This is a genomic window from Burkholderia sp. b14 (genome assembly GCF_900156195.1).
GTDB lineage: Bacteria > Pseudomonadota > Gammaproteobacteria > Burkholderiales > Burkholderiaceae > Mycetohabitans.
In genome coordinates this window covers 288,358-346,028 of the sequence record NZ_FTPJ01000002.1, presented here as the reverse complement: position 1 = coordinate 346,028, position 57,671 = coordinate 288,358, and the positions used below count along the sequence as shown (strand labels likewise).

The window sequence follows — 57,671 nt, the reverse complement described above, 5'->3', positions numbered from 1 at the left end:
AGCGGCCGAACTAGGCCGTCTGATCGGCGAGCCCAATGTGCTCGCGCTCGATATCGGCGGCACCACAGCCAAATGCACACTGATCAAGGACGGGCAGATCTCCATCAAAACAGACTACTGGTTCGAGCGCGACCGGACGCATACCGGCTATCCGATCATGGTACCTGTGGTCGATTTGGTCGAGATCGGCAATGGTGGCGGCTCGATCGCGTGGATCGACGAATTCGACAAGTTGCATGTCGGCCCGCAATCGGCTGCGGCGTCGCCTGGTCCCGCAGCCTACGGTCGCGGCGGCACCCATGTGACCACCACCGATGCAAACCTAATTCTGGACCGCATTAATAAGGATTATTTCTGCGGCGGTACGTTCATTGCCGACATCGAAGCCGTGGCCCGGGCCATGGCACCGCTGACCGAGCGGCTACGGCTGTCGCCGCAGGAAATCGCGCGCGGCATTATTCGGATCGCCAACGACAACATGGTGAATGCGCTGAAGTTGGTGTCGCTCAGCCGGGGCCATGATCCGCGCGACTTCACGCTGCTCGCCTTTGGTGGCGGCGGCGCGATGCACGCCGTTGCGCTCGCGCAGGAACTCGGCGTGAAAAAGGTGGTGATTCCGCGTGGCGCGTCTGTCTTTTCCGCGTGGGGCATGACGATGTCCGACCTGCGTCGCGACTGCTTCGTCAACCGCCTCTTTGAGATGGATCGTCCGGATGCGGCGCTCGGTGCGCAAGCGCTGCTTGAACAGCTGTCGCATGATGCAACGGCACAGTACGCGACCGAGGGCATCGGCGCCGACGCTATCGAATTGGCCCTGTACTGCAAGATCCGCTACCAGAACCAGGAGCATGCGGTCGAGGTGCCGCTGCGGCAAGATGAACGCGTCGCCACGCATTGGGCCGATATCGTTGCCCGCTTTCACGCCAGCTACGAGCAGCAGTACACCTATCGGCTGAACGCCCCGCTGGAGATCGTCGGCTTTCATATCGTCGCCGTGGCAGAAATCGGCAAGCTCAACCTGGCCGACCTGCCAGTCACCGGCGCCACTATTCAGGTTGCGTCAAAAGGCCGTCGCACCGTCGACTATGCGCTCGAAGGGAGGCACGAAGCGATCGTCTACGACGCGGAACGCATCGAGCCTGGCATGCACTTCGCCGGTCCGGCGATTATCGAAGACCCCGGCACGACCATCGTGGTCCACCCGAACAACGCCGTGAGCGTCGACCGCCTCGGCAACTTTCACATCACTCTTTCCGTGTGAGCCATCATCATGAGCCACAGCGATAAGATCGATATCTTCACGCTCGATATCATTCAGAATGCACTGCAAGCCATCGCCGACGAGATGTTCACCGCGATACGCAAGACCGCGATGAGCCCGATCATCTACGAAGTGCTCGACATGGGGACTGGCATCACCGATGGACAAGGCAATATCGCCAGCTCCGGCGCCGGTATCCCTGCCTTTGTTGGCGTGCTGGACAAGGCGGTGCGCCGCATTTTGGTCGAGCACGGCCAACCAGGCGACATCGAGCCGGGCGACATCTTCATCACCAACGACCCGTACTCGGGCGGCGTGACGCATCTGAACGACGTGGTACTGTCGATGCCGGTTTTCGTTGGCGACGACATCGTCGCGTGGACGGCCAATATTGCTCACTGGAACGATGTTGGCGGCATGGTCCCGGGATCATTCTCTACCGATGCAACCGAGATCTTCCAGGAAGGGCTGCGCCTGGCCGCGGTAAAATTGATCTCACGCGGCAAGCCAGTGCGTCCCGTGATGCAGATTCTGCGCTATAACACGCGCATGCCCGACTTCATGGAAGGTGATCTTTGGGCAGGCATCGCTGCCGCGCGCAGCGGCGCGACACGCTTGATTGAACTGACCCAGAAGTACGGTAAAGCAATGTTCCTGCAGGCAATGCAAGACTTCATGGACTACGGTGAAAAGGTCTCGCTGAAAGCACTGCGTCACACGCCGAAAGGGCGCTTCGAACTAGCCGAACCTCAGGACGACGACAAGGTATACAAAGTAGTCGTTGAAATCGGCGACAATGGAATGATCGTCGACTTGCGCGACAACCCGGACCAGGTCCATGGACCGGGCAATCTCAGCCGCGACGGCACGGTAGTGGCTGCCCAGATGGCATTTAAGTCGATTACCGAGCCGAACGGCAGCGCCAACGGCGGCACCTTCCGGCCGCTGAAGGTTGTGACACGGCCTGGTTCGCTGTTTGATGCGTGTAGCCCTGCGGCAGAAGGGTTTTACTTTGAAAACCTGATCCGGGTGCACGACCTGATCTTACGCTGTCTTGCGCCGCATCTGCCCGACCGCATCCCCGCCGGCAGTTTCTCGTCGATATGCGCCACCGTGATTGGCGGCCCCCATCCGGAAACCGCGCGCATTTTCACGCTGATCGAGCCTGAGATCGGCGGTTGGGGAGCAAAGCGGGATCGCAACGGCAACAGTGCGATGTTCTCCGCAATGCATGGCGAGACATACAACTGCCCGGCCGAGATCTGCGAGGCGCGCTATGGCGTCTATGTCGAGCGCATGGAACTGAACGACGAGCCAGGGGGATACGGGCAATATCGCGGCGGCCGCGGCATCCGGCTCGATTATCGGATCCGCTCCGACGGCAGCTTCCTGACCTGCGGATATACGCGCGCCAAAGTGCCACCGTGGGGCCAGGCGAACGGGCGTGACGGCTCACTCAATTACGTCGAGGTCGTGCGCGCCGACGGCCGCAGCGAGCGCTACGCCATGGCCAGCGGCGTCAAGCTCGATCGCGGCGATGTGGTCCGCGTGCGTACGGGCTCAGGTGGCGGATACGGTGATCCGTCGATGCGCGATCCCGATGCGGTTCGCGACGACATCCGAAATGGCTATATCTCTGCCGAGCTGGCACGCGAAATCTATCATTGGGAGGGGAGCGTGCGACTACATCATGCAGGCCAGATCTGAAAGTACTTGCAAAGTGCATAACACGCTCTAGCCCAGTGGTACAGCAGTCAATGGTATCGTGATGGCAGGCGCGGCCCGGCTTGCGGTGCCGCGCGGGCGCAGCGGCCGTCGGACGCCGAAACACTGGCTGCCAGCGGCGGCTGTCCGTCGCTACGCTATCTCAGGACTGTGATGATGAGCTACGAACTGTACTACTGGCCGGGCCTACAGGGCCGCGGTGAATTCGTCCGCTTAGCGCTCGAAGAGGCAGGGGCAGATTATCTTGACGTCGCGCGCTTACCGCCGTCCGGTCGCCGCGAAGACGCAAATCCGCAAGGCACAGAGCACGGCATCGGCACGATGATGTCGATTCTGCAAAGCCAAACCGAGCCCTGCATCCCGTTCGCTCCCCCCTTCCTGCGCGACGGCACAACACTCATTGCGCAGACCGCTAACATTCTGCTGTACCTGGGACCCCGGCTCGGCCTGGTGCCCGCCGATGAAACACTGCGCCACTGGGTCCACGGACTGCAGCTGACGATTGCCGACATGGTGAGCGAGGCACACGACACGCACCACCCGATTGCCAACGCACTGTATTTCGAGCAGCAACGCGACGCCGCCCGGCAGCGCGCCGCCGATTTCATCGCCAACCGGATACCGAAGTTCATGCGCTATTTCGAGCGGGTGCTCGAGCAGAACCCCGCGGGATGCGCGCACCTGGTCGGCGCGGCATTGAGCTACGCAGACCTGTCGATGTTCCAATTCATTGATGGACTGCGCTACGCGTTTCCGCGTGCCACCGCTCGCTTCGCGACACAGTATCCGAAGCTCACAGCGCTGCATGAAGCGGTGCGCACGCGGCCGCGTATCGCCGCGTACCTGGCGTCGCCTCGCCGCATCCCGCACAACGAGTCGTGCATATTCCGGCACTACGCGGAATTGGACGCCAGTTGACTCATCGCCATCGCGCCGTGCTGGCCTTTTTGCTCAAGCTGCGCACCCGCGCGCAACGCCTGCTCAGGCTGTCCGACGAGCATACGATGCTGCTGTGGGCCACCCTCGCCGGCTTGGTCGGCGCGGCCGCGACCATCGTGTTCCGCCTCGGCGTCGACTGGCTGGAATCGCTCGTCGATCCTAACGCGAGCGGACTGGTGGAGGTCGCGCGCGACCTACCGTGGTACGCACGGCTCGCGCTGCCCAGCGTCGGCGGCGCCGTGGCCGGCATGCTCCTGCTGGCAGCCCGGCGTGACGACGACGGCAAGAGCCATGCTGACTATATGGAAGCGATTACTATCGGCGAAGGGGTGGTGCCCGTGCGGCAAAGCCTATGGCGCAGCGGCTCGTCGCTGGTCACGATTGCCTCGGGTGGCTCAATCGGCCGCGAGGGCTCGATGGTGCAGCTTGCCGCGCTCAGCGCATCACTGCTCGGCCGCCTCGTGCATGTCGACCCAGAACGTCTGCGCTTGCTGGTGGCGTGCGGCGCCGCGGCCGGCATCACGGCCGCGTACAGCGCCCCGATCGCCGGCGCGCTGTTCGTCACTGAAATCGTGCTGGGCTCGATCGCGATGGAGAGCTTCGGGCCAATCATCGTGTCATCTGTGGTCGCCAATGTCACGATGCGCGCATTGTCCGGCTACCAGGCGCCCTACGAGATGCCGCCCTTTCCGACCATCTCCGGCCTCGAAGTACTGTGGTTCGTCGGGCTCGGCATCCTGTGCGGGATGCTCGCGCCGGCGTTCCTCCTCCTGCTGGGTGCCTCGCGCCGGCTGTTCGGCCGATGGGTGGCGCCCCTGCCCTGGCGGCTCGCACTGGGCGGCGCGCTGGTGGGCGCCTTATCGATCCAGGCACCGCAAGTGTGGGGCAACGGCTATAGCGTGGTGAACGCCATTCTGCACCAGCCTTGGACCTGGCAAGCGCTCGTCGCAGTGTTAGCGTTCAAGGTAGCGGCGACCTGCGCGACGGTCGGCTCAGGCGCGGTCGGTGGTATTTTCACGCCGACGCTGTTCGTCGGTGCGGTGCTCGGCGCGATCTACGGACTCGCGGCCCATGCGCACTTGCCGCTCGCCACGTCGGCGCCGTTCACGTATGCCATCGTCGGGATGGGGGCTTTCCTCGCGGCAGCGACCCATGCGCCGTTGATGGCGATCTTGATGATCTTTGAGATGACGCTCAGCTATCAGGTCGTGCTGCCGTTGATGCTGGCTAGCGTGATCGCCTATTTCATCGCGCGGGCCCTGGCCGAGACTTCAATGTACGAGGTCACACTGCGGCGCAACCGCGAGCGGCGTGAACGGCTGCGCCTGAAGGCCACGCAGATGCGTGAACTGGTGCGCCCGGCCGACACCGTCCTTGGCCTAGACGCGAGCGTGGCGGACATGACGCGCGTATTTCTCGAATATCCGGTTAAGTACATCTATATCGTCGACGCTGCCGGCTGGTTTCAGGGCGTGGTCGCGTTAAAGGACATCACCTCCGACCTGCTCGACAAGCACGGCCCGCGCGAGCACCGTGCGCGTGACTACCTGCGCCGAGATTTCGCCGCGCTGACGCCGGACATGCCGCTTGCCGCCGCGTTGCAGCACTTTCTCGCCTTCCAAGGCGAGCGGCTGCCCGTCGTCGCATCGAAGCAGGCGCCTAAATTGCTAGGCGTAGTCTACAAGACCTCGCTGCTGCAGGCATACTTCCGGATGAATGCTAGCGATTGAGTCACGCCGCATGCGACGCGTCGTCGCGACGGCAAAAAGCAACGGATTCACTACAATGGATTCGGAGGGTGCAACATGTCCGAACAATCGACTCCTGCACTGCGGCGCGACCAGGCCGGCTGGATCTTTGTGCATATCGAGGGTGCGCCATACGAGCGTGGCCTGCAGCACGGCCAGTTGCTTGCCCGCGAGATCAGCAGCGCGATCCGCGCCGCGCAATATCTAGCCAAGTGGGACACCGGCGAGGAGTTTGACACCTTCGTGAACGCCGCAATCGACCAATTCACCGACCGTGTCGATGACGAGTTCACCGCCGAGATGCGCGGCATTGCCGATGGCGCGCAGTTGCCCTACGAACAGGTGCTCGCCTGGAACGGCTACATGGATTTGCTGCAAAGCTGGTGGCCCGCGCATGTCAGCCAAACACGGCCGCAGTTCGCCGGCAAGCCATGGCGCGGGCGCCTCGGCCATCACTGCAGTGCGTTCATTGCAACCGGCAGTGCCACGCGCGATGGCCGCATCGTGATGGCGCACAACTCGTGGGACCGCTATGCGGCTGGCGATGCGTTCAACGTGATCTTCGATATTGTGCCCGAGGAGGGCAACCGGATCCTAATGCAGGGACTGCCGGGCTGCATCTCCAGCCTAACGGACTTTTGGATCACGTCAGCGGGCCTGATGGTGACCGAGACGACGATTTCTAATTTCGTCGGCTACAACACCTCCGGCTCGCCGGAGTTCTACCGCTCGCGCAAGGCGACGCAGTATGCCGATAGCATTGGCTCATGGTGCGAGCGCTTCGCGACCGACAACAACGGCGGCTACGCGAACAGCTGGCTGCTCGGCGATACCAAAACCGGTGAAATCGCACGCTACGAGCTTGGGCTGCGTTATTCCGGATTCGAGGTCACCAAAGACGGCTTTTACAGCGGCTTCAACACGGCCAACGACCTGAAGATCCGCAACCAGGAATGCATTAGCCAGGGGGATGACTACAACGACGTGCGGCGCAATGGTGCGCGCCGGCTGCGCTGGATGCAACTGATGGAAAAACACCGCGGCCGGATCGATGCTGAACTGGCCAAGGAAATGCTCGCCGATCATTACGATGTGTACCTCGATCGCGACGATCATCCGAGTTCGCGCACCCTTTGCGGCCACTTGGAACTGGACGACGCACGCTTTGGCGACGCTGATCACGGTCCATTCAATCCATGGGGCGCCAACGACGGCAAGGTGGTCGACAGCGACATGGCGGTACGACTCGAATTGTGGGCACGCTGGGGTCACCCATGCGGCCGGCCGTTCGACGCACAAGCGTTTATGCGTCGCCATCCGCAGTGGAATTGGCTCAACGGTTACATGCGCGATCGCGCGTCCCAGCCGTGGACGCTGTTTGACGCAGTCCGTTGACCGCATGCCGGCGCGCAGCGCGACGCACCCCTCGCGGAACGCAGGCACGCAGTTTGCGTGAACATCGCCATCGCGTTTCAGTGGAAGACCGACACCATGAATCCGTTCATGTCACATCCGCTAGCAGCGCTGGCCACAGCCCTCGTCAGCACGCCGCTCATCGCCATCGTGCCCTGCGACAGCGGGGTACCCGACGTGACCCGTGCTTCGCACACGCGACACGCTGGCACGGTGCCGACCGCCGTCCGCAGCCTAGCGCAGCAGGACGGTACAGTGTCTGTTGAACACTGGCAAACCATTGAGTTGCCGACGCCCCGCCCCGACCTTGCCGCAGGACTCGCGCGGCATGTCAAGATACGAACATGAGCGCCACCGACCCGATCGATCAGCAGCTCAGCCAGACGCTGCGCGACATGCGCTATCCCGCCACGCGCGACACGCTGGTGGCCGCCGCCTGCTCAGCGGGCGCCAGCAACGACGTACTGCTCGCGCTGCAGGCGCTGCCCGAGCGTGACTACCCGGATCCGCAGTCGGTCGCGCGCTGGCTCGCCAGTGCAGCAGGTCCCGGCCTATCCGCCTAGCGTGTGCGCGCGACGACGCGCTCAGCGAGACCCCGCCGCCCGATGGCCGAACGCCGCCGCGCCAAAGAACGCCGCCAGCACGTTCTCGGCCATTGCGTCGGTCACGTGCGGATCCGACGCGTAAAAGAACTGGATGCCGTCGCACAGCGCCATCAGGCCAAGCGCGAGCTGCGCTGCCGGCACGATCGGCCTGATGCCCAGGCGCGCGGAGAACGCATCGATGAAATACGCGATGTCTGCGCGAGTCTGCCGCGACAGCGCATTGAACCGCGCGCGAAACTTCGCGTCGCGCGCGGCCAGCAACCGCGCCTGCATCCATACCAGGAAACACTTGTTCTCGCGGTACAGCGTACTGTAGTACGTCAGGATCTGCGCTTCGATGTCCTGCACGCTGCCTTGCAAATCAAAAATGCGCTGCAACGCCTGCTGGATATTGCCGTGATCGCGCTTAAGCAACGCCAGCAGCAACTCCGCCTTGTCTTTGAAATTCGAATAAAACGCCCCGCGCGTATAGCCGGCTGCCGCAGCGACATCCTCGACGCTGGACGCGTCGAATCCTTTCTTCACGAAAAGCGTCTGCGCAGCGTCCATCAGGCGCTGACGCGTCTGCTCCCGGCTTTGCTCTCGCGTGAGCCGGGTACGGTGGCGGGCACGAGACGTCGACATGGACATATGGTATCACCATCGACCACGTAAATACGTCTTTGCATTCAGATACAACCGTGCATTAGAATGTGACCTAGTATTCAGCGGGCGGGTGCGGTGCCACGTGCATCAGAGGCGTGTCCGGGCGACGCATCGGCTCATTGCGTCTGCCGCCTCTCGCCGGAGTTGCCGTGAAAGCTCTCGTCTTGCTGCATTCCGCCCCGCGTCGTCGCGCGCGCCTGGCGCCGTGCAATACCGCCGTCGCCAGCGCGCTGGCCGCGCTCGTGCTGCTCAACGCGTGCCGCGACCGTGTCGCCCCTGACGTGCCGGCTCGACCGGTGGTGGCGGCCACTGTGCACAGCGCCACAGCTAGCGCCGTTGCCGTAACAACCGTTCCCGGCGAAGTGGCCGCGCGATTCTCGACGTCGCTATCGTTTCGCGTCAGCGGCAAACTGATCGAGCGCCGGGTCCATCTGGGCGAGGCCGTGCGCGCCGGTCAGATCATCGCGCAACTCGATCCCGCCGATGCGCGCAAGAAGGCCGCGAGCGCCGCCGCACAGTTGAGCGCGGCCGAGCACCGACTGCTGTTCGCCCGACAACAACTCGAGCGCGACCGCGCGCAGGCGCAGTCAAACTTGATCAGCAAGCTGCAACTCGAGCAAACCGAGGACAATCATGCCGCGGCCCTCGCGCAGCGCGACGCCGCCGCTCAGCAAGCCGCGCTGGCAAAGGATCAGCTCGGCTACACCACGCTCGCCGCCGACCACGCGGGAGTGATCACACAGGAACTGGCCGACACTGGACAGAACCTGTCGGCTGGACAAGCGGTCTACCAGCTCGCGTGGTCCGACGCGCTGGACGTGATCTGCGATCTGCCGGAGCGCACACTGGCTTTCATCGGTCCCGGCGCGAAGGCCAGCGTCACGCTTACTGCGTTGCCTGAGCAGGCGTTCACCGCAACGCTGCGCGAGTTGGCGCCGTCCGCCGATCCGGCCAGCCGGACCTATCGCGCTAAGCTTACGCTCGCGCTGCCCCGCGGCAGCGCCGACACGGTGCGCCTGGGCATGACCGCCCGCGTGGCCTTCCAGCCGGACGCTGCGCGTGCGATCAACCATGACATCGTCCTGCCCGCCACCGCACTGTTCCATCAAAATGAACGCCCCGCGGTATGGGTGATTCGTGCCAATGCCGCGTCGCGCGACACCGGCCAGTCGCGCGACGCGCGCAAACAGGACGTGGGCACGCTGGAACTGCGGCCGGTCACAGTGTCGCACTACACCGAGCGCACCGTGGTGATCAGCGCCGGACTGACCGACGGCGAGCGCGTCGTGCTACGCGGCGTGCACACGGTCAGCGCGGGCGAGCAGGTCAAGCCCGTCGCGCCGCTGCATCCGGAGGATTTCTCGCTATGACCGGCGCTCAATACCAACCACCCGGTCATTCGTACGACGAAGGACGCTTCAATCTGTCCGCCTGGACACTGCGGCACCAGGCATTGGTAGTCTTCGTGCTGATGCTGGTGACACTTGCCGGCATTCTGTCGTACCGGAATCTGTCGCAATCGGAAGATCCACCGTTCACCTTCAAGGTGATGGTGATCCAGACAAGGTGGCCCGGCGCCGATGCCCAACAGGTCCAGCAGCAAATCACCGACCGGATCGCACGCAAGCTGCAGGAAACCCCAAAGCTTGACTTCCTGCGCAGCTATTCGCGCCCTGGTGAGTCGCTGCTGTTCTTCGCGATCAAGGATTCGGCCCCGGCCTCGACCGTGCCGGACACGTGGTACCAGGTCCGCAAGAAGATCGGCGACATCGCCTATACCTTGCCACCCGGCGTGCAGGGACCGTTTTTCAACGACGAGTTCGGCGACGTCTACACGAACATCTATGCGCTGGAGGGCGACGGGTTTTCTGCCGCACAGCTGCACGACTATGCAGACCAGCTGCGCAGCGAGTTGCTGCGCGTGCCGGGCGTCGCCAAAGTCGATTACTTCGGCGATCCGAACCAGCATATCTATATCGAGATTTCGAACGCACAGTTGTCCCGGCTCAGCATCAGCCCCCAACAACTCGCCAATGCGATCAACACGCAAAACGCCGTCGCGGCGGCCGGCGTGCTGACCACTGCCGATGATCGCCTATTCGTGCGGCCGAGCGGCCAATACGATCATGTTGACGCGCTCGCCGATACGCTGGTGCGCATCAACAACCGTTCGTTCCGGCTGGGCGACATCGCCACGATCCGCCGCGACTACGATGATCCGCCGGTCACGCAGATGCGCTTCAACGGCCGCCCGGTGCTGGGCATCGGCGTGACGATGCAGCCAGACGGCGACGTGATCAAGCTCGGCAAGGCGCTGAACGCACGCGTCGTGCAGTTGCGCACGCAATTGCCTGCCGGGGTGGCACTGACCGAGGTCTCCAGCATGCCGCACGCCGTGTCGCATTCTGTGGACGACTTTATGCGGGCCGTCGCCGAAGCGGTTGGCATCGTGCTGGTGGTCAGCCTCGTATCGCTCGGGCTGCGCACCGGTATGGTCGTGGTCATCTCGATCCCGATCGTGCTGGCCGTGACCGCGCTGGTGATGGGCGTGTTCAATATCGGGCTACATAAGGTGTCGCTTGGCACGCTGGTGCTTGCTCTCGGCCTGCTGGTCGATGATGCAATCATTGCGGTCGAGATGATGGCAGTCAAGCTCGAACAAGGCTGGAGCCGCGCGAAAGCCGCTGCATTCGCGTACACCAGCACCGCGTTTCCAATGCTTACCGGCACGCTAGTAACCGTGTCCGGTTTCCTGCCGATCGCGTTGGCCAAGTCCGCCACCGGCGAATACACCCGCTCAATCTTTGAGGTATCAGCCATTGCGTTGCTGTTATCGTGGCTCGCCGCGGTGATCGTGATCCCGCTGCTCGGCTATCACATGCTGCCCGAGCGCAAGCGACCCACTGTTCCCCAAGTGCGGGGGCACGCAGACGAACAGGGGCAGGAGCAAGTACACGGACACCAGCAACAGAATGGGCACGAACACGAGCACGATATTTACGACACGCGCTTTTACGCCCGCCTGCGCGTATGGATCACCTGGTGCGTCAAGCGCCGCTTCGCCGTGCTGGCCGTGACGCTCGTCCTTTTCGTGGTCGCGCTCGGCGGCTTCGGTCTGGTCGCGCAGCAGTTCTTCCCGAGTTCGGACCGGCCGGAGTTGTTGATCGACGTGCGGCTGACCGAAAGCGCATCATTCGACGCGACGTTGCGGGAAACGCAGCGCATCGAGGCGCTACTTAAAGAGCAGCCGGGGATTGACCATGCGATCAGCTTCGTGGGCAGCGGCGCGCCGCGCTTCTACCTGCCGCTGGACCAGCAACTGCAACTGCCCAACTTCGCGCAATTCGTCGTCACCGCAAAGTCCATCCAGGATCGTGACGCGCTCGCGCGCTTCCTCGACGACAAGCTCGCGACCGACTTCAGTGGTGTTCGCACGCGGCTGTCTCGACTAGAAAACGGCCCGCCGATCGGCTATCCGGTGCAATTCCGCGTCAGCGGCGACGACATCGCGACGGTACGCGCCATCGCCACACAGGTCGCCTCAGTGATGCAGGACGACGCTCGCACGCGCAACGTTCAATTCGACTGGGACGAGCCCGGGCAGCGCTCGGTGCATTTTGTGGTTGATCAGGCCAAGGCTCGCGAGTTAGGCGTATCGTCGCAGGATATTGCTAGCTTCCTACAGATGTCGCTGTCCGGCTACACTGTCACGCAATATCGCGAGCACGACAAGCTGATCGGGGTGGACTTGCGCGCGCCCCGCAACGAGCGTGTCGACCCGTCGGCGCTCGCGTCGCTAGCGATGCCCACGCCGTTTGGGCCGGTGCCGCTCGGCACGCTCGGGAAGCTGTCGTACGGGCTCGAATACGCGGTGATCTGGGAGCGCGATCGGCAACCGACGATCACGGTGCAGTCCGATGTGCGCGGCGGCGCACAGGGCATTGACGTCACCGAATCGATCGACAAGGCATTGGCGGGACTGCGTGCGAAGCTGCCGGTAGGCTACCGCATCGAAGTCGGCGGCTCGGTCGAGGAAAACGCAAAGGCGCAAGCATCGATCAATGCGCAACTGCCGCTAATGGTCATCGCTGTGCTGACCTTGCTGATGATCCAGCTGCAGAGCTTCTCACGCGTCATGATGGTGGTGTTAACCGCACCGCTCGGATTGATCGGCGTGGTCGCCGCGCTGCTCGCGTTCGGCCAGCCGTTCGGCTTCGTCGCGCTGCTCGGCGTAATCGCGATGTTCGGCATCATCATGCGTAACTCCGTGATCCTGGTCGACCAGATCGAGCAGGATATCGCGGCAGGACACGGCCGCCTTGCTGCCATCGTCGGCGCGACAGTACGCCGTTTCAGGCCTATCACACTGACTGCCGCCGCTGCGGTGCTAGCGCTGATCCCGCTGCTGCGCAGCAATTTCTTCGGCCCGATGGCAACTGCACTGATGGGCGGTATTACCAGCGCCACCGTATTGACGCTGTTCTACCTACCCGCGCTGTACGCCACGTGGTTCCGCGTGCGCAACGACGAAACCCAACCACCGCAGGAGGCACGATGATGCGCCGTTTGCCGAGCGCGCTGTTATCACCCTCGCCGACGCCGGAGTCCGTGCTGAGTTTGTCCCTCATGTCAAAGCGCAGGCCTAGCTTACGCCCGTCACTCACCTGCGGGATCCATCCGCGCCGCGCCGCCGACAGGCGAGCGGCGGCCGTAACGACAGCATGCGTCGCCGCGGCGTGTGCCACGCTGCTCGGCGGGTGCGCATTCGCGCTGGGCGAGCGGTCCACGCCACCTGCGCCGCTCCACTATGCCGCGCAGCCCGGTGCAGCGCAAAGCGTAACGGCGGGAGGCGTAGCGCAGCGCTTCGCGCTCGGCGCGCGTGCCGTGCCGCGCTGGTGGATGCTGTATCAGTCCGACACCCTCAACGCGTGGGTCAACGAAGGGCTGCGTAATAACGCCACGCTGGCGGCAGCGGAAAAAACCCTCGCCGCCGCACGTGAACAACTGCGTGCGCAGATCGGAGAATCTATGCTGCCGTCAATCGACGCCGGAGCGCAGGTGCAGCGCCAACGGGCGCTGAGCATGCCCATTCAGGGGCCGCCGACGTTGCGCTACAACACCTTTGTCGGACAAGTTCGTGCGAACTACATGATTGATCTGTTCGGTGCAGCACGGCTGGCTAACCAAGCGTTGTCCCGGCAGGTCGATGTCCAGTCGTACCAGTTCGACGCCGCACGCCGCGCGCTCGCGGCCAATATCGTCAGCGCCGCGCTAGCCGCGGCGTCACTGCACGAACAATGGGATGCCCAAGAACGCATCGCCGCACTGGCAGCAGCCGAAGCCGACGACACGAACAAGCGCGTCGCACTGGGCGCCGCCTCCCGGGTCGATGCCCTGAATGCGCGTCAAAACGCGCAGGCGGCCGCATCCGCATTGCCGCCACTGCGCGCGCAATGGCTCGCGGCACGGCATGCCCTGGCGGTGTTAATGGGCCGCACGCCGGATGCAGCGCCCGAAGACCTCGCGCTGGACCGCCTCATATTGCCAGACACCGTGCCCGTATCACTGCCGTCGGAGCTGCTGCACGAGCGTCCGGACGTGCTCGCTGCCGACGCAGCGGTGCAGGCGGCGGCAGCCGAGGTCGGCGTCGCGACCGCACAGATGTTTCCAAGCTTGAGCTTGTCGGCGTCGTGGGGCCAGGGCGGCTTGAGTTGGCCGTTGGCGACCTGTGCCGCCGGTCGTCTGTGGAACATCGGCACCAGTCTGACTCAGCCGCTGTTCCATGGCGGCGCCCTGCGCGCGCAGCGCAGGGCTGCGCTCCACGCCTATGATGCGGCGCTCGACCAATACCAGCAAACTGTGCTGGACGCGTTCCGCGACGTGGCTGATACGCTTGTCGCGCTGGAGCACGATGCCCGCACGCAGGCAGCCGCGCTTGCCGCACAGCAGGCGGCCGAACAAGCCGCGCAAGCGGCAAGACAACGCCATGAGCTGGGGGCATTACCGATATCGGCGGTCCGCGCCAGCGAACAGCAGGCGCACTCGGTGCGTATCAATGCGATACGCGCGCGTCGCGCGGCTAGCAGATACCGCATCGTTGTTCCAGGCCATGGGCTCGCCCGCCGTCGATACGTCGGCACCACACTAGCCGCTCACCCTGCGGCGACGTCAAGCTGTTCGCGCGCTACACGAATTGGCTTCGCTGCCCCTGTCGTGCCTTGTCAGCGCACCATCATGCCACACGCATGGCGCGTGCGGCGGCTGGCATACGCCGTGCTACAAGCATGCAAGACTGAACGCGACGACGCGCCGCCAGCGTCGTCCACTTTGCCGGGAGAAAACCATGAGCGACCACGTGTATAAACAGATCGAATTGACTGGATCGTCGACGCAATCCATCCAGCACGCTATCGAGAACGCAATCGAGAAAGCGTCACGGACCTTGCGCAACCTGCATTGGTTTGAGGTCACCGACACGCGCGGCCATATCGAGAGTGGCAAGGTCATTCACTGGCAGGTCAGCCTCAAAGTCGGACTGCGCATCGAAGACTGATCCGCTGTTGCCAAGCCGACGTGGTGCCACTTACGCCGCCTGTCGCGGCCCCGTGGCATCCAGTGCGACGACACGGTATCCGTGCCCATATAGCGGCTGAATCGCCCATCCGCTCTCGCCGTTGAGCGCGAGCTTCTTGCGTAGCTTGTAAATGTGTTGGTCCAGGGCGCCATCAACGCGTTTGTCGGAACCAGGCCATATCGTGCGCGTGATATGTTCACGGCTGACGTATTCGCCTTCGTTCGAGAACAGTATCCATGCGATCTCGAATTCGCGCGGCGTCAGCCGCACTTGTCTGTCCCGCACCGATACCGTGCACGCACCCCGATCCAGCCGGTACTCGCCACGCTGCAATACAGGCTCCCGCCCTTCGCGCGCGTGCACGTCGCGGCGATGACGTAGTATCGCGAGTTGCAGCCGGGTCATCAAATCGCGCGCGTTGACTGGAGCCAACACGATGTCGTCGGCACCCGACTCGAGTACCGCCTTGCTGCTCGCCACGTCGTCTGCCACGCCAACCAGTATCACCGGCATCAACAGCGCGCGATAGCACAGCCGACGCGCCAGGATGGGCTGCAGCGGATCGACGCCTGCCGTCGCATCGAGCAGCACCGCACTGAATGCATGGCGGGATACCGCCCGGACCAGGGAGATGTCGTCGCCAAATGGGCGGCAGGCGATCCCGTATTCCTGCAGCGCAGTCCTGACACGCGCATGAAGCCCCACGTTCTGAGCCAGCACTGCGACGGTCAAGCCCGCGGCGCCGTCGTCCAACAGGCACGTGACGTTGGCCGGGGCGTCCAGTTGTCCCGCACGCGGTAACTGGAGCGGGTTACTATTTCGATCGTTGGCACAAAGCATAGTAGTCCATAAGGTTGTAGCGCCTGCCCGCGTCGCACTGAACCACATCCGCCCATTGCTGCGAGCAACGACTTACGCTAACATTTCATTATTCTTTCAACTTATTTCATTTACCTGACGGCTGAGCAACGATCGCCGTCCGATTCACACTGTTAAAAGCAACGACCATGCCATTGGTGTCGAGCTGTCGTAAAAAACGAACTCTTGCAAATGTTTACGAGTTTCGGCATCCTCACATACAAATGATGGCTTGAGACACTTTTGACTCATGCAGCACCACCGGCCGAGTGCGGGATGTACGCACATTGGGCCGCCGGCCGCGATTGACGGGGCCGGCGAGGCGATTCATGGGCTCGGCACACAGTGTCTCACGCATCGATACACTGATACATTCGCAAATGGAAGATGGGTGGGGGAATACGGGCCTCGAATGTCTGCGGGATACGACAGAACAATCAGGCGTATGACGGCTGAAGGCTGGTGACTTCATGGCAAGGGATCCGAAAACCGCCCACGTGGACCGTGTGATCGATGCAGTCCGCAATGGCACAAGTGATTCTCCGGATACCAACCCGCGGCTGCTGTCGTCGTGGCACAGATCACTACAACTGTATGGCATCGACCCGACATCGCCGGCATCGCCGCGGATCCTGACGGCGTACGAGCTTAAGCAGATCCAACAACAGGAAGAGGATTTCCTGCTCGCCTCCGGTCAATACCTGTCGCGCCTGCATGACACGCTGCGCAGCGCAGGCTACTGCGTGCTGCTGGCCAACGCGCAAGGTGTGACGGTCGACTACCGAGTCGATTCGCATTTGCGCCGTCAGTACAAGGAAGTGGGGCTGTACATCGGGTCCTGCTGGTCCGAGCGCGAGCAAGGCACCTGCGGTATCGGCAGCGCGCTCGCCGAATGCGCGCCGATGACCGTGCATAAGGTCGATCATTTCCGTTCACTGTTCACGACCCTCACGTGCACCGCCGCGCCTATTCTCGCACCGGACGGCAAGCTGATCGGCGTCGTGGATGCGTCCGCGCTGCAGTCGCCCGATGGCGCGGACAGCCAGAGCATCGTCCATCAACTGGTACGGCATACTGCGCAGTTGATCGAGGATGGATACTTCGTGAAACAGACAGCGCAGTACTGGCTGTTGTTCGGTCACGACAACCCGCACTTCGTCGAGGTGGATCCGGAAGTGCTCATTGCGTTCGATGACAGTGGCGCCATTGTCGCGGCAAACCGTGAGGCCAAGCAGCGGTTTCCGATGCTCGCGTCGGGTGCGCCCGCGCATCTGTCGATGTTGTTCGACGTGCGTGACGCGGACCTGCTTCCCATCGACGGTCTGCAGCGAATGACCGCGCTGCGCTCGCGTGCCACGGGCGATAGGCTGTACGCGCGGATACGCGCGCCGCAGGCAGGCATGTCACCGTGGCAGCCGTCGGCGCTCAGCTTTCCGGCACTCCCTCGCACAGCCGACGATGCACCGGTGCGGGCAGCGCCGCCGTCGATGCGCGTATTTCTCGACAGCCGTGACCCGGTGATCGCGCGCAATGCACGCATCGCGTTGCGACTGTCGGGCGAACACCTGCCCATTCTGATCCTAGGCGAAACAGGCGCCGGCAAGGAAATGTTCGCTAAGGCCATCCATGCGTCTGGCGAACGAAGCAAACAGCCCTTCATTGCCGTAAACTGCGGCGCCATTCCGGAATCGCTGATCGAGAGCGAGTTGTTCGGCTATGCGCCTGGCGCGTTCACCGGCGCACGCTCAAAAGGCGCACGCGGACGCATCGCGCAAGCCGACGGCGGCACACTGTTCCTCGATGAAATCGGCGACATGCCGATCGATCTGCAAACGCGGCTGCTACGCGTGCTCGCTGAAGGCGAAGTGTTACCGTTGGGTGCCGATACGCCAGTACAGGTCGATCTAAGCGTGATTTGCGCAACCCACCGCGACCTAAGCGCGATGGTCGCCTCCGGGCGGTTCCGCGAGGATTTGTATTATCGGCTCAGCGGCGTCGTGCTGACGATGCCGGCGTTACGCGATCGAGCCGATATCGAAGATGTGATCGTCGCTGTATTCCAGGACGAGGCGCGGCGTGTGCCCCGCGCGCTCACGCTCGACAGCACGCTGCTTGCACGGCTGGCGCGCCACCCATGGCCGGGCAATGTCCGGCAACTGCGCAACGTACTACGCTACGCGTGCCTGCTTTGCGATACGCAGCTGATCACAGCAGCGCACCTGCCGGCCGATGTCCGCTCGCAGCTCGATACCCTGGCGCAATCACCGCATCCGTCGCACGCAGGCATAGCATGGCACGCCACGAACGGCGATGCAACGAGCGAGCGGTTCGGTAACACACACGCCTACGATATGCTGGCCATCGAGCGATCCAGGATCCTGGACGCACTGGCTGAGCATCGCTGGCACGCAACGCGCGCTGCACGTGCACTGGGCATGTCGCGTGCCACACTGTACCGGCGGCTGGCCAGGCTGGGCATCGCCCGCCCCCGCTCTGGCGAGGCCGGCTGACGTAACACGCGCCTATGGTGCCGGCGTGAAGCACCGCGGCGGCCTGAATTCGGCAACGCGCCGTCCATGCCTGCCACCTACGCGTTGAACTGCGACAGCGGCGGCGATGCCGAGCGAGCGTCGCACGAGCACGCACGGGCGGCGGTTCGCCGCCAGGCTGTCGTGCGCCGCGGCGCTGCCATCATCCGAACTGGCGCAGCACTCGCAGCAAGCGGCTCGCTGACGTATCCCAACGATACTGTTGCGCATGAGCGCGGCCCTTCTCGCGCATCGCGCGGCGCTGCTCAACGTCGCCCATCAGCTCGACGATCTTCGCTGCAATGTCAGCCGCATCATGCGCGTCGCAGTAAAGCGCCGCGTCACCACACACTTCGGGCAGCGACGCCTCGCGCGAGACGATCACCGGACAGCCACAGTACATCGCCTCGAGCGGCGGCAGGCCGAACCCTTCGTACAACGACGGAAATACGAAGCATGCCGCATTCTCGTACAATGCTTTTAGCTCGCCATCGCTGACGTAGCCAGCCCAGACGATGTGCTTGGCAACGCTGGCAACGCGCGGTAACGATGAACCGAACACCTTCACGTTCTGCCCGCCGACGATCACGAACGTAAGCTCCGGATGTTTGCGCTCGAGCAACGCAATCGCCTCCAGCGTGCGTGCGAGATTCTTGCCCGGCGCCAGCGAGCCGACGATCAGCACGAAACGGTCAAACGACAGGTTCAACCGCTGCAGCACGGCATAGTCGCTCTCGAGTCGGTCAAAGTGGTCGACACCAGGCGGAATCACGGAAATGCGCTCGGGCGGCACGCCGAGCCGCGCAGCGATGCGCCCCTTTGAGAACGACGAGACCGTGAGGATATGCTGCACGTTACGCTTGAGCAACGTGAACGCGAAGCGATACCACAGGCGGAACTTGGTCGAGTAGCCTTGTGGCAAGTCAAATACGGCGGCGTCGTGGATCATCAGGACCTGGCGGCGCTTGAACAGCGGGCCGATGTTGCACAGGCTGAGCAGCGTGCGAGAGCCAGCAGCGAACGGCAGCGCGAGCTGTTCCCAGAGGATGCCGCGCAGATACGGCACCACGTGCCGCGGTGTGGCGGCCGGCAGTTCGCTGTCTATGTGATCGCGGGGCACTAGCAGCAGCGGCGACGCAGCGGGTGTGCCGCACTGCTGCGATAACGCCGCGGTCAGTTCGCGCGCCACGCGCTGTACGCCGGTGAGCCGCTGCGACGTAAACTTGCCATTGATCGCGATGGACGCCGGTAACGGCGCCGCGTGGCTGCGTTCACTGGCCAGCGTGCCGCCGCCAGCGGCGGGCTGCACGCGCGGCGGCGAGACGGCCGCCAGCGACGCGGTACCGCCATGCGAACACTCGCGCTCAGGCTGCCGACGCATCGCCTTCCCGCGTATAAGCGTAGATGTACTCGTAGCTGCGGCGGTCGCTGCGGCGCGCCGACATTCCGTTGAAAATCGCGCCGGCCACCTGGGCACCGGCCCGACCCAAACGCTTAAGCGTTTCCTGCACTTCCAGTTCAGTCTGCGCGTTCTCCCGCATCACCAGCACCGTCGCGCCTGCGTAGCCGGCGACAATCGACGCATCGGCAACCGCCAGCACCGGCGGCGTGTCGACCAACACCAAGTCATACCGTTCATTGAACTGCGCGAGTTGCTCCGTCATGCGCTCCATCGCCAACAGCTCTGACGGGTTGCCGGGACGTGCGCCGGCCGGCAGCAATGACAGGTTGGCCACACTGGTCGGATGGATCGCCTGTTCCGGCGACAATCCGTCGCCGAGCAGCTCGGCCAACCCCACCGTATCTGTTGGCAAACCGAAATGTATACCCAGCCGGCCGCGGCGCAGATCTGCATCGACCAGCAAGACGCGCTTGCCCGCTTGCGCATACAGCAAAGCGAGATTGGCGGAGATAAAGCTCTTGCCGGTGCCTGGCGTTGCGCCGGTCACCATCACGATCCGGTTCGTGGCACTGAGCAGTTTCGAGTTGAGCATCGTGCGGATGCCACGCAGCGCCTCGGTCGCGACATCGCGTGGACGCGCGGCCGCCAGCAGCCCGCCGGCGTGCGGACGCGGCTGATACCCACCCGCCGCCGCATCGGGTGACGCCACTAGCGCCGTCGCGCTGCGCGCGTCGCCGTGTAGCGACGGCTCGCGTGCCCCGGCCAGCACAGGCAGCGGCGGCGTGCGCGCCAGCCGCACCTGCTCGTCGCTGAACAATACCGCACCGAACACCGGCAGGCGCAGTTTGCCTTCGATTTGTTCGGGCTCGCTGACCGATTGCGACAAATAGCGGCGCGATATCACATACAGCACGCCGAGCATCAGGCCGAGCACAATTGCGGCTGAAATGATCAACGCGCGTCGCGGCTTGACTGGGGTGGAAGGTTGCACCGCGGTGTCGATCACATGCACGTTGCCTACCGTGCCGGCGCGCGACACGGACAGCTCGTGCGCCTTATTGACCATCGCCACGTAGATTTCCTCGGCCACCTTCGCATCGCGCGCCAGATCGGCAGATTGCCGGTCGGCGCTCGGCATCGAATCAAAACGCGACTCGAACTTGCCCTTGGCCGCACGTAACTGCGCCAGCTGCGCATCGACCGTCTTGACTTCAGGACTTTGCGCCGTGAACCGATCCAGCAATTGAGTACGCTGCAGATTCAGTGCGGCAATCTGACGGTCAAATTCGATGCTACCTTGCAGGTAGCTTTGGCTCTCGGTCGTCGCCTGCATCGAGCCGGACGCGACCCGATGCGACTGCAGCTGCGCCTCAGCCTGCTTTAGGTCGTCGCGCAGCCGCGGCAGCTCGTTGTTGATAAACGCGAGCATCTTGCTCGCCTCTTCCTGTGTCTGCGTGACGCGTGAGCCGATGTAGTTCTGCGTCACCGCATTGGCCACCGCCGTAGCCAGCGCCGGATCACTGTTCTCGTAGCTGATCTGCACGATGCCGGTTTCCTTGCCGACCTGCACGACCTTGAGCTGATTAATGAAGCGCCGTACCGCCGTTACCTCGTTCAGACGCTCGACGGTAAACGTCTCGCCGTCGCGCGCCGCCAGCCGTTCGACCAGCATCGATACCGGGCCGGCTTGCGCCAGTTGCCCCTCGATACCGTTCACCAGCAGATTGCCTTGTTCGTCCAGCAACTGATAACGCCGACCGCTGGACACCTTGAGTTCAAGCTTCTTGTCCTGCAACTCGCGCGGTACGTTCAGTTGGGCAATATCCACCAGCTCGCCGCCCCATGCGTACTTAGACAAGCCAAACCACGCCCGCGATGGCTCGCCGCGCGTGGCCAGCGCCTCGGCAATCTTGCCCAACACCGGAAACCGATGCGGCGTCACGAGCACATCCAGCCTGTACTGAGCGATCACCGGGGCGAGGACCGCGCGGCTGGTGACGATCGCCATCTCGGTCTCCGTCGGTGGTCCGTTCGGCGAACTGTTGTTCTGGCTTGGCTGTTTGGTAACCAGGTCTGCCAGTTCGTTTTGCTTGGGCACTTCGACCTGCACCAAGGTGTCTGCTGAATACAGCGGCGTGGCGAAGAACGCGTACGCGCTCGCCAGCGCCGTGATCACCGCCGCGATGCCGACCACGGCCCACAGGTTGTCAGTGATCACGCGAACCAGGTCTCGTGGTACGAGCCCCTCGCTTGCGCCCGACGGCGGCAAATAGCCCATGTCGATGTGTCGCGCTTCCATGTGAAATCCTCAGTTATCGCTCGTTGCCATCAATTCGAATCATGCCCAGGGTGTCTGCGTCGATAGAGGGTTAGCGGTTATGCGCCACCGACCAGACCAGATAGAACGATTCGGCCGAAGGCAGGATTTGCGCAAGCAGGCGATTGAAGCGGGCAGCCGGTGCGGTGCCAACGTAGATTACGTCCAGCGGCTTCATGTCGAACTCGGTGGCCAGCATCATGGCGTCGACCTGTGTCATGTCCAGTCGGAAGATCTCCGGCTTGTTGTCGGCCGGCGCGTAGCTGGCTTTCTTGAAGCCCTCCTCCAGGCCATCCTGCCCATTGGAAATTTGCGTGAGCGGCGGATTGGGATGGCGGATCACGATGATTTGCCGTGGGTTCGCCCCGGCCGGCTCAATACTGCCGGCTGCGGTCAGCGCGTCAGCCAACGTCAACTGGCCTTGGTTCATGAACACCGTCTGCGGCTTGGGTACCTCACCCATCACAAACACGCGGTTCTGCGTCCGGTCCGGCACGTTCACGATGTCGCCGTTCTGTAACACGATGTTCTGCCGCATGTCGCCCCGGTTCAGGATTCGCGTCGCATCGATCGTGATCACCTTGCCGCCACGCGACACCAGCACCCGCTGCAAATCGGCGTCCGGATTGCCGCCGCCGGCACGGTTGATCGCATCGATCACCCGCATCGGCGAACCGGTCAGCGATAACTGCCCCGGATTTTTCACACCGCCGGTCACCTGTACCTGCTGGCTGCGATACTGGATCACGCGCACGTCAATCTGCGGGTCCTTCAGACGGCCCTTCAAGCGCTCATACAACAGCCGCGAGATCTGCACCGTGCTCTGCCCTAGGACCCGCACGCGGCCCAGCGACGGAAAGAAGATCGTGCCATCGGCGGCGACCCGCTGGCCCTGTGCGTCAAGCTCGCCCGGACCATTGGTACTGAATGCGCTTTGCGGCTGCTGCTGGCCGGCCCCCAAGCTGCCCATGCCTTGCAGCGTGCCCGTGTCCGGCAGCGGCGCCGTCGCCGCATTGCCGCCTTGCGTCAGCTCCGGATGCCCCCATACAGTAATGCCCAGCACGTCGTTCACCCCGACCCGGTAATCGCTCACCTCATCGGCCGGCATCGCGTGCAGGCTTGCCTCGCGCGCGCGCGCATCGGCCGCGTCCGACTCCTTCAGCTTGAAGACGAGTTCCGGCGTGATCAGGTTCACGTCGTAGGTCGTCGTATCAGTTGGTTTGCTTAGATCGTCGTGCATGCGGCTCGAGTCCAATGCCGGTCCCGGGGCCAACACACAGCCGGACAATGCCACCGTCATTACGGCAGCCATCCCCATGGGGCGCTTCAACATCTTCGTTTCTCCTTTTTGCGCAGCTGGCCGGAGCAAGCGCGCGACACGCGCGGCGTATGGCCTTGGGCGCAGATTTCTTTCCACTTCATCCAGCAGCAATGCGTCGGGCCACCGGACCGACGTGCGGCATATCGAACGGTACGGCTCAAAATGCGTTACGGCCGACAAAACCCTTCACCAGCGTGATGAAGATAATCTTAATGTCGAACCAGAATGTCCAGTTTTGTATGTAGAACAAATCAAACTTGACTCTCGCTTCCATCTTTTCCACTTTACGCGTTTCACCGCGGTAACCATTGACTTGGGCCCATCCGGTGATCCCCGGGCGGATACGGTAGCGATACATGTAGCCGTCGATCAAGTCCTTGTACAGGTTGTCGTGCTCGATGGCATGCGGCCGCGGGCCAACCACCGACATTTGGCCCAGCAGCACGTTCAGAAATTGCGGCAGCTCGTCCAGCGACGTGCGGCGCAGAAACGCGCCGACTTTGGTGATGCGCGAGTCATGACGCGAGGCCTGGCGCACCACACCATGCTGCTCCTGGTGCACACGCATCGTGCGGAATTTAAAGATTTCGAACTCCTGCCCATCGATGCCCTTGCGCTTTTGCTTGAACAGTACCGGCCCGGGAGACGAGAGCTTCACCGCGATGCCTAGCACAATGAACAGCGGCAACAAAGGCACCAGCACAGCCAAGGCAAACAACCGGTCGAACACCAACTTGGGCCACAGTTGCGGATCGGAGACCGGACTGGCCGCCAGGTTGATCGCCGGCATGCCCAACACCTCGGTAACCGACTGACTGAATAGCGTCATGCTCCGCACGTCCGGCAGAAACCTCAGGTTGACGAAATCGTGGCGAAACTCACGCACGATGCGCTGGATCGCGCGCTCATGCGACAATGGCAACGCAAGCCACATTTCATCGATGCCACCGGCACGCACGATGTTGGCAAGTTGTGCGAAGTCCGTCAGTACCGGTACGCCGCCAATGCACGCCGAAGGCACCGTGCCGCTATCGTCAAACACATACACCGGCCGAAAACCCGCTTCCGACGCCGCGTGCATCTGGTCGAGAACGGCCCGACTATAGCTTTCGGTGCCGACGATGATCACCGAACGTTGGTTCTTTCCGCTTTGCCGGACCTTGCGCAATACCGCATGGATAAACAACTTGCCCGCGAGCAGCAACGCGCCGCAGGTCAACACCGCCGTGCCCAGCCACAGGCGCGAGATGTCGTTACTGCGATGCAGCGTGAAGATGAAGCACAAGCCGAGCACGACCACCGCGAACCAGGCAAGCGTGACGCGCGATAACAATCGGTACAGTGTCTGCCCCCGCCACGAGCGGTAGATACCCAGTGGCGGGAAGACCAGCAGCGTCAATGCACACGACAGCGCCACCAGCGAGCGCTCCGCGTCAGTTAAGTCGAATGAGCCGTTGTAACGCAACGCATGCGCCAGCCATGCGCCAGCCGCAACGAGCAAGACATCCGATAGCCTTGCAACGATTCCTAGCATCGTGAATTTCTCCGCGCGAGCGCTTAGGCGGGTTGCAGCACACGCACGTAGCCGACCGTGCGCAGCGCACGTTCGTCGGCCGGCGCAACCGTGCGTGAGCGCTCCAGCGCCACGACATCGTCGGCACGCGGCAACAGCCGATCAAATTCTCGGCGAATCATGCCGTAGCACTCACATGCACGCGCCTCGAGGCCATGCCGGTCAAGTACAGTGATATGCCCGCGGCGTTGTCTTATCAAACCTGCTTCCTGCAGTTTGCCGGCCGCCTCGGTCACCCCCTCGCGACGCACCCCCAGCATGTTCGCAATCATCTGCTGGGTGACCGTCAGTTCGTCCGTGGACAAGCGGTCATGCGCCAGCAGAAGCCAGCGACAGAGTTGCTCATTGACCGAATGGTGTCTGTTGCATAGCGCACTTTGAGCGATTTGCGTCATCAGCGCCTGGATGTACAACAGCATCAGCCGATGAATACCCATCGACTTTTCAAACTCCTTTCGGAACACGCTGGCGGACACGCGGTATGCAAAACCGCTGCTGCGCACTTCGACGCGGCTGGGCATCGTACCGCCGCCGGTGAGCACTGGCACCCCGACCACGCCCTCGTTACCGATCGCCGCAACCTCGACCGTCGCGCCGTCCTCCATCAGGTACAACATCGACATCACCGCAGTCGTCGGGAAATACATGTGCCGGATCGGTTCGTCAGCATCGCAAAGCAGCTGCGAGCTCTTGACGCGAACCAGCTCGAGGTGCGGCTCGAGTGATCGCCAGTCCTCCTCGGTCAAGGCGCCAAGCAAGTGGTTCGCATGCAGATCGTCTCTGAGGTAGAGCATATTGGTGTTCCGGTTTGGCTATGCTGCGCAAACGCAGCGGGGTGTGCGTCGAATCTCGCTGATCACGATCCAAGGACAATTGCAACCGCTGCAATCTTTACCTTGACCTCGGATCCGCGACCTGTTGAACGTTTTCTGTCACGTTGCCATGTCGCCCTCTTGAGAGGACATGGCCTTAATTCAGCGAGTTGTGTGCCACTAGTTCAGAAGTCCTTGATTAATAACGGTCTACGCGTGACGCACGTAGCCGCGACACCGCTGCACCGCCCAAAAGCGTCGCATTGGTGAACAGACTAGGGGTCGCGGGACACACTCGATGTTGCATTGCGCCATCGGCGTGACCCGCCTCGGAATGTGCGCTTTACCGCTTATTCCTTTTCTGCTCGCGGGTTAAGACTCATTTGGCATAACCAAACACCCCGTCGAGGCACCGGATCGACGCTCGGGATGCGGTGCTATAGAGCACACAAAACTGTTTCAAATTTGAATTGCCAAGCCGGCGTCAGCCTATGCTCGCCACCCCACACTTCATCCGCAATCTCTTGATTATTCATAATTTTTTATTAATTTAACCAAACACCGAAATGACAAACCTTAGATTCGCGTAATAGTTACCGGTCATGGCGCAGACGTCACCCTTTTGACCAGGATCCATGGCGTCGATGTAACATCATCGACATCGAATTTACAGTTTGAAACGCGCGAACCGTGAGCGCGGCGGTACGCCGCGCAATACAGCGGGGATTAATCGGGGAGGATATCGCTCGACGGCGTGGCGTCGGAGGCGAGAGCAATTGCTGCGTTGCGGGCAGACCCCAACCCGAGCGGCGCAGCGTACAAATCGCGCAGATGCCGCGCGACACTGACATCGGTATCGTTGCGATAACCGTCCATCCCGCAGACCATCATCGCGTGGTTGACCAGCGCCAGTGCGCTTCTCGATACCCCGGTTCTCAACACCTGCATTTCGTCGACGAAGGCGAGACCCCGCGGCGGCAAGCCGCCCGGACCGCTGCTGGCCTGCTCCAGTGCGCTGCCCAGATGCGCGCGCATCATCTGCAACAGCGCATTGGCTTCGGCAAGGCGTGCGGCGCCGGGCAGCAACGCGTGCGGCGCCTCGCCTTGCCCCCTCAAGTAAGCCTGTGCTCGTTCCAATGCACTGGCAGCGATGCCGACCCATACGGCGCTGTGCAGCAATTGAATAATCGCATGAAGGTTGCCTGCGCCGTCCCGCGCTGTAGGCAGGATCTGCCCCGGCTCGCCCGTGACGACCACGCGGAATTCGTCGCTGCACAATCCTCGCATGCCAAGCGCATCCCAGCTTTCGCGCCGCTCCAGCTTGTACTGCTCCTTGGGCGCGGCGACGAATCCGTCTTCGCCCGCCGGCAGCAACAAGCCGTCTGCGTAAGCACCATATGGGATCGTCGTGCCGTCGATCACCAGTGTGAATTGCTCCGCATGGTGTTGCAGCAACACGGGCCCGGGCCCACCGGCGGCGCCCGCGACCGGGGCCGGGTCGGCCATGCCGGCAATGCCGAACAGCATTTGCTCGACGCACAGTCGCTGCAGCAATGCGCGACTGGCATCATGCGCTTCGTGATGCAGCACAAGCCACGCGACGCTCGCCTGGTGCATCGCGAACATCATCGCGCTGGATGCACAGGCGCGCGCCAATACCTCGCAGATACCTGCAACGGTCTTGAGCGATGCTCCGGCTCCACCCAGCGGCGCCGGCACCAGCGATGACATTAGGCCTGCTTCGCGCAACGCGCCCAGCGCCTCGGTTGGAAAGCGCGCGTCGCGATCGACATCGGTGGCATGCTCAGACGCGATGCACAGCAACGGCTGCAGGTGGGCATATTCGGCCGAGACCGGCCCGGACCATCGCCGCGAACTTGTGCGATCCACGCCGCCGACCCTGGCCGGCATCGCCCGCGTTGGGCCCCGCGCGATCGCTACCGCGTTCTGCCGCCCGGGCGCCACCATCATGCGGCTGCCTCGTCGGACTGGAGCTGCTTGATAGCCTGGCTCAACGAAGCAACGCTCGTAAACAACTCGCGCGTGAGCCACTCGTCCGGAATTTCGATATTAAAGGCGTTCTCGATCGCCATTAGGAGCTTGACGGTGGCCAGCGACGACATACCGGCATCGTACAGGCTGGCATCGTCGGGCAGGGACGCGATGGGCACGTCCAGGTCGGCCCATTGGGCAAGAATTTCTCGTAACTTGCTATTCATGGTGTCCCCAGGTACGGCTCGGCATCGCTACTGGGCGGCGACAGAGCCTGCCTCTTGAAGTTTCATTAATAACCGGACCGATTTAATCCGTTGAGAGGCATTGCATTCAGTACGCTTGCGAACAAAGTCGCAGCGCCGCCGGCCTGGGGACCGGGACGCGCCCGTACGACGCGTATCAGCAGCAATAGCGCGTCAATTGCGCTGCAGGGGTCTCGCGTCGTTGGCGGTGTCGTTCAATGTCTCGTCGAGCATGGTGCGGCGACCGCTGCCGGCAAGGTCGAAAACGGGGTGCCAGCTACGTTCGTCGGGGCTGGGCAGCCTATCGGCGCCGGCATGCGGGCCACCGGGAAGCCATGGATGGCACCGATGCGCACGCAGCGACGTGGCGTCAGCCCGTCTGGCCCGGCCGTCAGCGGTCGGCCCTCGGCCGGTTGCGAGCGTCAACGACACGGCGCGCGACGGCCTCGATCGGGTATCGTCCTGGCCCTGGCGCGTGCGCATGCCGTGCGCGAGCATCAGACGGTACAGCGTGGCGCGTGACACGCCGAGTTCCTGCGCGGCACCGGCAAGCCTGTTCCGATGTCGCGCGAGCGCCTCTTCGATCGCGCGGCGTTCGGCGTCCTCGCGAGCGACCGCCAACGTCGGCGCCCGTTGCTCGAGGACATCCTCCAGTTCCAGGTCCGCGGGAGTGATCGCCCGTCCCTCGGCCATCACGATCGCGCGGCGTACTCGGTTGATCAACTCGCGCACGTTGCCCGGCCACGAATAACGATACATCGCGTTGAGCGCCGCCGCAGAGAAGCCGCGTATGTGCCGCGGACTGTCGCCACGATAGCGCTCAAACATGCGCCGTGCAAGCAACTCGATATCACGACCGCGGGCGCGCAGCGGCGGTTCTTCGAGCCTGAGCACGCACAATCGATGATAGAGGTCTGAACGGAAGCGCCCTGCGCTCACCGCCGCCTCCAAGTCGACGTGCGTGGCAGAGATGATTCGCACATCCACAGAAATCGGATCGTGTCCGCCCAGGCGTTGTATAGTGCGCTCCTGCAAAAAGCGCAGCAGGCTCGCTTGGCTCTCGAGTGGAAGATCGCCGATCTCGTCCAGAAAAAGCGTCCCACCATTGGCCGCTTCGACGTAGCCGATCTTGCGCTGATTGGCGCCGGTAAACGCCCCCCGCTCGTAGCCGAATAGTTCGGATTGCAGCAGATGTGGCGGAATCGCACCACAGTTGATCGCAACGAACGGCCCCGTTGCGCGAATCGACTGGTCGTGGATCGACTTGGCCGTAAGCTCCTTGCCCGTGCCGGACTCGCCAAAAATCAACACTGGCGCGTCAGTATTGGCGACCTTGCCAATCACGCGGAACAATTGCTGCATCGCCTCGCAAGCGCCGATCATCTCGCCTTGTACACGCGGTGCGTCGTCTCCCGCATCAAGCTCGGCCATCTGGTACGCGCGTGCGACCACATCCACCACCAATTGCGCGGGGCCCGGCATCGCCACAAAGTCAAAACAATGGCTGCGCACACATTGGCGCACGTGCGCCGCCGCCAATTGCGCGGCAGTGGGCGTGGCCACCCACATCATGTCCGGGTGAAGCAGCACCGGTTCGAACTGCGCGATCGCATCGTCAAAGCCGCTGCTGACATCAAAGATGCCCACGCGTGCATCGGTGGTGTTCACCAGGCGCTCGGCCTGACGCGACGTATCGCACGTCGCGACAGTCCATCCATGTCGGTCCAGCAATCGTTGTAGCGCACGGTCCGCTGACCGCGTCACATAGACGAGCTGCCGCCTGTGTCCGCTGTTCATTCACTCTGCCCTTTATCGATAAGATAACGCGTGACGCCCTGCCACGGCGAACCTGTTCATCGTTGAGCGTACCGCCGCGTCAGTCCAACCTACGCGGCCATACCCCGAATGACGGCCCTGCCGTCATGGCGGACTGCGTACGAGACCGCTGATACGGAACCCATGGTAAGCGAGCACCGGCATCATTATGGCGTCGAAGCGTTACGGGCGCCGACGCTTTGTAAATCTTTGTATCTTCCGCATGCCCACAAAAATCCGGTATCGCATTGGCGCGTTCGCGCCGCGACGGCCCCATTTCGCGACCCCTGCAATGACCAGATTTGTTTTGGCTATGCTTGTGCATCCATCCCGGGTTACCACTCGAAACATTTCTGTCCCCCGGCATGGCCGATAAGCCAAGCATCTGTCCGAATTAGCGGCTTACGGTAGGAAAGGGAAAACGGTGCGAAGCGGCGGCACCTCACGCGAAACAGCCCGCCTGCCAGCGGGCGTTCGCATACAGACGTTCGTGCCCTGCATCCGTAAAACCCTCGGTACGCGACGGGCGCGGCGTGCCAACCAAGAACTCCGCGATGAGAACGTTATATGACATCCTGGGGGTCACGCCTCACGCAACGCCAGCCGAACTCAAGGCAGCGTGGCGGCGTGCAGCAATGAAGTGGCACCCGGACCGCAACCGCGGGCGAGAACACTATGCGCAAGCGCAATTCCAGCGGATCAACGACGCGTACGCTGCATTGACCAACCCATTGCGCCGAGCCGAATACGATCTTACCTTGCATGCCGGCGTGCGCCGTATTGCGCCGCAGTCGCACGGCAAGCATCGACCAGCGCCGCTGTGGCGGTGGAGTCAGTGGACGCGCCTGTTCCTGCGCAACGCGCGCACGGCACCACGCGCGCGTCGAGCTGTGCGACACGTGCCACGTTCGCATTGGATGGCCGGCATCGGCACGGCGATCGCCGCCGCCGTGCTGATTACCGATCTGAGCATCGACGACGCACCGCTGCGCTCAAACTTCGTGTCTCGCCAACATGGAACATATGGCAGTGGCACGCTTATCGCACCGGCCTACACAAACGGCTCAGGAGGGGGCCGACAGGACGCGCACCGGGCGCCAGGCGCACCGGCGGATGAGAACTCAGCCCCCGTCGGGCACGGCCGGCCATCACCGCATGGCAGCAGTACGGCCGGGGCTGGGGCCGGGGCTTCGGCGGCCGCGCCCGAAACCGATCCTGCACTGGCTGAAATGCATGCTGCGCTCGCTCGATTGCGCGCGCTGGCGCGTACCGCGCGCGACGATACGCCCCCAACGGAAGACACTCGTCATCCGCGCGGCAACGCTGATACGGCGGCGCCGATCCGCTCAGTACGCGGCGGCACGGCTGCGCCGCGTACGCCGCCTGCCGGCCGTCCGCAACAACCGGCCTCCTTCGTGAAACCCGCCACGTCGGTTCGCGCGCCGCGCAGACGCGGCCCGCCGACGCATTCAGTGAGAACCGCTTCCCGACTATGACTGTCGAGCCGGACGCGGCCAGGCCCGCCCATCGAACTGGCGCTAGTATCGCTGAAACGCGCGCCCCCGACCTCGCGCCCCGCCCCACCGCCCGGGCCTCGCGTGATGGGTCTGTGCGCCGCCACACGGCTATCGCGATGCGACCCGACGGCGCATCGTATGCGCCTGCCGTGCCTGCCGGAGAGCCCACTCTTGCGCTGCTGGCCGGGCTGCTTCCCAGCCAAGCCGGCACCGGACCACTTTCTACACACACGGGCAAGGGCGAAGCGGCGGCCGCTGCGCCGACGAGCGCATCGGGAGAGACCGTGGACAGCAACCCGCCCGCCCCCCGTCACGCCGCAGTCAAAACTCATGACGCAACGGCGCGCATCGCTGCATCGAACAATCGGAACGCGCAGCGTGCGCAGCCCAGCCGCCGAGCCGGCGTGGCGCGCCATGCACGGACGGCCCGCGACACACGGCGCGATCAGCAAGCCAGTGATCCATTGGATGCGTTGCGGCGGATGCTGCACGCATCATGGTGGCATGCCCCGCCGCGCCGTAACCGACTCGATAGCGGCCCACAATATAAAGGCCAGTAGAAGTAAGCCACTTGGCAAGACCCTGCACAGTCGATCCTCAATACGCAGTCGATCATCTTGGATGCGGCTGGGCGCGCATTGATTTTGGAGGCCGGATCCTATCAACACGTCATCTACGATCAATACGGCAATCTTGTTTGGGATCCAACCACTGAGGGCACCAGTGGCGAACTGATCGGCAATATAGCTGAACGTCTATGTCGCCGGATCCGGCTTTACACTTGACACGGCCACTCAGCTTACTTCGTCATCAATGCCGGGATCAACTACCAATATGTGGGTGTACTTCGATACCGGACCTCGCGCGGCGGACCGTCGCCTGGGATCTTGAATCCCTCGGGGGATTGTGATCGAGCCAATGCCACTCCTGCCGGGCATCCGTGAACACATTGCGAATCAGGCCGATGTCGCGGTTCGCCGAAGACGCCGCAACATGCCTCAGTCTCGCATCTCGCCACTCGAGAAGCTGCGATGTCCTGAAGTCGGCAAGTTTCATAGCCGCAAGCTGAGGAAAGTCGCGTGCGAACGCCTCGAAGCGCAGCTTTTCTGCAGGGGGATCGCTCTTATTCGGCAATACCTTTACGCGTATCTAGTCATCATATCTGCGACCGTGTGTAGTTCTTGATTTTTGCGTTGGTCCCGGGGACCGGACTCGAACCGGCAAGCCGTGAAGCGGCGGATTTTCTTCACACTACGCCTTTCGGCGCCGCCGGCCTCGCGATGGCCGACGTTCGTGCGCTGGACTATGCCTTCGCCATCGCGCGGTGCCGCTCGTATTACCGCGGTATCGCGCATTAGGCGCCCTCCGTCTAGTCTCTACACCTTCCTGCAAGGCCCCAGCGGGCCCCACGGGCTTGGCTCGGCGTTGCCTCGGCTCATGCGCCAGGGGGTTCGCCGAATTTGAAGGGTTCTACATCGACCGTTTCCGGCCGTGCACTCAAATTGTCAAGTCCGCTATGTTTACCAATTTCATCACCCCGGGAAAGGGCGGAGTGCATTCTACCATCCAGGCGCGCAAGAAAGAAGCCATAGTGGCGCACGAAGCCACCGCCGTGGTCAGTTGAGTGGTGGAGACCATGACCGATATCAGCGCCAACTCGACCACGTAGCCAAAATTGAATATCACTATGTCTCATCCGTTAGTCAGTAACGATCCGCAATCGACGTCCAGCATATCGCTAAGGAGATTGAAGACGTGGGCAAGAGCGAGCAGCGCGGAGTATCGAGGCCTGATGCCACGTACTCAGCTCACTCTCACGCAGAAGGGCGGCTCGTTCGAGCTGAGTGTCAAGCGCCGCGTCCGGTTCGAGGAGGAGAGGCGGGGAAATAGCTCGACTACGTCTGCCATGAACTGGTAGACGCGCTCGTGCGCGCCGACTGAGCGCTAATTGCGTCAAACACGGCTCGCACGACATGCACGGACACATCATGGTCTTACCGAATCCCATGCCACTGGCGCAGCCCCCACTTCCAAGGTACTGTTTACACTTCGCATTGCCGGGCCCACGATGAACGCGATCCGGCGGTCCATGTCGAATCGAATTTTCGGCATGGAATTGCAAAATTCCCCGGCCCGGCGTTCCGGCGATATGACCAGAATCGCACATGGAGGAGATCATGGCAAAGGATGCCCGTTATGCCGCTACCGCCTCGCAATCGAGCGAGTTCGGCTGGCTCACCCCATCGATCCAGAAATCGCACGAGCGCTCCGAAACCTATGGATTGCGCGAACTGGCGCGCCCGGACTACGACGTGCTGAGCAGCCCCGAACTTAACTTGAAGCGCGAACAGAACCGGATGCTGTGCGCACACGCGATGCCGGTGATGGAAACGTTGCATGAACAAATCGTCAACACGCAAAGCATGATTGTGCTGACGGACGCGCACGGGCTAATCCTACACTCAATCGGCGACGACGACTTCCTGGCGCGCGCCGAAAAAGTCGCGCTGCGCCCTGGCGCAAATTGGGCCGAGGACCGACAGGGCACCAATGCGATCGGCACCGCGATCGCCGAGCGCTGTCCGATCGTCGTGCATGGCAAGCAGCACTACCTGGCAGCCAATCGGTTCCTGACCTGCTCCAGCGTGCCGATCCTCGACCCATACGGCGATCTGATCGGCGTGCTGGATGTGACCGGCGACTATCGCAGCTACCATCAGCACACGATGGCGCTAGCCAGGATGTCGGTGCAAATGATCGAAAACCAGTTGTTCACCAGCACCTTCCGCGAGACGCTGCAGGTCGCCTTCCATGCGCGCAAGGAGTTCCTCGGCACGCTGATGGAAGGCATCGCCGCGTTCACCAGCGATGGCCGCTTTCTGTCCGCGAACCGCAGCGCGCAGTTTCAGCTGAACCTGCCGCTCAGTGCGCTGCGTGCACACACATTGTCCTCGCTGTTCGGCGTGAGCAGCGCGCAACTGATGGACACGGTACGCCATTGCCATGGACAGCCGGTGTCAATGAATCTGCACAACGGCGCGGTGGTGTGCGCGCGCGTCGAGTTCAAACGCGCGCCAGTCACGCCGACCGCGTCGCCGCACGAGGCCGGCGCCGAGTTGCGCGCCACGGCGCGGAGCACGGTCCGCCTGGCCCCGCCGGCGCCGGCGTCGCAATCGCGGCTAAGCCATCTCGACACCGGCGATCCGCAAGTCGCGTCGGTGATCGCCAAGGTCCGCAAGGTACTCGGCAAGGACATCCCAGTCTTGATCAACGGCGAGACGGGGACCGGCAAGGAGTTACTCGCGCAAGCCATTCACAACGATTCGCCGCGCCGCGATGGGCCGTTTATTGCCGTGAACTGTGCGTCGATTCCGGAGACACTGATCGAGTCGGAATTGTTCGGCTACGAGGAAGGCGCGTTCACTGGCGCCCGGCGCAAGGGCTCGATCGGCAAGCTGCTGCAGGCCGACGGCGGCACGTTATTTCTCGACGAGATCGGCGACATGCCGTATCCATTGCAAGTCCGGTTATTGCGTGTCTTGCAAGAGCGCGTCGTCAACCCCCTCGGATCGAGCCGCTCGATCCCGGTCGATATCGCAATCGTTTGCGCCACCCATCGCGACTTGCGGGAAATGATCGCGCAAAACCGCTTCCGTGAAGACCTGTACTACCGGCTCAATGGACTGGTCGTCAAATTGCCGCCGCTGCGTGAGCGCACCGACCTCGCAACGGTCGTGCAACGCATGCTGCAACTGGAGTCGGGGCACGGCGCCGCCAGCGCACCACCGCTGAGTGTGGACAGTGATGTGATGAAGCTGTTCGAGCAATGCACGTGGCCCGGCAACTTCCGGCAACTAGGCAATCTGCTGCGCACGGCAGCCGCGATGGTAGAAGATGACGGCGTGATCCGGCGCGAGCATCTGCCGGACGATTTCTTCGAAGACCTGCGTCCAGCACGAGGCGATGCGCGTGCCGTGGCTGTCGGCCCGGATGCCGCCTCTTTCGGCGGCCTCGCCCCATTGCCGCTGCACGCACGGCTGCAAGACGTCGAGGCCTGTGCGATCGCCGCCGCTATTGCGCGCCATGGCGGCAACGTGTCGGCCGCAGCCCGCTCGCTCGGGATATCGCGCAATACGATCTATCGCAAGATGCCCAGCGTGGCAGGTGCATCTGGTCCTTCGACCGATCATTAACGCCGCAGCGGAGCAGCTGCGCACCGCGCGCTGCTCCATTGACCTGTCCATGTTTGCCCTCACTGCGTCCGAATTATGCGATCAGTGTAGGTGGCGTGTTGCCTCATGGGATGATGTTACTGTCGTACATGAACGCCCCCGGCTTGCCAAGCTCTCAGTAGATGACGACGCGAGGTAAAGATTGCACCCGTACAATTGGGACCACTGATCACGTTCACCGAAATACGCAGTATGCTATGCCAGCAGCCTTAACTGTCGAGGGCGAAGTACGGTGTGCAGCCTCCGCTTTCTGCACGCTCGACCTCGAAGGCCGTAAGCAGCGCTGACCGAAGACAGTAGAGAGCAACGTTGTAAAAATCAAGGCGATCCAAGTATCGCGTTTTGAGCGTGGGAATGTCCAGATGTTCGCATGCGATCGTCTCCAGCAACTTGTTGAGCTTAAGCGCTACCATCGTCATTGCCTCACGCTGTGACTGATAACATACAAGGTTCCCATTCCAACTTTTTCGCTATAGCGATAGATACTATTGGTACCTATCATACGAGGCACATCATGGATACAGCTAAAATGTTTTGGACCGGCCGCTCGCAGGCCATCCGCTTGCCCAAGAACTTTCGATTTGACGCTACGAGGTTCGAACCCGTCGCCACGGCGCACAGGTCATCCTAGAACCAGTACCGAACAGTTGGGACTGGCTCGCGCCGCTTATCGGTCCGCTCGATACCGAATTTGAGAGGGCTGCTACCGAACAGCCCCTCGGGCAAACACGCGCAGCTTTAGATGTGTTCCAATGAAATACTTGCTTGGTGCGAATGCGATCATCGCAATTCTGAAAGGGAAACCAACCCTACTGACGCGACTACAAGCGCATACCCCCAAGGACTTTGGCTTACCACCAATCGTCGCTCATGAACTATTCTACGGTGCTTATAAAAGCCAGCATATCGATGCCAATCTCGCACGTATTGAAGCGTTGCAGTTAGAGACGCTGGCGTTTGATCGAGAGAATGCGCAGCATGCCGGCGAAATTCGCGCACAGCTTGCAGCCGCAAGCCCCCCATTGGCCCCTACGATATGTTAATCGCCGGTCAGGCCCGCGCACGAAACCTCGTATTACACGTAACATGCGAGAGTTCATGCGTATACCGAGCCTTATGATAGAAGATTGAGAGAGCTGATGCATGGTGACCTGCCTGAAGTCGCCAGTGATGTGCGCAGCGCCGACGCTAAACGGATGCTCGAAGTAGAAACTCAGCACGGCCAGACCAAGACCTGGGCAAAGCTCTTGGCTTTTTATCCAGGAAAACTGCCCACACTGCGAGACGCCATTGTAAAAATCGGCGCGTGGACTTTCAGCATTCAGACGCGCGCGTAGCACGCATTTTCCGATCCGATTGTTTTCTTTACATCTAAAAACCGGGTGACGGCGACTTATCGTCGGACCGGTGATCCTCACGCAGACCGAGCACATCAAGGTATGCGTCGAGAGCACGCTGAACCGACGCAGCGACCAACCGCGTAATGCCACTGTAATCGCCTGTCACGCACGCCTCATCCAATGAGTCGTAGTAAGCAAGGCGATCCTCTTTACGGATAACGGCAGGTGGATAGCCAAACTTCATCAACTCGAAGTTTAGCAACAGTCGCCCCGTTCTGCCGTTACCGTCCACAAACGGGTGGATCTTTACAAACCGTGTATGCAGCTCGGCCGCACGCGTGACAGGATGCACCGTCTGCGCTTGCGCGTGCCAGTCAATGAGCGCGGCCATTTCGGCCGGCAGATGCAGGAAGTCCGGCGGCGTCGTGCTAGCGCCTGCAATTACCACGTTCTCATGGCGATACTGGCCGGCCTCTTTGTCATCGATCCCTTTCAGCACTAGGCCGTGAATGTTGCGAATCTGCCATTCGGACAGCGCCTCGTTCTTCGCGACGATCTCCTCGACGTAGAGAATCGCGTCGCGATGGTTCGTGGCCTCGAAGTGCTCGCGCAGCGACTTGCCCCCCACCGTAATGCCTTCCAGTACCACTTTCGTCTCGCGCAATGTTAGCGTGTTGCCTTCGATTGCGTTCGAGTGGTACGTCCATTCCAACATCAGCTTTTCGCGCAGCGATGCGACCGTATGCGGCGGCAGTGGACGCGCCGCATCAAGCTCCGCCTTGGCGACGTTAACAGCTTCCAGCATAGGCTGTAGAGACGAATCCATCACTTTCTCTCATCACAATTTTTGACCTGCCACGCCTGCACGCGAAATCTTACAGTTTGTAGCGCCGACGGGCTTCATACCCATGACATGAATGCCGCAGGCTTCGCTCTTTCTGACGTCAAGGCTTGAGTGCGAGTCTAACGTTCGAGTCGCGAAGCGACGCCTCGGCCTGCTCGGCACTGACATTGCGTAACGAGCTGCTATTTTCCATTACCACTGAGCCGCCTGGCGATACGCGTTTTCGCGCCCGCTCTCATACAGCCGCTCGTCTGCCTTATGATGCTCGATCCAGGCACGCCAGCCGTTCTTGTTGATGACGGAAGCACCTTACATCGCAGACTAGCGCGCTTGCGGATTGTTCGCGTCGCCGACCTACCGCTGCGTGTTGCCCAGCGCGTACATCCGGTTCCAGAACTCGTTGCTCATCGCGTTTTCCTCACTCGATAATCGCCTGAAACCGAGCCAGCGCGTCCTCAACCACTTCAACCGGTGCACGTTCGACCTTACGCGCGCCGCGCGCCTCCAAGTCGAGCATACGCGCCATGTTGACGAGCGCAACACCTTGCGTCTCAGCTCCAGAACCGCAAAGCGGTACGGCGAAGCCAGCAAAGCGAGCCAATTCGCCGCCCTGGGTGATCGGGGCAACGAGCGCCACGCCTAAGGCGTTGAACGCCGCCGGAGATAGAACGAGCGCCAGGCGAAAATCGCCTTGCTGCTCTCGCCCCACAGTCGGATTCAGGCTCACGCCCACGATATCGCCGCGCTCGAACTTGACCCGCCTCACCATGCTTCACGTCCCACCGATTTGACCTCGCCCCATGCCGCCATGTCGCCCGGAAAAACCGCCTTCGTGTCGCACTGGGCAACAAGATCGTCCAGCAAATACTTGCGGCGGGTCGGGGTCAGCATCACGCCATCCGGGCGCACGTCGGCGTTGAGCGAACTGCCGACCGACGCGTTGATCTGTTCAAGCAGCACACTCGGCAAACGAACTGCAGCGCTATTGCCCCATTTTTGAATCTTGAGTTCCATCACGACCTCCTAATGTTTATCCATTGTAGAAACACGCAACAAGATTGGCAAGCACTTTGCATCTTCAATGAAGATACCGGAAGCGCTGCGTCAAGACAGGGCCAGGCTAGTAGTAGTTCTCGGCTTTGGCCTCATTGGCAAACGAAGTCCAATTTGCCCGCACCGGACGCAGCAAGATCATGCTTCCTTCCCGCCGGATTTCCAGTTCCGTGACGCCCTCAACTTGCATATCCTTGGGAATGCGGATCGTCTGATTCGCATTGTTTTTTAAATAGACACAGTACGCATGGTCTGCACAGCGACCTGATACGGCACGCTGTGATAGCATCGTGTTATTTTCTTCATTCTCCGTTCTCCGGTCGAGCCCCGCCATGCGCGTGTCCCTGTTCCCGATGCGTTTGCGACGTCGCCACACCACGCGCGTGGCGACAGACGCGCGCGCGATCCGGACGGACCGACCCGGTACCGACCTGCTCCGATACATTGCCGCGGCGCCGCTTTCATCGGCCCGGCACTCGCACTAAGCGGCTCCTGTTTCAGCCGCTGCCTGGGCGGGTACCGGGCGCACCAACTATTTGACTTTTCGTTGCGTTGGAGAAACGAGATGAAGACCTGCTATTTGACAGAAACCGACGTCGGCCGACTCGAGCGCCATGCGGCAAAAGCGAGCCCACAATCCGGCTACCAGGCGATGCTCGATGCCCTGCTCGAGCGCGCGGCCGTGGTCGAGGCCACCGACATCGACCCGAGCGTCGTCACGATGAATTCGACTGTAACGCTGTCGAATCCGTCGTCCGGCGAACGCATGACGTGGACCGTCGTCTACCCGCCGAATGCCGACTTCTCGCAAGGACGGTTGAACGTGTTCTCGCCGGTCGGCCTCGCGCTGCTCGGCGCGAGGCCGGGCGACGAATTGCGCGTAACGCCCCCTAGCGGGGCACCGCAAATGCTAAAGGTCGAGCAGATCGTGTTCCAGCCCGAGGCGGCTGGCGATTATCGGCTTTGACCACATGGCCGCACCGGTCTGGCGGCGTGGCCGTGCCACCGAGTGTGGCCATGCCGCCGGATGTGACCATGCCGTCAGGTGTGGCCGTGCCGTCGTCAGGCGCGCCGTGCGGTCAGCCGCCGAGATACGCGTTTTTGACGCGTTCGTTGACCAGCAGATTCGCGCCGGTATCGGCCAGTATCACGCGGCCGGTTTCCAATACGTAGCCGCGATCGGCCACCTGCAGTGCCTTGTTCGCGTTCTGCTCGACCAGAAACACCGTCACGCCCTCGTCGCGAATCGCGCGAATAATATTGAAGATCTGTGCGATCACCAGTGGCGCGAGCCCGAGCGTGGGCTCATCCAGTAACAGCAAGCGGGGCCGGCTCATTAGCGCGCGCCCGATAGCCAGCATTTGCTGCTCGCCACCCGACATCGTGCCCGCGCGCTGGTGCATGCGGCGCTCCAGTTGTGGAAAGAGCTTGTACACGTGCGCAAGCCCTGCGTCGATCTCATGCCGACTCGCGAAGAAGCCTCCCATCTTCAGATTTTCGAGGACGGTCAGGCTCGGAAACACGCGCCTTCCTTCTGGCGAAATCGCCAGTCCCATACGCATAATCTCGTGCGTGGGCAGTGCCGTGATGTCCTGCCCATCGAACAGCACCCGTCCACTTGATGCCCGTGGCGTGCCGCATACGGTCATCATCAACGTTGTCTTACCCGCCCCGTTGCTACCGATCAGCGTGACGATCTCGCCGCGCCGGACCTCCAGCGACACCCCCGAGAGCGCCTCGATTGCGCCGTAGTGCGTGTGCACCTGCTCCAGCCTGAGCATCACTCCTCTCCCAGATAGGCCTTGATCACGCGCTCGTCATTGCGCACTTCGTCCGGGCGGCCGGTCACGATCGGCCGGCCGTGCTCCATCACCAAAATGCGGTCCGACACGTTCATCACCAGCCCCATGTCGTGCTCAATGAGTAGGACCGCCACGCCGAATTCCCGGCGCAGCCCGTCTATCAGCTGTTGCAATTCGATCTTCTCTTGCGGGTTGAGCCCCGCAGCCGGCTCGTCGAGCATCAGCAAGCGCGGCCCGGTGATCATGCAGCGCGCAATCTCCAAGCGCCGCTGGTGACCGTACGACAGTGTGCCCGCAGCCCGGTTAGCCACCGCACTCAATCCCATGCGCTCGAGCCAGCGCGCCGCACGCGCTAGTGCATCGCGCTGCGCGCGCCGATATGCCGGCGTGGCCAGCAACCCGCGCAACAGTCCGCTTTGTGTCAACCGGTGCTGCGCGACTAGCAAGTTCTCGACCACCGTCAACGACTTGAACAGTCGGATGTTTTGGAACGTGCGCACCAGCCCACGTTGCGCAATGAGGTGACTGCTGAGCCCCGCGATCGATTCGCCATCCAGCGCGATCCGCCCGCTCGAGGGCCGATAGAATCCGCCCACACAATTGAACACCGTCGTCTTACCCGCGCCGTTCGGCCCGATGATCGCGAACACTTCCTCGCGCCGCACGTCGAACGCGACGCCATCGACCGCGAGCAGCCCGCCAAAGCGCATTTGCAGGCCCGATACTTCCAATAGCGCGGCGCTCATCGTGGCAACTCCACGTGTACGCGGCTAGCCGGCAACAATCCTTGAGGACGCCACATCATCATCAGCACCATCACCAGGCCAAACAGCAGCATCCGGTATTCCGCCAGCCCACGGGCGAGCTCCGGAAGCACCGTCAGCACAATCGCGGCAAGGATCACGCCAAGTTGCGAGCCCATCCCACCCAGCACCACGATCGCCAGGATCAGGGCGGACTCGATGAACGTGAACGACTCCGGATTAACCAGCCCTTGGCGCGCCGCGAAGAACGCACCGGCGAGCCCGGCGAACGACGCCCCGAGCGTAAAAGCCGACAGCTTGATGCGCGTGGGATTCAGCCCGAGCGAGCGGCATGCAATCTCGTCCTCACGCAGGGCTTCCCATGCCCGCCCCATCGGCATGCGGATCAGGCGGCTTGTCACGAACAGCGTGAGGCCCGCCAGCAGCAGCGCCAGTAGGTACAGAAAGATCACCATGTGCTCGCCGCGGTACGCCAGGCCCAGCACTTCATGAAAAGTGCGCGTGCCTTCCACGCTGGCGCTGCGCGCCATCTCTAAGCCGAACACGGTCGGCTTCGGCATACCGGAGATACCATCCGGACCACCGGTCAGGCTGGTCAAGTTATTGGCCAGCAACCGGATGATCTCGCCAAAGCCCAGCGTGACAATCGCTAGATAGTCACCGCGCAAGCGCAGCACTGGGAAGCCGAGCAGGAAGCCCATGATCGCCGATGCACCGGCCGACAGCGGTAGACATTGCCAGAACGACAACCCGAAGTAGTGATTCAGCATCGCATACGTGTAGCCACCCACCGCGTAGAAGCCCACGTAGCCCAGGTCGAGCAATCCCGCGAAGCCCACCACAATGTTCAGCCCGAGCCCCAGAATCACGTAGATGAGCGCCAGCGTAGCGATGTCTACCGCACCGCGCGAGCCGAAAAACGGCCAGACCAACCCCACGCCGAACAGCGCCCAGACCAGCCGCCGCTGGTGCCGTGCACTGAGCGGCGGCAACGTCGGCAGCCGCACGCCGTGCGTGGCGCGCGCGAGCAGCGGCTTGCACAGCTGGAACACGAATACCGCGCCCACCGCGAGCCACACCGGCCGCCAGTGAGGCTCAAGCACCACTTGATAGCCTTCAAGGCGCAGCCGCAGGCCCAGCACCGGCACCGTCAGCAATGCTGTGAGCAGCGCCGCAAGCGCGGCATGCTTGACCGTCTGCATGCCGACCGTCGTTTGATATGCGCCCATGGTCGTCCTCATACCTTTTCCACGTCGAGCCTACCCAACAAGCCGGTCGGCCGGAACAGCAGAATTAGCACCAACAGCCCGAAGGCCACCACATCCTTGTATTCGGCTGGCATGTAGCCCGACGCGAACGTCTCGGCCAGTCCCAGCAGCACGCCGCCAAGCATCGCGCCCGGAATGCTGCCAATGCCGCCGAGCACCGCCGCAGTAAACGCCTTAATGCCGGCCGCGAACCCGATGTACGGATTCAGCTTGCCGATCGACAAGCCAATCAGCACGCCGCCCACCGCCGCGAGCATCGCCCCCAGCACGAACGTAAATGAAATGACCCGGTTCGTGTCGATGCCAAGCAAGTTCGCCATTTGCATGTCCTGCGCGCACGCGCGGCAGGCACGGCCCATTCTCGAGTGCCCAATGAATAACGTGAGTGCGATCATCAGCACGAGCGTCACGCCGACGATGACCAGGCGCGAGTACGGCAGTGTCACGTCGAAGCCGTCGCCGAACTGGAATTCGAGCGCGCCGGAGATGAGCACCGGCACCGACAGGTCGCGCGATCCCTGACCGACCTGCACGTAGTTCTGCAAAAAGATCGACATGCCGATCGCCGAGATCAACGGCACCAGCCGCGGTCCGCCGCGCAACGGGCGGTATGCGACGCGCTCGATTGCGTAGCCGTACGCGCCGGTCACCACCACCGACACCACTAGCGCCACGCCGAGTACGAGCAGCAGCGGATAACCTGCTTGCACGCCGATCGCCGTGAGCGCGACCAGCCCCACGTACGCGCCGATCATATAAATCTCGCCGTGCGCAAAGTTGATCATGCCGATGATGCCGTACACCATCGAATAGCCAATCGCGATCAGTGCATAGATTGCGCCCAGCGTCAAGCCGTTGACCAACTGCTGGGCGAATTGAGGAAAAAAGTCGTTCATGCGGGAGTCCCCGTGGGTGCCGGCACGGCATTGCCCCACATCGCGCCACGCATCAGACGCAGTGCGGCAGTGACACGTGCTAACGCGCAAGTATGCCGCTCGCAGAGCCGGCATGCAGCCGGTGTGGGCCCCGAGGCGGCGTAGGCGGATCAGTTCGCGACAGTCTTGCTCGCATCCTTGTGCCAGGTGTAGACCACGAACTTGAACGACTTCAAATCGCCCTGCGCGTCATAGGCCACCTTGCCGATTGGCGTGCTGAACGTATGCTGGTGCAAGTACGCGGCCACCTTCGCCGGATCCGTCGACTTGCTTCCCGTGATCGCTTGGGCAATCACCTGCACCGCCGCGTAGGCGGGCATCTGAAACGGCCCGTTCGCGTCACGCTTCTTGTCCGCAAACGCCTTGACCAGTGCCGCGTTGGCCGGATCCGCCGTGAAGTCTGCCGGCAACGTCACCAGCATCCCTTCCGAGGCCGGCCCCGCAATCGCCGTCACGTCCTTGTTCCCCACCCCTTCCGGTCCCATGAACGTAGCCTTCACCCCCTGCTCGCGCGCCTGCCTCAACAACAGCCCCATCTCCGGGTGGTACCCGCCAAAGTACACGAAGTCCACCCCCTGCGACTTGAGTTTCGTGACGATCGCCGAGTAATCCGAATCACCCGCGTTCAGCCCCTCGAAAATCATCACTGGAATCTTGGCCGCCTCCAGGCCCTTCTTCACCGACGTCGCGATCCCTTGCCCGTACGACTGCTTGTCGTGCAGCACCGCCACCTTCTTCGGCTTTACATGCCCGATGATGTACTGCGCCGCCACCGGCCCCTGCTGGTCGTCTCGCCCGATCGTGCGAAAAATGAAGTGCCGTTTCTTGCCCTCGGTCAGCTGCGGCGCCGTCGCCGACGGCGTCACCATCACGGTCCCCTCGTTCTCATAGATATCCGAGGCTGGAATCGTCGAACCCGAGCACACGTGCCCGATCACGTACTTAATGTGCTGGCTCACCACCTTGTTGGCCACCGCCACCGCCTGCTTCGGTTCACACGCGTCGTCCAGCAACACCGCCTCCAGCTTGTTGCCCCCGGCTCCTCCCGCCGCGTTGATCTGCTCAATCGCCGTCAGCGCGCCGGCCTTGACCATGTCGCCGTACTGCGCCACCGAACCGCTCATCGGTCCCGCAATGGCAATCTGCACCGTCTCCGCGTGCGCCGCCGCGCTTAGAGCAAAACAGGTAACCGCAAAGCAGATAGAGGAAAGACGTGACAGCATGTTCAGGGCGCTCCTCGATTGTAGGTATCAGTCATTCGGCAAACGAAATGACTTGCGCAATCGAACAATACCCGCAGCGGGACGCGATTGGCGTCCGTCGATGGGACTCGGGCCTGCGATGAAGACAGCTTGCGCGGGACCCGACGTGCGACCGCCTCCAAGTTGGAGGCCTAGGTTCGGAAAGACAACGTGCGTCTTGTATTGCGCAAGCGATTCGCCTGCCCCGCTCACCACGCTCGCGCACCGGAGGTTGTTCCAGCTGCGGCCGGCAAAGCTGGGGCAATTATAGGAGCGTTTTTCGGTTGTCAGGTAGAAAACCTTCGGAGAAAAGTTAGAATACTTGCCCCACGGACTTTCCCTCCCAGGGTGCGCGACGCGTGGCGCGATGCTCGCCTCGCGCCCGTGTTCGGAACACATTGGTGGCACGATCGATATCGTCCTCTAGGCGGGGTTCAAAGCGCTTGGTCCGCTCGCAATGCGGCACGCCAAGACCACCCGGACCGGCGCATCACGCCGGCCGAAATGGCCGCCAGCGGATCGTGCGCGTCGTCGCCGAAGCCCCCGGACAGCGCACGATGATCGAATCGATCGATGAAACAGGGCGAACGTTGAGGAGCACGGTCAAATGGATCAACCTGTCCGGCCTGGGTCAGCAGCTGTTTTGACATCGAGCGCAGGTAGACATGCCTGCGCTCGGCGCGGCGTCACGCGGCGTTCACCGCGTCCTTGAACGCCTTGCCGGGGATGAACTTGACGGTCTTGGCTGCGTCGATCTGCATTTGCGCCCCCGTTGCCGGATTGCGGCCGATACGCGCTGCCCGGGCGCCCGTGCCGAACATGCCGAATCCGATCAATTGCACGGCTTCGCCGTTGACAACCGTCGTGGTCACGGTACCGATGATCGCACCTTGTCCATCCGACCTGGCACGACTGCGTGTAGAAACGAGCGCCGCACTTGCGACAGTGGCACCTCGGTTGGCCAGGAGGTCGGCGGTGCTCCCGCGGTGGTATCGCCGTTAATGAGCGACCGGTGCAAGGCACACGCGGCATCTACTGAGTCGGACCTGAACAATCCGTCCAGGCTTATGCAACAAGGCTGGGAAGCTGAAAAGGTATTGTGGGAATTGCAAGAGGCAGGCATATTGGCGTGAATTTCCTGCAAATTTCGACGAGGGTTGAATGGGTCCGAAGACGCCGGCGCCAGAGGGAGATTTGTTCCGCCAGCCGCTGCGCGAGCAGATCAACTTAAAGCATCCATTGGTTCGTCTGGCCGATCTGATTGATTGGGACCGATTGAGCACGGCGATGAGCGCGAGCTTCGTGTCGCAGCGCGGCCGGCCGGCAACGTCGCCGCGTTTGATCGCGGGGCTGCTGTACTTGCAGCATGCGTTCGACTTGTCGGATGAGGACGTGGTCTGGCAATGGCTGGAGAACCCATATTGGCAGGTGTTCACCGGCCAGACGTACTTGCAGACGAAGCCGCCGATTGATCCGTCGAGCCTGACGCGCTGGCGCAAGCGGCTAGGCGAAGCCGGCGTTGAAGAACTGTTGGCCGAGACGATCGAAGCGGCCAAACGCGCGAACGTCATCAAGACTTCGAGCCTGAAGCGGGTGATCGTCGATACGACGGTGATGGAAAAGGCGATTGCGCATCCTACCGACTCGCGTCTGCTCGAGCGTTGCCGGGAACATCTGGTCAAAGCGGCCGCCCGGCACAGGCTGAAGCTGCGGCAAAATTACAATCGCGAGGCGCCGCGTCTGGCAAGCCAGGTAGGCCGCTATGCGCATGCGAAGCAGTACAAGCGGATGAACAAAGCGCTGCGCACTTTGCGTTCTCGGGTAGGCCGCGTGATGCGTGATGTCCAGAGGCAGCTGGACGGTGTCGCTGAGCAAAGTCGCGCGGCGTTGGAAGCGCTGATTGGCCGCACGAAGCGAATTCTCACGCAAAAGCACAAGGACAAAAACAAGTTGTATGCGCTGCATGCGCCGGAAGTCGAATGCTTGGCGAAAGGCAAACCACGCAAGCCGTACGAATTCGGCGTGAAGGTGTCGATCACGACGACGCACAAGGAGGGTCTGGTAATCGGAGCTCGTTCGATGCCCGGCAATCCCTACGATGGACACACGCTAGCCGAAGCGTTGGAACAGGCGGCGATCCTAAGCGACGTTCAGCCGCAGATGGCTGTCGTGGACCGCGGCTACAAGGGCGTCGCGGTCGATGGCGTGAAGCTCTATCATCCCGGCTTGCGACGCGGCATCACGCGCGGCCTGCGAGCAATGATTCGGCGTCGCAGTGCAATCGAGCCGGCCATCGGACACATGAAGTCAGACGGCAAGCTCGATCAAAATTGGCTCAAGGGTACGCTGGGCGATGCGATTCATGCGGTGCTGTGCGGCGCCGGCCACAACCTGCGCATGATCCTGCGCAAGCTGCGGCTTTTTTGCGCCCTGATCGGGCTTGCTCTGCTCAATCGTGAGGCTCACATGGTGTCAGCAGCATGAATTCGCCGCAGAGCAAAGCGAATTGTTCAGGACAGACTACTGAGTCCACTCCCGCCATAGCGTCAGTCTGTTGCGTTCCGGATGCCGACACGCGCTCGGAGTCTCCTTCCATAACGCGCGCTAACGTAGCGCGGTCGCCGCCGATCAATAGGTTTCCAAATGCAGGCGTCCTTCACGTCTGAGGTCGGCCCACACCCGCTGCCAATCCAATCCATGGCACTGTGCAATGTCCCTGAGCGCGAGCAGCACCCCTTCTTCCATTCCCTTCAGGCCGCACACATAGACATGGGTATTGCGGTCCGCCAGCCATGGCCCCACGTCGGCCGCTCTTTCGCGCAGGGCATCCTGCACGTACCGCTTCGGCCGTCCCGGCACGCGCGAGAATGCAAGGTCGGCATCGATGAAACCCTTGGGCAAATTCGTCAGTGGCCCGAAATAGGGCAACTCCTGCGGCGTGCGCGCGCCAAAGAACAGCATCAGCTGGCCGGCCGCGCCGTCGCATTGATGTCGGCGGCGATATTCGGTCATCGCACGCATCGGCGCGGCGCCCGTACCAGTGCAGATCATCAATAGGTGTGAACCGGAGTGGTTCGGCATCAGGAACGTACTGCCGAATGGACCGATCACCGCCACCCGGTCACCTTTGCGCAAATCGCACAAGTAATTCGAACACACGCCGCGGGTAGGATTGCCATCGTGATCGCGCATCACGCGCTTGACCGTGAGCGATACATTGTTGCAGCCGCGTCGCTCTCCGTCGCGCGGATTGGCCAGCGAATATTGGCGCGCGTGGTACGGCTTGCCGTTGGGCGCAGCGCCCGGCGGCACGACACCGATCGATTGGCCTTCGAGTATGGGGAAGAACGTCGTGCCAAAGTCCAGCACGATGTGATGGATGTCGCTGTCGGCAGTCTCGTCCGTCAAGCGATAGTTGCCCGCCACAACTGCCGTAGCGGGCGCCTCCTGTTTATATAAATTCACATGCGCTCTGGCCGCCGACCACGGCGGCACGCTGGCACCCCGCAGCACGTCGCTGCCGCTATCCGACAAATGTTCCAACCGGTGCGAAACGCTCGCGACGCTCACGCCGGCGCCCTGCTGGGCGATCGGCTGCTGAGACGGGAGTTCGTCCCAGGCAAACTGGGCGTCGATACTGTACGCATCGGCCTCGGACACCTGGCGCCAATTGTCGATCGCGCCGGTCGGACACGGCGGCACACACGCCATGCAGCCATTGCAGACCTGCGCCTTCACGACATAGTTGTTCGCATCGTGCGTGATCGCATCATTCGGGCACGTCTCCTCGCACGTGTTGCAACGGATGCAAATCTGCGGATCGATCAAGTGTTGATTCAACATAGCCATCGGCGCCGGCGCATTTCAGCGGTCAATTAAACCTGACATATTCGAAGTCGATGGGCTGCCGGTTGATGCCCATCACCGGCGGCGCGATCCAGTTTGCGAACCGGCCCGGCTCGACCACGCGGCCCATCAGCGAGGCCACGAACGCGCGATCCTCCGGCGTCGGCAGCCAACTCGCCTCGTTGGCCGTCCATTCGGCTTCGTCGATCACCCGACCGTCCGGCGACACGCGCATGCCGGCAAACGCGCCGATTTTGCGGTTGAATGCCTTGTGCGGCACGCTCAGTCTCGACTCGATGCCCGCCTTCTCCAACACCTTGTTCCAACGGTTAACGCCGGCCATCGAGTCTTTGATATAGTCGTCACGCAGCACTTCGTTTATCGCGTTGAGCATCGGCACCTCGCGCTCGACCAGTTGAGCGTCGTGCACGTCGAGTAGCCGGTAGTGCTGTGTATCAAGCCGATGATCGTCATCCCGCTTGCTTTCCTCAAAACGCCCCTTCAAACCTAATGAGTAGAACGCCGCGGCATTGGATGATTGATCTGCGCCGAATAGGTCGATGGTCACCGAGTAATGGAAGTTCAGATAGCGCTGGATTGTCGGCAAGTCGATCACGCCCGCCGCCCGCAGTGCACTCACATCGTCTGTACGCAGCGTGTTCATGACCTGGGCGGTACGCTGGATCACCCGCGACACGCCAGACTCGCCGACGAACATATGGTGCGCCTCCTCCGTCAGCATGAAGCGGGTCGTGCGGGCCAGTGGATCGAAGCCCGATTCGGCCAACGCCGACAGTTGAAACTTGCCGTCGCGATCGGTGAAGTACGTGAACATGAAAAACGCCAGCCAGTCCGGCGTGCGTTCGTTGAACGCGCTAAGGATGCGAGGATTATTTTCGTCGCCGGAGCGGCGCTCCAGCAGCGCCCCCGCTTCCTCGCGGCCGTCGCGACCGAAATAGCGGTGTAGCAGGTACACCATCGCCCACAGGTGCCGGCCTTCCTCGACGTTGACCTGAAACAGGTTACGCAAATCGTACAGCGATGGCGCGGTTAGCCCGAGGTGCCACTGCTGCTCAACCGACGCGGGCTCGGTATCGCCCTGCGTGACGATAATGCGCCTCAGGTGCGCGCGATGCTCGCCGGGCACGTCCTGCCACGCCGCCTCGCCGCGGTGCTCGCCGAAGTGGATCTTACGGTCGGGCTCGCCAGGCGCCAAAAAGATGCCCCACCGGTAATCTGGCATTCTGACATAGTCGAAATGGGCCCAACCGCCGGGCTCGACGCTCACCGCGGTGCGTAGGTAGACGTTGTCGAGTTGACTACCGTATGGCCCCATGTCATTCCACCACGAAGAAATTCGGTTGCCACTGCTCGAGCGCACGCTGCAACACGCGGTCATCGGCCAGGTTGACGTTGTTGGGGATCTTGTCGCTGTAGTTGATCGAAGACATGATCGATTCCTTGATCACAAAACGTTGCATGCATGCGCCAGCAACTCGCCTCAAACGCGGGCGACGTCGAACTGAGGCTTGGCACCCTTACCATAGGCCTTCAACGCACCTTTGTCGCCGGCCGCGTTCGGGCGATTGAAAATCCAGTTCTGCCATGCACTAAGGCGTCCGAAGATCCGCGACTCCATCGTTTCGGGCCCGTTAAAGCGCAGGTTGGCCTCCAGGCCGGTCAACGCATCCGGCGACATCGCGGCGCGTTCCTCGAGTGCGATGCGGATCTCATCGGGCCAGTCCAGGTCGTCAGGCGCGGCGGTGACTAGACCTAGTCGTTCTGCCTCCAGCGGATCGACCGGCATACCGATCTTGTCGCGCAGCGCCTCGAACAACGCGTCATCGCCGTAGAAGCGCCGCGCCAGCCGCGACTGCCGCGTGACCATGGGGTACAGGCCGAAATTGGCCTCAGACAGCACGATCGCCGGCTGCTGCGACGGGTTGTCCGGCAGCGCCTGCATGTAGGAGCGGTCCGCCGCGAACGCGAGTTCGGCGAGTATGCCGACAAAGCATGACCCGGATTCATCGTGCGCAGCGACAGGATCGCATCATCCAATTCGCGGCCGAACCGCAGCGGCCACCAGTTGGCCCCGGCCGCAACGATTGCATCAATGTCCGCGGGCTGCGGCCCACACGGCGCCTTCGCGGTCAACGTCGCGATGCGCGCGGCCCGGTCCAGCGTGACCGCGAGCGTCTGGTACGCGATGCCGTTGTCGCGGGTGCTGCGCTCGATCGGGGTCAACGCGACGCCCCGCGCGTCGCAGGGACGATCGCTTTGTGCCGCCAGTTCAAGCGCGCGCGCCTGGACTGCCTGTGCAAACTGGCTAGGCTTGACCACCTCGTCGACCAACCGCCATTGTTTCGCGCGCTCGCCTCGAATGCCCTCCACCACAGTGCAGAACAAATCAGCCCGGTCGTGTCTGACCTTGCGCTTGTCGGTCAGCCGCGTGAGGCCACCGGTGCCAGGCAGCACGCCAAGCAGCGGTACCTCCGGCAACGCGACAGACGATGACCGGTCATCAACAAGCCAGATCTCGTCGCAAGCCATCGCTAGCTCGTAGCCACCACCGGCGCACGCACCATTCACGGCGGCCAAAAACTTCAGCCCCGAATGGCGCGATGCATCCTCAATGCCGTTGCGGGTTTCATTGGTGAACTTGCAGAAGTTGACCTTCCACGCATGCGATGACATGCCGAGCATGAAAATGTTCGCGCCGGAGCTAAACACCCGCTCTTTGCTGCTCGTGAGCACGACGGCGCGTACCTCGGGGTGCTCGAAGCGGATACGCTGCAATGCATCGTGCAGCTCGATGTCCACGCCCAGGTCGTAGGAATTGAGCTTGAGCTTATAGCCGCTGCGAATGCCACCCTCCTCATCCACATCGAGCGCCAGCGTCGCCACTGGACCGTCGAAGCACAGCTTCCAGTGCTTGTAGCGCGACGGATCGGTACGAAAGTCGACGGGAGCAGCAACGGGTTCCAGCGGGGCCATAGGCGTCTCCGAACAAGGCAGCACACAATTGTTTTTGAATTATATTGCACAACAACATCAATTCAAAGACGAAAAATGAATTCTATTTCATATTTCCATTTATTATTCAGCTGCTTACGATTCATAATCCGCCGATAGCCGTACGGCCAGCCGATCGCGCAACTGCAAATAAGCATCGGCCAACGTCTTGTCGTTGGTATCGAAGCTCAGGTCGGCCCGGCCGTACAGCTCACCGCGCCCCGCCAGAATCCGCTTTAAATCTTCCATGGCTTCGCTGCTGCCCGACATTGGGCGCAGATCACCTTGGGCGATGACGCGACGCATATGCTCATCCGGACTAGCCTGCAGCCATACCGTGAAGCAATGCGCGAGCAGCACGTTGAACGTGGCCGGCTCTGACACAAGGCCGCCCGTTGTCGCGATCACCACGCGCGGATGTTCGGCGATCACCGCCTCCAGTGCGCGATGCTCGTAGCGCCGATACGCGTTAGCGCCATATAGCGAGTGAATGTCGGACGGGGAGCCCCCGGCTAACTGTTCGATCACCCGGCTTAGCTCGATAAACGGCACCTTGCGCTCTTGCGCCAGCATCCGGCCAAGCGTGGACTTGCCGGCGCCTCGCAAGCCGATCAGCGCGAGCCTATGGTTCCGGTCGGGGTCGCGCCGCACCTGCTCGAACAAGTCAGCGAGCGCCACGCGTGCGCGCTGCAATGACGCCGGATCACGCCCGTGCAGCAACTGGCGAATCAACAGCCATTCGGCCGACGATGTGGTCTCGTCGCTAATCACTTCCGCGAGCGGACAGTTCAAAGCCAGCGCGATCTGGCGCAGCACCAGCACCGAAGCGTTACCGACGCCGGACTCTAAATTCGCTAGATGCCGCTCTGACAAGCCGGTTTCAGCCGCCAGACTCTTGCGCGTCATCCCGCGGCGCGCCCGCAGCAACCGCACCCGCTCGCCCATGGCAGTTAGAAACGGATCGCGCGAATCACGTCCGGCGCCCGAACCGTCGTTGGCCGGCAACTCGGGACCGCGCTCAACGGACGCATCGGCAAGCCGCGATGTATCACTGTGCTTCATCTTCAGCCACGTTTGTCACTCTGTCACTTTATATGCACTATATTGCTTGACAATGGCATGCTCAACGACTAATTTCATCGCCATCGCACTGAATGATAACCGTGGCCAGCCACCGGCATCGCATCACGGCGGCATACCAATGCCGCTGACCGACGCCCGCAACGCTATCCCGGAGACCCGCATGTCGCCACAAGACTTTCACCGCATGATCGCGCGTGTAACGGAACCGTTGGCCGGACGTGAACTTGACGGCGCGCTGGCTGACTGGCTCAATGCCCGCTGGTCGCCGCAGAGCGCCGAATACCGCGAGCTGGCGCAAGCCTGTCAGGCCGGCGTCGCACAGGGTTGGATGTGCAACCGCGAACACGCAGGCATCCGTTATGGCCGGATTTTCAAACCCGACGCCAGCACTAGCGGCTTTTCCGTCGATGTCGTCGACATGGCCGATGTGGCCGGCCCACATCACGTCCATCCGCACGGCGAGATCGACCTGATCATGCCGATTACGCCGAACGCAACATTTGACGGCCACGCTGCCGGCTGGTGCGTCTACGGTCCCGGCAGCGAGCATCGGCCAACGGTCTCGAACGGCCGCGCGCTGGTGATGTATCTGCTGCCCCACGGCGCAATCGAATTCTCCCCCGCCTGATTGGCACACCAGGCTGCACGGCATGCTCGGCGGCCCACCGCTTGCGCGCCTGCCGTGCGCATGCTTGCGCGCTGGCGTGTCATGGCCCCTTTCGCGTCATTGTCGGAGGAAAAATGCAAGCCTTAAGAGAGTCCCACGCTGGCGCGACGATCTCGGCCAGCTCGCCGCCGGCCCAGTTCAACTTCGCCACGCATCTGTTCGATTTGAATCGCCAGCGCGCGCAGCGACTGGCCTACATCGACGACGCCGGTACACTGACTTATGGGGCGCTGCAGGAGCATGCACGCCGCTTCGCAAGCGTCATGCGCGCGCGGGGAGTGCGGCCGGAAGAGCGGATTTTGCTGGTGATGCTGGACACCGTCGAGTTGCCGGTCGCGTTCCTCGGCGCGCTTTATGCTGGGGTGGTACCGGTCATTGCCAGCACGCTGCTCGGCCCAGGCGAATACGCGTACATGATCGCGCACAGCCGCGCCCGCGTCGTCATGGCTTCCGCGTCGCTGCTGCCCGCTGTCCTGCCGGCACTGGACCAGGCACAGGCCGATTCGTGTGAGCTGATTGTCAGTGGCGTCGACCACGGTGCGATGCCGGCATCCCGCGATGATGCTGCGCCCGTGTTGCAACACTTGCTGGACACCGCGATGCCCATGGCCGAGCCGATCCGCAGTAGCCGCGACGACATCGCGTTCTGGCTCTATTCGTCCGGTTCGACCGGCAAGCCGAAGGGTACCGTGCATACCCACGCCAACCTGTACTGGACCGCAGAACTGTATGGCAAGTCGGTGCTAGCCATCAACGAGCATGACATCGTATTCTCGGCGGCCAAGCTGTTTTTTGCCTACGGATTGGGTAACGCGCTGACATTTCCACTCTCGGTCGGCGCGACCACCGTGTTGATGGCCGAACGCCCCAACGCAAACGCGGTGTTCGCACGACTCGTGCGGCATCGCGTCACGATTTTCTATGGCGTGCCCACGCTGTACGCGAACATGCTTGCTTGCCCGCGCTTACCCGCGCGCGAGCAGGTGGCGCTGCGCATCTGCACGTCCGCCGGCGAAACGCTGCCCAAGGCGATTGGCGAGCGATTCAGCGCGCACTTCGGCTGCGAGATCCTGGATGGCATCGGCTCAACGGAAATGCTGCATATTTTCCTGTCGAATCGGCCGGGCGACGTCGAATATGGCACCACCGGCACGCCGGTGCCCGGCTACGAGGTCGAACTACGCGACGAAACTGGTGCGCCCGTCGCGGACGGCGAGATCGGCGACCTGTTTATCAAGGGCCCCAGCGCGGCGCTGATGTACTGGTGTAACCGCGAGAAATCCCGTACGACGTTCCTCGGCGATTGGTTACGCAGCGGCGACAAATTCCGCCGTCAGTCCAACGGCCGCTATGTGTACGCGGGCCGTAGCGACGACATGCTCAAGGTCAGCGGCCAGTACGTCTCGCCCGTCGAAATCGAGATGTCGCTGGTGTATCACGACGCGGTGCTAGAGGCCGCCGTCGTCGGCGTCGAGCACGACGGTTTGTTGAAGACGCGCGCGTTCATCGTGCTCAAGGCTCACGTGAGTGCCTCGGATGCGTTGGCCAACAAGATCCGGGCATTCGTCAAGCAACGGCTCGCACCGCACAAGTCTCCGCGCGAAATCGTGTTCGTCGACGAGTTGCCGAAGACCGCAACAGGTAAAATCCAACGCTTCAAGCTGCGAGCACGAACCTGAGGTCTCCATGCATCATTGCGCAAGTTCCGCAAAGGCGCACACCGCCGAAGCCAGCACACCAGGCCAAGTCACCGCCGATGGTGGGCTAACGACGCTGCCCGCCGGCGCGACGCACGGCGCGCTGCAGATCGAGTATCGTTGGCTGAACCGCACGCGCTACGACGCACCGATCGCGGTATTCTTGCATGAGGGACTGGGCAGCGTGGCGATGTGGAAGGACTGGCCACAAACGCTGTGCGACGCGCTCGGCTGGCGCGCACTGGTCTATTCGCGGCCCGGCTACGGACGTTCCACGCCGCGCGAGCCGGGCGTTAAGTGGCCCGTGCAGTTCATGCACGAGCAGGCTTACGACGTGCTGCCGTCACTGCTCGATGCGCTAGGCATCGACGCGGACGCGCGAGCGCGGATGTGGCTTATTGGGCACAGCGACGGCGGCTCAATCGCGTTGCTGTACGCCAGCGCGTTTCCTAACGCGCTGGCCGGTGTGGTCGTCATCGCGCCGCACGTGATGGTTGAGCAGGTATCGGTGGACAGCATCGCGCAAATGAAGATTGACTACGAGTGCAAGAGCCTGCGCGACAAGCTTGCGCGCTACCACGACGATGTCAATTCCGCATTCTACGGCTGGAACGACATCTGGCTGGATCCGGCGTTCCGTAACTGGAACATCACCGGCGTGCTACCGTGCATCCAATGCCACCTGCTGGCGATCCAAGGCTACGCCGACAAGTACGGCACGATGGCGCAAATCGATATGATCCACCACAATGTCCGTCACGCGCGGCTGGCCAAGCTGCCCTCCTGCGGCCATTCGCCGCATCGAGACGCGCCGGCCAAACTCAATTGGGTGATCGCGGATTTTGTTTGCGCCGCCACAAGCTTGAGCGGACCACCACGGCCGCCTTGCTGCGCCACGCCCACAGCTCGAGCGGCAACGCACTCGTGCACTTGATCTCGTCCAAACATACACTTGAGCGCACTTTGCTCACGCCCGGGATCTGCAGCGTATCGAGTAGAAACGCCGACAACGCCTTTAAGTCCCGCGCCACGACCTTCAATACGTAGTCGATGTCCCCTGTTACCGAGAAGCACTCTTGTATCTGCGCCAGTTCGGCAACCAGTTCGCGAAACCGCGCCATGTTGTGGATATGTCCGCGCTCCACCGTCACATGGATAAACGCGACGACGCCAATGCCCAGTTGCGGTGCATTGAGGCGGGCCTCGTACCGTTTGATCAAGCCGAGTTCCTCCAGGCGCCGATGGCGGCGCAGCGTCTGCGCCGGCGACAGCCGTATCGCCTCAGCCAGTTCCAAGTTTGAAGCACACGCCTGTTCCTGTAGTACGGTTAATAACCGGCGGTCTGTACGATCGAGCTTGAGTACCTGCACTTGGCTTTCCCGTTCGCTGCAAAACACAAAACTTTATAGCATAAGCAAGGGTTTGCCCCGGCGGAGTGCACAATACTATTTCCCGGCACACTCGATAAACTCAGCCTGTACTCAAGGGCCGTGCGGCCGGCCGGCAACCCCCATCGACGCGGCACCGCGTCTCATTCCACAAGAATAGAGGGAAACATGGCAGTAGCAGACAATACAGATACCGCGCTCAAGCGTGGATTGAAAAACAGGCATATCCAGTTAATTGCGCTAGGCGGCGCCATCGGCACCGGTTTGTTCCTGGGCATCGCGCAGACGATCCAAATGGCGGGACCGTCAGTATTGCTAGGCTACGCATTGGCCGGCGGCATCGCTTTTTTGATCATGCGGCAGCTCGGCGAGATGGTGGTCGACGAGCCGGTCGCCGGCTCGTTCAGTTACTTCGCCGACCAGTACTGTGGCCGCTTCGCAGGCTTCCTGTCCGGTTGGAACTACTGGGTACTGTACATTCTCGTGGGCATGGCCGAGTTGTCGGCGGTCGGCATCTATATCCAATATTGGTGGCCCGGCGTGCCAACGTGGGCCTCAGCGCTGGCGTTCTTCGTGCTAATCAACGCGATCAACCTGGGCAGCGTAAAATCATACGGCGAGGTGGAATTCTGGTTCTCGATCGTCAAGGTGGCCGCGATCGCCGGCATGATCGTATTCGGCGCCTACTTGCTGTTGTCCGGCTCGGCGGGCCCGCAAGCGAGCATTGCCAACCTGTGGCAACACGGTGGTTTTTTCCCGAACGGCGCCAATGGTCTGGCAATGTCGATGGCGGTGATCATGTTCTCGTTTGGCGGCCTAGAGTTGGTCGGCATCACGGCTGCCGAGGCCGACGATCCGCACAACAGTATCCCGCGCGCCACCAACCAGGTCGTCTACCGAATCCTGATTTTCTATGTCGGCGCGCTCGCCGTGCTGCTGTCGCTCTATCCATGGCAGAATGTCGCCAGCGGCGGCAGCCCGTTCGTGATGATCTTCCACGCGATGAACAGCAACGTGGTGGCCACCGTGCTCAACGCCGTGGTACTAACCGCCGCGCTGTCAGTTTATAACAGCGGGGTCTACAGCAACAGTCGGATGCTGTACTCGCTCGCTCGGCAACGCAACGCGCCGCGCGCGCTCGGCACGGTGAACCGGCGTGGCGTGCCGGTCGCCGCCCTCGCGGTATCGGCGGCGATCACCGGCGTGTGC

45 protein-coding genes and 5 pseudogenes (2 of these 50 only partly in view) are annotated in these 57,671 nt (G+C 62.2%); 23 read left to right on the top strand and 27 right to left on the bottom strand.

From position 1 onward, the window contains the following. The 7 genes from B0B13_RS02685 to B0B13_RS02655 all read left to right on the top strand — a co-directional run. A protein-coding gene (locus B0B13_RS02685) for a hydantoinase/oxoprolinase family protein (RefSeq protein ID WP_076794221.1) crosses the window boundary here: on the top strand, positions 1 to 1,261 show its 3' portion. Its footprint begins 824 nt before the window's first position; 1,261 of the gene's 2,085 nt are visible here — the last part of the coding sequence; its start codon lies off the left edge, out of view; the stop codon is at positions 1,259 to 1,261. 9 nt (positions 1,262 to 1,270) lie between these two features. Beyond that, positions 1,271 to 2,968 carry a hydantoinase B/oxoprolinase family protein gene (locus B0B13_RS02680; RefSeq protein WP_076794220.1) on the top strand — a complete coding sequence of 566 codons (1,698 nt, stop codon included), beginning with the start codon at positions 1,271 to 1,273 and terminating at the stop codon, positions 2,966 to 2,968. Positions 2,969 to 3,142: 174 nt separating this feature from the next. Further along, on the top strand, positions 3,143 to 3,904 hold the full coding sequence (locus tag B0B13_RS02675; protein WP_076794571.1) for a glutathione S-transferase: 762 nt from the start codon (positions 3,143 to 3,145) through the stop codon (positions 3,902 to 3,904). 17 nt (positions 3,905 to 3,921) lie between these two features. Continuing rightward, positions 3,922 to 5,655 carry a ClcB-like voltage-gated chloride channel protein gene (locus tag B0B13_RS02670; RefSeq protein WP_076788040.1) on the top strand — a complete coding sequence of 578 codons (1,734 nt, stop codon included), beginning with the start codon at positions 3,922 to 3,924 and terminating at the stop codon, positions 5,653 to 5,655. A 75-nt stretch (positions 5,656 to 5,730) separates the two neighbouring features. Then, positions 5,731 to 7,068 (top strand): C45 family autoproteolytic acyltransferase/hydrolase, encoded by a 1,338-nt coding sequence (locus B0B13_RS02665; RefSeq protein WP_076794218.1) that lies wholly within the window; start codon positions 5,731 to 5,733, stop codon positions 7,066 to 7,068. Positions 7,069 to 7,125: 57 nt separating this feature from the next. After that, positions 7,126 to 7,434 carry a hypothetical protein gene (locus B0B13_RS02660; RefSeq protein ID WP_076794217.1) on the top strand — a complete coding sequence of 103 codons (309 nt, stop codon included), beginning with the start codon at positions 7,126 to 7,128 and terminating at the stop codon, positions 7,432 to 7,434. Beyond that, the gene (locus B0B13_RS02655; RefSeq protein ID WP_076794215.1) at positions 7,431 to 7,649 is read left to right on the top strand and encodes a DUF2795 domain-containing protein; all 219 of its coding nucleotides are present in this window, start codon (positions 7,431 to 7,433) and stop codon (positions 7,647 to 7,649) included. The genes B0B13_RS02660 and B0B13_RS02655 overlap by 4 nt, the downstream gene beginning before the upstream one ends. A gap of 21 nt (positions 7,650 to 7,670) precedes the next feature. On the opposite strand, the gene B0B13_RS02650 is transcribed toward B0B13_RS02655, so the two are convergent. Beyond that, positions 7,671 to 8,321, bottom strand: a complete 651-nt coding sequence (locus B0B13_RS02650) for a TetR/AcrR family transcriptional regulator (RefSeq protein WP_076788036.1) — start codon at positions 8,319 to 8,321, stop codon at positions 7,671 to 7,673. A gap of 164 nt (positions 8,322 to 8,485) precedes the next feature. Here B0B13_RS02650 and B0B13_RS02645 point away from each other — a divergent pair, with 164 nt between their 5' ends. Genes B0B13_RS02645 through B0B13_RS02630 form a run of 4 tightly spaced genes read left to right on the top strand, consistent with a single transcriptional unit; the run spans position 8,486 to position 14,889 of the window. Continuing rightward, entirely contained in the window at positions 8,486 to 9,706 is a 1,221-nt protein-coding gene (locus B0B13_RS02645) for an efflux RND transporter periplasmic adaptor subunit (RefSeq protein ID WP_139337284.1), read from the top strand. Further along, positions 9,703 to 12,894 (top strand): efflux RND transporter permease subunit, encoded by a 3,192-nt coding sequence (locus B0B13_RS02640; RefSeq protein WP_076794214.1) that lies wholly within the window; start codon positions 9,703 to 9,705, stop codon positions 12,892 to 12,894. The genes B0B13_RS02645 and B0B13_RS02640 overlap by 4 nt, the downstream gene beginning before the upstream one ends. Continuing rightward, positions 12,891 to 14,699: an efflux transporter outer membrane subunit gene (locus B0B13_RS02635; RefSeq protein WP_370643250.1), complete on the top strand. Its 1,809-nt coding sequence runs from the start codon at positions 12,891 to 12,893 to the stop codon at positions 14,697 to 14,699. The genes B0B13_RS02640 and B0B13_RS02635 overlap by 4 nt, the downstream gene beginning before the upstream one ends. After that, the gene (locus B0B13_RS02630; protein ID WP_041754685.1) at positions 14,680 to 14,889 is read left to right on the top strand and encodes a dodecin; all 210 of its coding nucleotides are present in this window, start codon (positions 14,680 to 14,682) and stop codon (positions 14,887 to 14,889) included. Before B0B13_RS02635 ends, B0B13_RS02630 begins: the two co-directional genes overlap by 20 nt. Positions 14,890 to 14,919: 30 nt before the next feature. Here the strand turns inward: B0B13_RS02630 and B0B13_RS02625 are convergent, their stop codons facing one another. Next, positions 14,920 to 15,750, bottom strand: coding sequence for a response regulator transcription factor (locus B0B13_RS02625; protein WP_237574095.1), 831 nt, complete (start codon positions 15,748 to 15,750; stop codon positions 14,920 to 14,922). 488 nt (positions 15,751 to 16,238) lie between these two features. Between B0B13_RS02625 and B0B13_RS02620 the strand changes: the two genes are divergently transcribed. After that, on the top strand, positions 16,239 to 18,278 hold the full coding sequence (locus B0B13_RS02620; RefSeq protein WP_076794211.1) for a sigma-54-dependent Fis family transcriptional regulator: 2,040 nt from the start codon (positions 16,239 to 16,241) through the stop codon (positions 18,276 to 18,278). Positions 18,279 to 18,459: 181 nt separating this feature from the next. Here the strand turns inward: B0B13_RS02620 and B0B13_RS02615 are convergent, their stop codons facing one another. From B0B13_RS02615 to B0B13_RS02580, 8 genes and pseudogenes are all read right to left on the bottom strand, one after another. After that, entirely contained in the window at positions 18,460 to 19,677 is a 1,218-nt protein-coding gene (locus tag B0B13_RS02615) for a glycosyltransferase family 4 protein (protein ID WP_237574096.1), read from the bottom strand. Continuing rightward, on the bottom strand, positions 19,661 to 21,997 hold the full coding sequence (locus B0B13_RS02610; protein WP_076794209.1) for a polysaccharide biosynthesis tyrosine autokinase: 2,337 nt from the start codon (positions 21,995 to 21,997) through the stop codon (positions 19,661 to 19,663). Before B0B13_RS02610 ends, B0B13_RS02615 begins: the two co-directional genes overlap by 17 nt. A gap of 70 nt (positions 21,998 to 22,067) precedes the next feature. Continuing rightward, a complete protein-coding gene (locus tag B0B13_RS02605; protein ID WP_076794562.1) occupies positions 22,068 to 23,348 on the bottom strand; it encodes a polysaccharide biosynthesis/export family protein in 1,281 nt (426 codons plus the stop codon). A 145-nt stretch (positions 23,349 to 23,493) separates the two neighbouring features. After that, positions 23,494 to 24,870 (bottom strand): undecaprenyl-phosphate glucose phosphotransferase, encoded by a 1,377-nt coding sequence (locus B0B13_RS02600; protein ID WP_076794208.1) that lies wholly within the window; start codon positions 24,868 to 24,870, stop codon positions 23,494 to 23,496. 23 nt (positions 24,871 to 24,893) lie between these two features. Next, entirely contained in the window at positions 24,894 to 25,703 is an 810-nt protein-coding gene (locus tag B0B13_RS02595; protein WP_076788029.1) for a Crp/Fnr family transcriptional regulator, read from the bottom strand. A gap of 744 nt (positions 25,704 to 26,447) precedes the next feature. Beyond that, positions 26,448 to 27,692 carry an acyl-CoA dehydrogenase family protein gene (locus B0B13_RS02590; RefSeq protein ID WP_076794207.1) on the bottom strand — a complete coding sequence of 415 codons (1,245 nt, stop codon included), beginning with the start codon at positions 27,690 to 27,692 and terminating at the stop codon, positions 26,448 to 26,450. After that, positions 27,689 to 27,940 (bottom strand): acyl carrier protein, encoded by a 252-nt coding sequence (locus B0B13_RS02585; RefSeq protein WP_076788027.1) that lies wholly within the window; start codon positions 27,938 to 27,940, stop codon positions 27,689 to 27,691. Before B0B13_RS02585 ends, B0B13_RS02590 begins: the two co-directional genes overlap by 4 nt. A 480-nt stretch (positions 27,941 to 28,420) precedes the next feature. Next, a pseudogene (locus B0B13_RS02580) lies at positions 28,421 to 29,755 on the bottom strand (sigma-54 dependent transcriptional regulator); the annotation flags it as partial. A gap of 572 nt (positions 29,756 to 30,327) precedes the next feature. Here B0B13_RS02580 and B0B13_RS18960 point away from each other — a divergent pair. From B0B13_RS18960 to B0B13_RS02560, 3 genes are all read left to right on the top strand, one after another. Next, positions 30,328 to 31,269 (top strand): J domain-containing protein, encoded by a 942-nt coding sequence (locus tag B0B13_RS18960; protein WP_076794204.1) that lies wholly within the window; start codon positions 30,328 to 30,330, stop codon positions 31,267 to 31,269. Positions 31,270 to 31,406: 137 nt separating this feature from the next. Beyond that, complete coding sequence (locus B0B13_RS02570; protein ID WP_076794203.1) at positions 31,407 to 31,850, top strand: hypothetical protein; 444 nt, start codon at positions 31,407 to 31,409, stop codon at positions 31,848 to 31,850. 1,617 nt (positions 31,851 to 33,467) lie between these two features. Further along, the gene (locus B0B13_RS02560; RefSeq protein ID WP_076794559.1) at positions 33,468 to 35,483 is read left to right on the top strand and encodes a sigma-54-dependent Fis family transcriptional regulator; all 2,016 of its coding nucleotides are present in this window, start codon (positions 33,468 to 33,470) and stop codon (positions 35,481 to 35,483) included. Positions 35,484 to 35,731: 248 nt separating this feature from the next. On the opposite strand, the gene B0B13_RS19935 is transcribed toward B0B13_RS02560, so the two are convergent. Next, on the bottom strand, positions 35,732 to 35,935 hold the full coding sequence (locus tag B0B13_RS19935) for a DUF6900 domain-containing protein (protein ID WP_076794199.1): 204 nt from the start codon (positions 35,933 to 35,935) through the stop codon (positions 35,732 to 35,734). Positions 35,936 to 36,274: 339 nt separating this feature from the next. On the opposite strand from B0B13_RS19935, the gene B0B13_RS02545 reads away from it, so the two are divergent. Both B0B13_RS02545 and B0B13_RS02540 read left to right on the top strand, forming a co-directional pair. After that, on the top strand, positions 36,275 to 36,565 hold the full coding sequence (locus tag B0B13_RS02545; protein ID WP_235091510.1) for a PIN domain-containing protein: 291 nt from the start codon (positions 36,275 to 36,277) through the stop codon (positions 36,563 to 36,565). Positions 36,566 to 36,661: 96 nt separating this feature from the next. Continuing rightward, entirely contained in the window at positions 36,662 to 36,859 is a 198-nt protein-coding gene (locus tag B0B13_RS02540) for a hypothetical protein (protein ID WP_076788019.1), read from the top strand. A 34-nt stretch (positions 36,860 to 36,893) separates the two neighbouring features. Here the strand turns inward: B0B13_RS02540 and B0B13_RS02535 are convergent, their stop codons facing one another. The 4 genes and pseudogenes from B0B13_RS02535 to B0B13_RS02520 all read right to left on the bottom strand — a co-directional run. Next, entirely contained in the window at positions 36,894 to 37,688 is a 795-nt protein-coding gene (locus tag B0B13_RS02535) for a Fic family protein (protein WP_076794197.1), read from the bottom strand. Between the two features lie 436 nt (positions 37,689 to 38,124). Beyond that, a complete protein-coding gene (locus tag B0B13_RS02530; RefSeq protein WP_076794196.1) occupies positions 38,125 to 38,475 on the bottom strand; it encodes a type II toxin-antitoxin system ChpB family toxin in 351 nt (116 codons plus the stop codon). Then, positions 38,469 to 38,720 carry an AbrB/MazE/SpoVT family DNA-binding domain-containing protein gene (locus B0B13_RS02525; protein WP_076788016.1) on the bottom strand — a complete coding sequence of 84 codons (252 nt, stop codon included), beginning with the start codon at positions 38,718 to 38,720 and terminating at the stop codon, positions 38,469 to 38,471. The genes B0B13_RS02530 and B0B13_RS02525 overlap by 7 nt, the downstream gene beginning before the upstream one ends. A gap of 118 nt (positions 38,721 to 38,838) precedes the next feature. Next, positions 38,839 to 39,008, bottom strand: a pseudogene (locus tag B0B13_RS02520) (AbrB/MazE/SpoVT family DNA-binding domain-containing protein); the annotation flags it as partial. Positions 39,009 to 39,324: 316 nt separating this feature from the next. Here B0B13_RS02520 and B0B13_RS02515 point away from each other — a divergent pair. Beyond that, positions 39,325 to 39,726 carry a GreA/GreB family elongation factor gene (locus B0B13_RS02515; RefSeq protein WP_076794194.1) on the top strand — a complete coding sequence of 134 codons (402 nt, stop codon included), beginning with the start codon at positions 39,325 to 39,327 and terminating at the stop codon, positions 39,724 to 39,726. Positions 39,727 to 39,838: 112 nt separating this feature from the next. On the opposite strand, the gene B0B13_RS02510 is transcribed toward B0B13_RS02515, so the two are convergent. From B0B13_RS02510 to B0B13_RS02480, 7 genes are all read right to left on the bottom strand, one after another. Next, the gene (locus tag B0B13_RS02510) at positions 39,839 to 40,540 is read right to left on the bottom strand and encodes an ABC transporter ATP-binding protein (protein ID WP_076788604.1); all 702 of its coding nucleotides are present in this window, start codon (positions 40,538 to 40,540) and stop codon (positions 39,839 to 39,841) included. After that, positions 40,540 to 41,307, bottom strand: coding sequence for a high-affinity branched-chain amino acid ABC transporter ATP-binding protein LivG (gene livG, locus B0B13_RS02505; protein WP_076794192.1), 768 nt, complete (start codon positions 41,305 to 41,307; stop codon positions 40,540 to 40,542). Before livG ends, B0B13_RS02510 begins: the two co-directional genes overlap by 1 nt. Beyond that, positions 41,304 to 42,554, bottom strand: coding sequence for a high-affinity branched-chain amino acid ABC transporter permease LivM (locus B0B13_RS02500; RefSeq protein WP_370643252.1), 1,251 nt, complete (start codon positions 42,552 to 42,554; stop codon positions 41,304 to 41,306). Before B0B13_RS02500 ends, livG begins: the two co-directional genes overlap by 4 nt. Before the next feature lie 8 nt (positions 42,555 to 42,562). Then, complete coding sequence (gene livH, locus B0B13_RS02495) at positions 42,563 to 43,489, bottom strand: high-affinity branched-chain amino acid ABC transporter permease LivH (RefSeq protein WP_076794189.1); 927 nt, start codon at positions 43,487 to 43,489, stop codon at positions 42,563 to 42,565. Positions 43,490 to 43,638: 149 nt separating this feature from the next. Beyond that, entirely contained in the window at positions 43,639 to 44,751 is a 1,113-nt protein-coding gene (locus tag B0B13_RS02490; protein ID WP_076794188.1) for a branched-chain amino acid ABC transporter substrate-binding protein, read from the bottom strand. A gap of 452 nt (positions 44,752 to 45,203) precedes the next feature. Next, positions 45,204 to 45,419 (bottom strand): hypothetical protein, encoded by a 216-nt coding sequence (locus tag B0B13_RS18175; RefSeq protein WP_170872334.1) that lies wholly within the window; start codon positions 45,417 to 45,419, stop codon positions 45,204 to 45,206. A 36-nt stretch (positions 45,420 to 45,455) separates the two neighbouring features. Then, the gene (locus tag B0B13_RS02480) at positions 45,456 to 45,734 is read right to left on the bottom strand and encodes an HU family DNA-binding protein (RefSeq protein ID WP_076794184.1); all 279 of its coding nucleotides are present in this window, start codon (positions 45,732 to 45,734) and stop codon (positions 45,456 to 45,458) included. Positions 45,735 to 45,930: 196 nt separating this feature from the next. Here B0B13_RS02480 and B0B13_RS02475 point away from each other — a divergent pair, with 196 nt between their 5' ends. Then, a complete protein-coding gene (locus B0B13_RS02475; protein ID WP_076794183.1) occupies positions 45,931 to 47,253 on the top strand; it encodes an IS5 family transposase in 1,323 nt (440 codons plus the stop codon). A gap of 144 nt (positions 47,254 to 47,397) precedes the next feature. Here B0B13_RS02475 and boxA read toward each other — a convergent pair whose 3' ends face one another. From boxA to B0B13_RS02455, 4 genes and pseudogenes are all read right to left on the bottom strand, one after another. Beyond that, positions 47,398 to 48,618 carry a benzoyl-CoA 2,3-epoxidase subunit BoxA gene (gene boxA / locus B0B13_RS02470; RefSeq protein ID WP_076794181.1) on the bottom strand — a complete coding sequence of 407 codons (1,221 nt, stop codon included), beginning with the start codon at positions 48,616 to 48,618 and terminating at the stop codon, positions 47,398 to 47,400. Positions 48,619 to 48,640: 22 nt separating this feature from the next. Further along, positions 48,641 to 50,066: pseudogene (gene boxB / locus B0B13_RS02465) on the bottom strand (benzoyl-CoA 2,3-epoxidase subunit BoxB). Between the two features lie 50 nt (positions 50,067 to 50,116). Beyond that, positions 50,117 to 51,609: pseudogene (locus B0B13_RS02460) on the bottom strand (enoyl-CoA hydratase-related protein). Between the two features lie 114 nt (positions 51,610 to 51,723). Further along, entirely contained in the window at positions 51,724 to 52,689 is a 966-nt protein-coding gene (locus B0B13_RS02455; protein WP_139337283.1) for a helix-turn-helix transcriptional regulator, read from the bottom strand. Between the two features lie 181 nt (positions 52,690 to 52,870). Between B0B13_RS02455 and B0B13_RS02450 the strand changes: the two genes are divergently transcribed. From B0B13_RS02450 to B0B13_RS02440, 3 genes are all read left to right on the top strand, one after another. Further along, positions 52,871 to 53,338 (top strand): DUF4863 family protein, encoded by a 468-nt coding sequence (locus tag B0B13_RS02450; protein WP_076794556.1) that lies wholly within the window; start codon positions 52,871 to 52,873, stop codon positions 53,336 to 53,338. Between the two features lie 113 nt (positions 53,339 to 53,451). Next, positions 53,452 to 55,056 carry a benzoate-CoA ligase family protein gene (locus B0B13_RS02445; protein WP_076794180.1) on the top strand — a complete coding sequence of 535 codons (1,605 nt, stop codon included), beginning with the start codon at positions 53,452 to 53,454 and terminating at the stop codon, positions 55,054 to 55,056. A gap of 7 nt (positions 55,057 to 55,063) precedes the next feature. Beyond that, positions 55,064 to 56,008: an alpha/beta fold hydrolase gene (locus B0B13_RS02440; RefSeq protein ID WP_083703595.1), complete on the top strand. Its 945-nt coding sequence runs from the start codon at positions 55,064 to 55,066 to the stop codon at positions 56,006 to 56,008. Here the strand turns inward: B0B13_RS02440 and B0B13_RS02435 are convergent. Beyond that, a pseudogene (locus B0B13_RS02435) lies at positions 55,983 to 56,444 on the bottom strand (Lrp/AsnC family transcriptional regulator); the annotation flags it as partial. The gene B0B13_RS02440 and the pseudogene B0B13_RS02435 sit on opposite strands and share 26 nt — an antisense overlap. A 186-nt stretch (positions 56,445 to 56,630) precedes the next feature. Between B0B13_RS02435 and B0B13_RS02430 the strand changes: the two are divergent. Further along, positions 56,631 to 57,671, top strand: the 5' portion of a protein-coding gene (locus B0B13_RS02430) for an amino acid permease (RefSeq protein ID WP_076794178.1). 339 nt of this gene lie beyond the right edge of the window; only the first 1,041 of its 1,380 coding nucleotides appear in the window; it begins with the start codon at positions 56,631 to 56,633; its stop codon lies off the right edge, out of view.

Excerpts from the sequence above, each read along its gene's own strand:
- B0B13_RS02680 (WP_076794220.1), top strand. The coding sequence starts at position 1,271 with ATGAGCCACAGCGATAAGATCGATATCTTCACGCTCGATATCATTCAG.
- B0B13_RS02675 (WP_076794571.1), top strand. The coding sequence starts at position 3,143 with ATGAGCTACGAACTGTACTACTGGCCGGGCCTACAGGGCCGCGGTGAA.
- B0B13_RS02665 (WP_076794218.1), top strand. The coding sequence starts at position 5,731 with ATGTCCGAACAATCGACTCCTGCACTGCGGCGCGACCAGGCCGGCTGG.
- B0B13_RS02655 (WP_076794215.1), top strand. The coding sequence starts at position 7,431 with ATGAGCGCCACCGACCCGATCGATCAGCAGCTCAGCCAGACGCTGCGC.
- B0B13_RS02650 (WP_076788036.1), bottom strand. The coding sequence starts at position 8,321 with ATGTCCATGTCGACGTCTCGTGCCCGCCACCGTACCCGGCTCACGCGA.
- B0B13_RS02640 (WP_076794214.1), top strand. The coding sequence starts at position 9,703 with ATGACCGGCGCTCAATACCAACCACCCGGTCATTCGTACGACGAAGGA.
- B0B13_RS02635 (WP_370643250.1), top strand. The coding sequence starts at position 12,891 with ATGATGCGCCGTTTGCCGAGCGCGCTGTTATCACCCTCGCCGACGCCG.
- B0B13_RS02630 (WP_041754685.1), top strand. The coding sequence starts at position 14,680 with ATGAGCGACCACGTGTATAAACAGATCGAATTGACTGGATCGTCGACG.
- B0B13_RS02625 (WP_237574095.1), bottom strand. The coding sequence starts at position 15,750 with ATGCTTTGTGCCAACGATCGAAATAGTAACCCGCTCCAGTTACCGCGT.
- B0B13_RS02620 (WP_076794211.1), top strand. The coding sequence starts at position 16,239 with ATGGCAAGGGATCCGAAAACCGCCCACGTGGACCGTGTGATCGATGCA.
- B0B13_RS02615 (WP_237574096.1), bottom strand. The coding sequence starts at position 19,677 with ATGCGTCGGCAGCCTGAGCGCGAGTGTTCGCATGGCGGTACCGCGTCG.
- B0B13_RS02610 (WP_076794209.1), bottom strand. The coding sequence starts at position 21,997 with ATGGAAGCGCGACACATCGACATGGGCTATTTGCCGCCGTCGGGCGCA.
- B0B13_RS02605 (WP_076794562.1), bottom strand. The coding sequence starts at position 23,348 with ATGTTGAAGCGCCCCATGGGGATGGCTGCCGTAATGACGGTGGCATTG.
- B0B13_RS02600 (WP_076794208.1), bottom strand. The coding sequence starts at position 24,870 with ATGCTAGGAATCGTTGCAAGGCTATCGGATGTCTTGCTCGTTGCGGCT.
- B0B13_RS02595 (WP_076788029.1), bottom strand. The coding sequence starts at position 25,703 with ATGCTCTACCTCAGAGACGATCTGCATGCGAACCACTTGCTTGGCGCC.
- B0B13_RS02590 (WP_076794207.1), bottom strand. The coding sequence starts at position 27,692 with ATGATGGTGGCGCCCGGGCGGCAGAACGCGGTAGCGATCGCGCGGGGC.
- B0B13_RS02585 (WP_076788027.1), bottom strand. The coding sequence starts at position 27,940 with ATGAATAGCAAGTTACGAGAAATTCTTGCCCAATGGGCCGACCTGGAC.
- B0B13_RS18960 (WP_076794204.1), top strand. The coding sequence starts at position 30,328 with ATGAGAACGTTATATGACATCCTGGGGGTCACGCCTCACGCAACGCCA.
- B0B13_RS02570 (WP_076794203.1), top strand. The coding sequence starts at position 31,407 with ATGCGACCCGACGGCGCATCGTATGCGCCTGCCGTGCCTGCCGGAGAG.
- B0B13_RS02560 (WP_076794559.1), top strand. The coding sequence starts at position 33,468 with ATGGCAAAGGATGCCCGTTATGCCGCTACCGCCTCGCAATCGAGCGAG.
- B0B13_RS19935 (WP_076794199.1), bottom strand. The coding sequence starts at position 35,935 with ATGGTAGCGCTTAAGCTCAACAAGTTGCTGGAGACGATCGCATGCGAA.
- B0B13_RS02545 (WP_235091510.1), top strand. The coding sequence starts at position 36,275 with ATGAAATACTTGCTTGGTGCGAATGCGATCATCGCAATTCTGAAAGGG.
- B0B13_RS02540 (WP_076788019.1), top strand. The coding sequence starts at position 36,662 with ATGCATGGTGACCTGCCTGAAGTCGCCAGTGATGTGCGCAGCGCCGAC.
- B0B13_RS02535 (WP_076794197.1), bottom strand. The coding sequence starts at position 37,688 with ATGGATTCGTCTCTACAGCCTATGCTGGAAGCTGTTAACGTCGCCAAG.
- B0B13_RS02530 (WP_076794196.1), bottom strand. The coding sequence starts at position 38,475 with ATGGTGAGGCGGGTCAAGTTCGAGCGCGGCGATATCGTGGGCGTGAGC.
- B0B13_RS02525 (WP_076788016.1), bottom strand. The coding sequence starts at position 38,720 with ATGGAACTCAAGATTCAAAAATGGGGCAATAGCGCTGCAGTTCGTTTG.
- B0B13_RS02515 (WP_076794194.1), top strand. The coding sequence starts at position 39,325 with ATGAAGACCTGCTATTTGACAGAAACCGACGTCGGCCGACTCGAGCGC.
- B0B13_RS02510 (WP_076788604.1), bottom strand. The coding sequence starts at position 40,540 with ATGCTCAGGCTGGAGCAGGTGCACACGCACTACGGCGCAATCGAGGCG.
- livG (WP_076794192.1), bottom strand. The coding sequence starts at position 41,307 with ATGAGCGCCGCGCTATTGGAAGTATCGGGCCTGCAAATGCGCTTTGGC.
- B0B13_RS02500 (WP_370643252.1), bottom strand. The coding sequence starts at position 42,554 with ATGGGCGCATATCAAACGACGGTCGGCATGCAGACGGTCAAGCATGCC.
- livH (WP_076794189.1), bottom strand. The coding sequence starts at position 43,489 with ATGAACGACTTTTTTCCTCAATTCGCCCAGCAGTTGGTCAACGGCTTG.
- B0B13_RS02490 (WP_076794188.1), bottom strand. The coding sequence starts at position 44,751 with ATGCTGTCACGTCTTTCCTCTATCTGCTTTGCGGTTACCTGTTTTGCT.
- B0B13_RS18175 (WP_170872334.1), bottom strand. The coding sequence starts at position 45,419 with ATGTCAAAACAGCTGCTGACCCAGGCCGGACAGGTTGATCCATTTGAC.
- B0B13_RS02475 (WP_076794183.1), top strand. The coding sequence starts at position 45,931 with ATGGGTCCGAAGACGCCGGCGCCAGAGGGAGATTTGTTCCGCCAGCCG.
- boxA (WP_076794181.1), bottom strand. The coding sequence starts at position 48,618 with ATGGCTATGTTGAATCAACACTTGATCGATCCGCAGATTTGCATCCGT.
- B0B13_RS02455 (WP_139337283.1), bottom strand. The coding sequence starts at position 52,689 with ATGAAGCACAGTGATACATCGCGGCTTGCCGATGCGTCCGTTGAGCGC.
- B0B13_RS02450 (WP_076794556.1), top strand. The coding sequence starts at position 52,871 with ATGTCGCCACAAGACTTTCACCGCATGATCGCGCGTGTAACGGAACCG.
- B0B13_RS02445 (WP_076794180.1), top strand. The coding sequence starts at position 53,452 with ATGCAAGCCTTAAGAGAGTCCCACGCTGGCGCGACGATCTCGGCCAGC.
- B0B13_RS02440 (WP_083703595.1), top strand. The coding sequence starts at position 55,064 with ATGCATCATTGCGCAAGTTCCGCAAAGGCGCACACCGCCGAAGCCAGC.